We start from the raw sequence: 54,926 nt of genomic DNA, 5'->3' as shown, positions 1-54,926 counted from the left end.
TGTCGCCGTTTTCTCGTTCCGGGCGGCAGGTTGGCCCTTTTGCCGCCGATGGGGCCGGCGGGGCATCGGGGGGCTGAAATAGAATGCGCCCATGGCGTCGGATGGCATCAACCTCACCAACCAGTTCCTGATTGCCATGCCCGGCATGGCCGACGACACCTTTTCAGGCGCCGTGGTCTACCTGTGTGAGCACAGCGAGAAGGGCGCTCTCGGCTTGGTCATCAACAAGCCGATCGACATCACCCTGGCCAACCTCTTCGAGAAGGTCGACTTGAGCCTTGAAGGTACCGATCTGGCGGATCAGCCGGTGTACTTCGGCGGGCCGGTGCAGACCGAGCGCGGCTTCGTCCTGCACGAGCGGCAAGGCGACGATGAGCAATCGTTCAGCTCCACGCTGCAGGTACCCGGCGGTCTGGAGATGACCACCAGCAAGGACGTGCTGGAAGCCATGTCCCACGGGCAAGGCCCGCGGCGTGTTTTGGTCACACTGGGTTACAGCGGGTGGTCCGCCGGTCAGCTCGAGGACGAGATCGGCCGGAATGGCTGGCTGACGGTCGCGGCGGAGCCCGGCATCATCTTCGATACGCCGGTGGCCGAACGGTACGACCGCGCGCTGGGCCTGCTGGGCGTTGACCCGCGCATGCTGTCGCAAGAGGCTGGACACGCATGAAGTCGATTCACGGCTTTGCCTGTGCATGCGTCGGTGCGGCCTTGAGTGCCTGGTCGGGCGTTTGCCCGTGCGCCCGCGCAGCATGAGTGGCGCGCGTTCCGCCGAACAATCCTTTCTCGCTTTCGACTTTGGGCTCAAGCGGGTAGGCGTGGCCACGGGCACGCGGATGTTGCAGCAGGCGCAGCCGCTGAAGAGTCTCACCGCCGAAGGTGATGCGCGCTTCGCGGCCATCGGCGCCCTGATCGCCGAATGGCAGCCCGACGCCTTGGTGGTGGGCGTGCCGTTCCACCCCGATGGTGCCGAACACGACAATACGCACCGTGCGCGGCGTTTCGCCCGCCAGTTGCACGGCCGATTCCGGCTGCCGGTGCACGAAGTCGACGAGCGTTACACGACGACCGAAGCGCGCGCCGCCGGTGCCAGCGACCTGGACGCAGCCTCTGCCGCGCTCATCCTCGAACAGTTCTTTCGCGAGTTGCCCACCCCATGACCACCTTGCTCCTGGATGCCGAGGCGCTGTACGCCGAGTTGCGTGAAGGCGTTCGCCCGCTGTTGAAGCCTGACACATCGCTGGTCGGCATCTGGTCCGGCGGCGCGTGGCTGGCCGAGCAGCTGCGAGCCGACCTGCAACTGCCGAACCCGCATGGCGTGATCTCCAGCACCTTGCACCGCGATGATTTCGGCGAGCGCGGTCTGGCCTCCGGCACCGATGCCACCCACCTGCCGTTCTCGATCGACGGGCGGCACATCTTGCTGATCGACGATGTGCTCTACACCGGCCGCACGATCCGCGCAGTGCTGAACGAACTGTTCGATTTCGGCCGCCCAGCCAGCGTGCAGCTGGCCGTCCTCGTGGACCGAGGTGGACGCGAGTTGCCCATCCATGCGGCTTACGCCGCCGCCCGAGTGGCCTTGCCCGCGAGCCAGCGCCTGTCGCTCGCGCGCGAAGAGCAGGGCGGCCGTTTCACCTTCACCGTCAAGGAAGAGCGCTGATGCTGTCGCGCCGAAATCCCCAGCTGAACAGCCATGGCGAGCTGATCCACCTGCTCTCCATCGAAGGCCTGCCGCGTGCGGTCCTGACCCACATCCTGGACACCGCCGGTACCTTCCTGTCCGTCAACGACCGGGAAGTGAAGAAGGTGCCGTTGCTGCGCGGCAAGAGCGTGTTCAACCTGTTCTTCGAGAACTCGACGCGCACACGCACCACCTTCGAGATCGCGGCCAAGCGCCTCAGTGCCGACGTCCTCAATCTCGACATCGCCCGCTCGTCCACCGCCAAGGGTGAGAGCCTGCTGGACACGATTGCGAACCTCAGTGCGATGCACGCGGACATGTTCGTCGTGCGCCACAGCGAATCCGGCGCGCCCTACCTCATCGCGCAGCACTGCGCCCCGCACGTGCACGTCGTGAATGCGGGCGACGGCCGCCATGCGCACCCGACGCAGGGCCTGCTGGACATGTACACCATCCGGCACTTCAAGAAAGACTTCACCAACCTCACGGTGGCGATCGTCGGTGACATCGTGCATTCGCGCGTGGCCCGCTCCGACATTCATGCGCTCACCACGCTGGGGGTGCCGGAGATCCGCGCGGTCGGCCCGAAAACCCTCGTGCCCGGCGACCTGAAAGAGATGGGGGTGCGGGTCTGCCACGACATGGCCGAAGGCATCCGCGGCGCTGACGTGATCATCATGCTGCGCCTGCAGAACGAGCGAATGAGCGGTGCGATGCTGCCGTCGGCAGGTGAGTTCTTCAAGAACTATGGCCTCACCGACGACAAGCTGGCCCTGGCCAAGCCCGATGCCATCGTGATGCACCCGGGCCCGATCAACCGCGGCGTCGAGATCGACTCGTCGGTCGCCGATGGCAGCCACAGCGTGATCCTGCCGCAGGTGACCTTCGGCATCGCGGTGCGGATGGCTGTGATGTCCATCATTGCGGGAAATGAAGCATGAACCCCCACGCTCACATTCGTTCACTGCCCCTCGAGGGGGCTGGCCTGCTTGAGGCGGCTCTGAGGAGGCCGGCATGAAAGTCCTGATCAAGAACGGCCGCGTGATCGACCCGGCCTCGGGCCGCGATGAGATGGCCGATGTGGCGGTGGCGGCGGGGCGGATCGTGGCGATCGGCCGCACCCCCGGCGACTTTGATACGGCCAAGGTGATCGACGCCAGCGGGTGCGTGGTCGCGCCGGGCCTGGTCGATCTGGCCGCGCGCCTGCGCGAGCCGGGCCATGAGCACGAAGGCATGCTCGAAAGCGAATTGAACGCCGCAGCGGCGGGTGGCGTGACCAGCCTGGTCTGCCCACCCGATACCGACCCGGCGCTCGATGAGCCCGGGCTAGTGGACATGCTGAAGTTCCGCGCCCGCAAGCTCAGCCTGTGTCGCCTGTTCCCGCTGGGTGCGCTGACCCGCGGCCTGCAGGGCGAGGTGTTGACGGAGATGGCCGAGCTCACCGAGAGCGGCTGCGTCGGCTTCTCTCAAGCCGAGGTGCCGATTCAGGACACCCTGGTGCTGTGGCGCGCCTTGCAGTACGCGGCCACCTACGGCTACACGGTGTGGCTGCGTCCGCAGGATGGCTTCCTCGGCAAGGGCGTCGCAGCGAGCGGCTCCGTGGCCACACGCCTGGGCTTGTCGGGCGTGCCGGTGGCCGCGGAAACGATCGCGCTGCACACCATCTTCGAGCTGATGCGGGCCACGGGCGCCCGCGTCCACCTGTGCCGCGTGTCCAGCGCGGCCGGCGTGGCGCTGATCCGTGCCGCCAAGGCTGAAGGCCTGAAGGTGACGGCGGATGTCAGCATCAACTCGCTGCACCTGACCGATGTCGACATCGGGTTCTTCAACTCGGCCATGCGCCTGTCGCCGCCGCTGCGCCAGACGTCCGATCGGGATGCCCTGCGCGCCGCGCTGGCCGACGGCACGATCGACGCGCTGGTCTCCGACCACACGCCCGTGGATGCCGATGCAAAGACATTGCCCTTCGGTGAAGCGGAGCCTGGTGCCACTGGCCTGGAACTGCTGCTCAGCCTGGCGTTGAAATGGGGCGCCGACGCCCAACTCGACTTGGCCTCAAGCCTGGCGCGCATCACCAGCAAGCCGGTGGCCGTGCTGGGGGACGCTTTGGGTTCCCTGGCGCACAGCGCGGGCCGCCTGGTCGAGGGCGGTGTGGCGGATGTGTGCGTGTTCGACCCCACCGCCACGTGGGCGGTTCGCCCGGCCGAGTTGCGCAGCCAGGGCAAGCACACTCCGTTTGATTTCGCTTCGACCGGTATGGCCCTGCCAGGCCGGGTGCGTGCGACGCTGGTGGCCGGCACCGTGGCCCACCAGGCGTCCGCCGAGCGCTGAGACTGCCTGAGTGATGCGCGCTGTGGTCGCGCTGTGGCGCCTGGCCAGGGGCGTGGTGCACCTGCTGCACGGCGTGGCCATCGTCGCGCTGCGTTTCCCCGCGTTGAGCGCCCAGGAGCGCGTGGCACGGGTGCGGTGGTGGAGCGCCAAGCTGTTGCGCCTGCTCGGCATCGAGCTGGAGGTGGTGGGCAAACCGCGCCCAGGCGCGGCGCTGGTCGTGGCCAACCACATTTCGTGGCTGGACATCGCCGTCATCCATGCTGCGTGCCCGCATGCGCGCTTCGTCTCCAAAGCTGATGTGCTGCGCTGGCCGCTGCTGGGGTGGCTGATCCGCTCGGTGGGCACCCTGTTCATCGAGCGCGAACGAAAGCGCGACGCCGTGCGCGTGGTTCATGAAGTGGCCACGGCGTTGAGCCGAGGTGAGACGGTCGCCGTGTTCCCCGAGGGCACCACCGGCCCGGGCGACGCGGTGCTGCCGTTCCATGCCAACTTGCTGCAGGCCGCCATCGCCAGCGAGGTGCCCGTCCAGGCCGTCGCCTTGCGCTATCACGAGCCCGGACTGAGGTTTGCCGTGTCGGCCCAGTACATCAATGAAATGACGTTGGTGCAGAGCATGTGGCGCGTGGTGTGCGCCCGAGGGCTGGCCGTGCGGGTGCGCTTCCTGTTGAGCGAGGGCAGCACCCATGCCGATCGGCGGGCATTGGCCGCGCACCTGCGCGACGAAATCCAGCAGGCGCTGTCAGACTGAGGCGGGCTGCCGCGGCGCTGATCTCTGCCGAGGTCGCAGGGCTTGGCGGGCCGCTGACGAGGTCACGGCGGCAACCAGCCGCTCGCCCAGCCGCTGAGGGTCACCCTCGGCCAAGTTCATCAGCACGCCGACGGACAGGTTTTCGTCGGGATACCAGCCCCACCACGACGTGAAGCCCTGCCACTGGCCGTCATGGTGGCGGCGCCGCCGCGCGCCGTCGGCGTCGAGGAACCAGCCCAAGCCGTAGTCGGCGCGGCGACCGTCGTTCAGCCGGGCGCGATCGAACGCCTGCTGCCATAAATCGGGCCTCAGCAAGGCGCCGCGACGCACACCGGCATCCCAGGCGGCAAGATCTTCGATGCTCACGTAGACCGAGCCGTCCGCAGTCCGGTTCATGCTGGGTGACACCCACTCATGCATCCGCAGCAGGCCGGGGCGCTGAGGATCGAGACGGTAGCCGGCTGCACGGTGCTGCACGATGGCGGTGTCGTCAATGATGCGGGCCGTGCGCATGCCCAGCGGCGCGAAGACACGCTCTTGCAGCAACTCGCCATAGAAGCGGCCGCCGACTTGGTTGAGCAGCAGCCCGAGCAGCACAAAGCCCACGTTGCTGTACTGCCAGCGCGCGCCCGGTGTGGCCACGAGCGGGATGCGCAGTGCCAGGCGCAGCAGTTCGCTGTCGCTGTAGTCGCGCTGAAAGTTCAACAGCGCGGGAGGGTAGTCCTCCGCCAGGCCAGCGGTGTGGGTCAGCAGGTGGCGAACGGTGGTGCGCTGCCAGGCCGCTGGAACGCGCCACCAACGCGAGAGCCGATCGTCAAGCGACAACTTGCCGTCCTGCACCAGCAGCAGCACGGCGACGGCGGTGAACTGCTTGCCGAGCGAGCCCGATTGGAAGATGGTGGCGGGCTGTACCGGCACGCCGTGATCCAGATGGGCCAGGCCGCTGCCATGCTGCCAGACGGGCTGCTCGCCTCGGACGACGGCCACCGCGACACCAGGCACCTGCTGGCGCTGCCGTTCTTCCTCGATCAACGAGCGCCAGTCGTCTTCGTCGGTCGGTTCGGCCGCGCGCAGCGCCCAAGGCGCCGAGGCCAGCGCCGCGAGACAGCCGCGTCGAGACCAGCCGCAGGTCAAGCTTTGCCTTGGCTGGCCACCGCGGCGGCGGCCTTCGCAGCTGCCTCCGCGTCGCCCAGGTAGTAGCTCTTGATCGGCTTCAGGTTGGCATCCAGTTCATAGACCAACGGAATGCCATTGGGAATGTTCAATCCGACGATGTCCGCGTCGCTGATGCCGTCGAGGTACTTCACCAGAGCCCGGATCGAGTTGCCGTGGGCAGCGAGCACCACTCGCTGGCCTGATCGGATGGCCGGGGCGAGCACCTCGTCCCAGCATGGCAGAACGCGTGCGACCGTGTCCTTCAGGCATTCAGTGAGGGGCACTTGCTCGGGCTTCAGCTTGGCGTAGCGCACATCCTGGCGCTGGCCGCGTAGGTCGGTCGCTTCCAGCGGCGGCGGAGGCGTGTCGTAGCTGCGACGCCAGATCAGAACCTGTTCGTCGCCGTACTGTTTGGCCATGTCGGCCTTGTTCAGCCCCTGCAGGCCGCCGTAGTGGCGCTCGTTCAGCCGCCAGTCCTTCACGACGGGCAGCCAGGTGCGGTCCATGGCGTCCAGGCAGTGCCACAGCGTCCAGATGGCGCGCTTCAGAACCGAGGTGTAGGCGACGTCGAACTCAAAGCCTTCGGCCTTCAGCAAGGCGCCGGCGGCGCGCGCCTGGGCTACGCCGGTGTCGGTCAATTCGACATCGGTCCAGCCGGTGAAACGGTTCTCCAGGTTCCAGGTCGATTCGCCATGGCGAATGAGCACGAGCTTGTACATGGGTGAGCGGCGAACGCCGAAGAGGTTGCTGCAACGCGGCAAATTCTATAATTCCGCCCCTTTGACCTGACCCGAAACGAGCGACGCGCCGTGATGAGCTTTCTGATCGAGAACTGGATTCCGGCTGTGATGGCCCTGGTGTCGGGTGGCATGCTGCTGTGGCCGGTGCTCCAGCGCGGCTCGCAAGGCGGTGCCATTTCCACGGGCGAAGCAGTGCGCTTGATCAACCGCGAGAAGGCGGTGGTGATCGACGTGAGCGAGCCCGCTGAATACGCTGCCGGCCATGTGGCGGGCTCGCGCAGCGTGCCTTTGGCGACGCTGGAGGGGGCGAACGGCCTGCCGAGCAACAAGACCTTGCCCTTGGTCGTGGTCTGCGCCACGGGGGCGCGCGCCGCTCGGGCTGTCGCGCAGCTGCGCAAGGCCGGCCACGCCAACGCCCAAGTCTTGGCCGGTGGCCTGAAGGCTTGGCGTGAAGCCAACTTGCCGGTCGAATCGTCGAAGGCCTGATTCGGCCTGCCTTCGCGGGCACGGCGGAGCGCGCACTGTGCGGCTTTTGGCCCGCGGCTGACGGGGTTATCAGCATGGCGCTGCGCCGTGCATCGCGCGCCTTGCGAAAATTCGGGCCTCGCGTTTTGAATGTTCAGGGTTCCGATGAGCAAGGTCGTCATGTACACCACCCAGGTCTGCCCCTTCTGCGTGCGGGCCAAGGCCTTGCTGAAGCAGCGTGGGGTTGCGAGCATCGACGAGATTCGGGTCGACATGGACCCCTCGGCGCGTGACCGCATGGTCGAGCTGACGGGCCGTCGTACCGTGCCGCAGATCTTCATCGGCGACACCCATGTGGGCGGTTGTGACGATCTGTTTGCGCTCGACCAGCGCGGTGGTTTGATGCCACTGCTGAACCCCGCGACTTGAGGCCTGAAGGGCTAGGGAACGCCCCAGCTCCCCTGGCCCAGGTGAGCCATTTCACTGGGTCATAATCGCCCGCGCAGCCCGCACCACTTTCGGTTGCGGGCTTTGTTGTTTTCTGCCGCATCGTTTTTTTGAAAGCCCCTCATGGCCGAGCAAGATCAAAACCCCGTGTTCCAGTTGCAGCGCATGTACCTCAAGGACCTGTCGCTGGAGCAGCCCAACTCGCCGCAGATCCTGCTGGAGCAGCAGCAACCGCAAGTCGACATCCAACTGGGCATGCAGGCAGAGTCCATCGCCGACGGCATGTTCGAGGTTTCGGTGACGGCGACCGTCACCACCAAGGTGGGCGATCGCACGCTGTTCCTGGTGGAAGCCAAGCAAGCGGGCATCTTCGAGATCCGCAATCTGCCGGCTGAGCAGGTGCAAGGCATCCTCGGCGTGGTGTGCCCGCAGATGATCTACCCGTATCTGCGCGCCATCGTCTCGGACGTCTGCACGCGCGCCGGCTTTCCGCCGATCCTGCTCGCGGAAGTCAACTTCCAGGCCATGTTCGAGGCCCAGCAACAGGCGCAGGCCGCCAACGGCGGTCAGACCGTCAACTGATCGGCGCTCCGCGACGCGGCATGAGGTTGGCATTCCTCGGCGCCGGTGCCTGGGGCACCGCCCTGGCGATGGCGGCCGCTCGCCGCCACGACGTGGTGCTTTGGGCACGCGATCCGGCCCAGGCGGGGCAGATGGCGGCCGAGCGGTGCAATCGACGCTACCTTCCTGACCAGCGCTGGCCGGACGGTCTCGCCGTCACGGCCGATTTCGAGCGGGCCGTCGCCCACGGGGCCGAGGGGCTGACGATAGTCGCCACGCCGATGGCCGCCCTGCGGGGCACCTTGGGCCGCCTGCCCGCCACTGTGCGAGTGGTGTGGCTCTGCAAGGGCTTCGAGGCGGGTACGGGCCTGTTGGGGCACGAAGTGGCGGCAGAGGTTTTGCCGCGTGCCGCGGCGGGCGTGCTGTCTGGCCCGAGCTTTGCGCAGGAAGTGGCATCCGGGTTGCCCACGGCCTTGGTGGCCGCGAGCTTCGATGCCTCGCTGTCTCAGCAGGTGGTGGAGGCTTTCCACCACGGCGCACTTCGCATCTACACCTCGGCCGATCCGGTGGGGGTGGAGATCGGTGGTGCGGTGAAAAACGTGCTGGCGATTGCGACCGGCATCTCCGACGGCCTTGGTCTGGGGCTCAATGCCCGTGCGGCCTTGGTCACACGTGGCCTGGCGGAGATGACGAGGCTCGGTATCCGCATGGGGGCGCAGGCAGAGACTTTCATGGGGCTCACCGGTTTGGGTGACCTGGTGCTCACCGCCACGGGCGACCTGTCTCGCAACCGCAAGCTGGGCTTGTTGCTCGCGCAGGGTGCGACCACGGAGCAGAGCCTGTCGAATCTCGGCCATGTGGCCGAAGGGGCCTACAGCCTGGGCACGGTGATCGAGCGTTCGCGTGCCCTCCACGTCGACATGCCGGTGGCCGAGGCCGTGCATGCGGTGGTCAGCGGCGCAGCCACCGCACGTGTGGCCGTCGAGCAATTGCTGCAGCGCGATCCTCGCCCCGAAGCCTGAGGGGCGTGCCTCAGGCGGCGCCTTCGAAGCCGCACTGTCTCCACGCCTCGAACACGGCGACGGCCACTGCATTGCTGAGGTTCAGGCTGCGCTGCCCCGGTCGCATCGGCAAACGCACGCGCTGCGCCATCGGGAACTGCTCACGCAGCTGAGGCGCCAGGCCGGCGGTTTCGCAGCCGAAGACCAGGGTGTCACCCGGGCGCCACGACACCTCGGTCGGCGCCTGGGTCGCGTGTGTCGTGAACGCGAAGAAGCGCGGCGGCAAGGCGCCGGCGCCTGCGTGGCTGGCCTGCAGAAAGGCTGACCAATCCGCGTGTCGTCGGACCGGCGCGAACTCGTGGTAATCCAGCCCGGCGCGGCGCAGCAGCTTGTCGTCCATCGAAAAGCCAAGCGGCTCGATGAGGTGCAGCTCGCAGCCGGTGTTGGCCGCAAGCCGAATCACGTTGCCCGTGTTGGGCGGTATTTCCGGATGAACCAGCACGACTCGAAACATCACGCGATTGTCGCGTCCACGGGCGGCGCGTCTCGCCCGGTGCGGGCCAGCACCCACAGATGCACCGACGCAGCGCCTGCCTCCAGCAGCGCGCGGGTGGCTTCATTGGCGGTGGTGCCGGTGGTCAGAACGTCGTCAACCAGGGCCACGCGCCGGCCGCGCAGGGTTTGACGCGCCTGCGCGCTGGCTGGCATGAAGGCGCCCCGCAGGTTGGCGTCGCGGTCGGCGCGGTTCAGCTGCATCTGGTGTGGCGTGTCGCGCAGGCGATGCAGCAAATCGTGGCGTGCCGGCAGGGTCAGCGAGGCCGCCACGCGACGGGCGAGCTCCCAGGCCTGGTTATAGCCTCGCTGGCGAAGGCGGTGGGCGGCCAGGGGGACCGAAGTGACCACGTCGACTGTTTCCCCGGCTTGCTGCAGCGCCGAGATCAGTGGGCGGGCGAGCGCCGATGCGTGGTGTACCTCGCCGCGGAACTTGAAGGTCGCGATGAGGCGGTCCCAGGGAAAGCCGTAGTCGAACGCGGTGATCGTGCGCTCGAAGAGCGGTGGCGACGCGAGGCACTGGCCGCACCAACGCACCGTGGGCGGCACCCGCAGCGCGCATCGTTCGCACCGGTGGGCGGGGCCGGCGAACCGAGCCAGGCATGCGCTGCAGATGCCAGCGGGTTGCGTCCACTCGCCGCACACACAGCAAGGTGCCGGCCATCCTCCGAACAATTGGGCCGGTCGAAGGCGGGGATGCATCCGGCTCAATATACTGCGCGCCGCTATGGCGGATAACGCGCTCTCTTCCTCGACGCAGCCGGGGGCCGGTCGGGTCGACCCGGTGGCGTCCGAGCGTGCGCTGCGGCGTCTGGCGCTGGGGCCGCAATCGCCCTGGTTGCACGACGAGGTGGCGCGGCGCATGGGTGAGCGTCTGTCCTGGATCAAGCGGCAGCCCGAGCGGGTTGTGGATTGGTCGGGCGCGGCCGGCTCCTGTCGCGCGCTGTTGGCGGCGGCCTATCCCCGGGCGCTATGTCAGACAGTGGCCGATCCTGCGCTGGGCTTGGTCGGCGACGATGCCCACGGCGCGCCATGGTGGCGGCGTTGGCTTCTTGGTGCAGCGCCCGCGCCTGTCGCGTGGAACGCCTTGCCGCATGGCTCAGCCGGCCTGTTGTGGTCCAACATGAGACTGCATTTCGCGCCCGATCCCTTGCCCTTGTTGCGCGCATGGCGGCAGGCGATCGCGCCGGATGGATTCCTGATGTTCTCGACGCTGGGGCCGGGCAGCCTGGGTCTGCTTCGCGAGGTGTACGCGGCGGCAGGGTGGGGCCCCGCGCATGCGCCTTTCGTTGACATGCACGACCTCGGCGACATGCTGGTGGAAACCGGTTTTGCCGAGCCGGTGATGGACCAGGAGACGCTCACGCTGCAGTACGCGAACGTCGATGCCCTGCTGGCCGAATTGAGAACGCTGGGTGCCAATCTGGCGCCAAATCGATTTGCCGGATTTCGCGGACGTCAATGGCGACAGGCCCTATATCAGGGAATATCCCAGAGGACAAATCGCGACGGTCGAATATCACTGCAGTTCGAATTGGTGTATGGCCACGCGTTTCGGGCGGCGGATGCCGGCCCGCGTGTCGAGGCACAAACCCAAATTGGGTTGGATGAGTTGAAATTGATGCTTCGCAACCCCCGGTTGCGCAAATAGCGTCAGCTAGAATCCTCAGGTTGACGTGAAACCGTCAGCGCCAGCGTTCGTCCTTGATGCTGCTCATGGAACGATCGCGCGAGAAGCCCTTGCGGCGACTCTTTGAAGTCTGACGGCGCACTGCCCCTTCGGCACGGTGCCATCGGCGCTGCTGCGGCAGCGGCCGATCACTGATCGACGGCGGTTTGGGTTTGGAACTGAAGTGACGACGACGATGAAGATGACAACAAAGCTTTGCAAGGGCATCGCACAAAGCGCCACCGCGCTTGTCGTGGGCCTGGCGTCGACGGCGGCCTTGGCGGTCAACGACCTTCCCGGTGGCCCGGCGGTCAATCAACTCGACCTCCATCCGCCTGTCACCCGCATCGCCAGCGAAGTGCATTCGTTGCATTACTGGCTGATGATCGTCTGTGTGGTGATCTTTGTCGCCGTGTTCGGCGTCATGTTCTATTCCATTCTCAAGCACCGCAAGTCGCAGGGCGCCAAGCCGGCGAACTTCCACGAAAGCGTGGCGGTCGAGGTGGCCTGGACCATCGTGCCCTTCGTGATCGTCACCTGCATGGGCTTCGCCGCCACCAAGACGGTGGTGGCTCAGAAAGACACCACGAATGCGGATCTCACCATCAAGGTGACCGGCTACCAGTGGAAGTGGGGCTACGACTACCTCAAGGGCGAAGGCGCCGGCATCTCCTTCCTGTCGACGCTGGATGTCTCGCAGCGGGAGCTGTCGAATGCCGGCACGCCGCAAGGCGATGACTACCTGCTTCGGGTGGACAACCCGCTGGTGGTACCGGTGGACACCAAGGTCCGCGTCATCACCACCGCGGCCGATGTGATCCACGCCTGGATGGTTCCGGCCTTCGCGGTCAAGCAAGATGCCATCCCGGGTTTTGTGCGCGACAACTGGTTCCGCGCCCAGAAGACCGGTGACTTCTTCGGCCAGTGCGCCGAGCTGTGCGGCAAAGAGCACGCGTACATGCCGATCCATGTGAAGGTGCTGTCGAAGGAAGACTACGCCAAGTGGGTCGATAGCGAGAAGAAGAAGATCGCCGCGAAGGCCGACGATCCAAGCAAAGTCTGGACGCAAGCCGACCTGATCGCCCGTGGCGAGAAGGTCTATGCCGCGAACTGCGCCGTGTGCCACCGCCCGGACGGCAAGGGCGCCGGCCCGATCAAACCGCTCGATGGCTCGCCGAAGGTGCTTGACGCCGACAAGCTCGTGCAGGTCGGTGTGCTGCTCAATGGCCAGAACAACGGCGCAATGCCGGCCTGGAAGCAACTGTCGGACACGGAAATCGCGGCCGTCATCACCTACACCAAGAACAACTGGGGCAACAAGACGGGTCAGACCGTTCAGCCCTCGGAAGTGCTGGCCGCCCGTCAGCAGTGAGCCCACCGCGAGCGTAGCGACTACAAGGAATCCTTATGAGCGCAGTTCTTGACCACCACGGCGGCCACGCACACGACGATCACCACGATCACCATGCCCCCACCGGCTGGCGTCGCTGGCTGTTTGCGACGAACCACAAGGACATCGGCACGATGTACCTGTTGTTCTCGTTCACGATGCTGATGATCGGCGGCGTCCTGGCGCTGTGCATCCGGGCTGAGCTGTTCAAGCCGGGCTTGCAGTACTTCAACCCGGAGCTGTTCAACTCGTTCACCACGATGCACGGGCTGATCATGGTGTTCGGCGCGATCATGCCGGCCTTCGTCGGCTTCGCGAACTGGATGATCCCGTTGCAGATCGGCGCGTCGGACATGGCCTTCGCGCGGATGAACAACCTGAGCTTCTGGCTGCTGATCCCGGCCGCCATCATGCTGGCAGGTTCGTTCTTCATGCCGGGCGGTGCCCCCGCCGCCGGCTGGACGCTGTATGCACCGTTGACGCTGCAGATGGGCCCCTCGATGGACGCCGGCATCTTTGCGATGCACATCATGGGTGCGTCGTCGATCATGGGCTCGATCAACATCATCGTCACGATCCTGAACATGCGCGCTCCCGGCATGACGCTGATGAAGATGCCGCTGTTCGCCTGGACGTGGCTGATCACGGCCTATCTGCTGATCGCGGTCATGCCGGTGCTGGCGGGTGCCATCACGATGACGCTGACCGATCGTCACTTCGGCACCAGCTTCTTCAACCCCGCCGGCGGCGGTGACCCGGTGATGTACCAGCACATCTTCTGGTTCTTCGGTCACCCCGAGGTCTACATCATGATCTTGCCGGCCTTCGGCATCGTCAGCGCGATCATCCCGGCCTTCGCCCGCAAGAAGCTGTTCGGCTATACCTCGATGGTCTACGCCACGGCGTCCATCGCGATCCTGTCGTTCATCGTGTGGGCGCACCACATGTACACGACGGGTATGCCGGTCACGGGACAGCTGTTCTTCATGTACGCGACCATGCTGATCGCGGTGCCCACGGGCGTGAAGATCTTCAACTGGGTGGCCACCATGTGGCGCGGCTCGATGACCTTCGAGACGCCGATGTTGTTCGCCGTGGGCTTCCTGTTCGTGTTCTCGATGGGGGGCTTCACCGGCCTGATCCTGTCGATGGCGCCCATCGACCAACAGCTGCAGGACACCTATTACGTCGTGGCCCACTTCCACTATGTGTTGGTGGCCGGCTCGCTGTACGCACTGTTCGCCGGTGTCTACTACTGGGGCCCGAAGTGGACTGGCGTCATGTACTCGGAGACGCGCGGCAAGATTCACTTCTGGGGTTCGTTGATCTTCTTCAACGTCACCTTCTTCCCGATGCACTTCCTGGGTCTGGCCGGCATGCCGCGTCGCTATGCCGACTACCCCATGCAGTTCGCCGACTTCAACATGATCGCGTCGATCGGCGCCTTCGGTTTCGGCTTGATGCAGGTCTACTTCTTCCTGTTCGTCGTCGTGCCGATGATGCGTGGCAAGGGTGAGCCGGCCCCGCAGAAGCCGTGGGAAGGCGCCGAAGGTCTCGAGTGGGAAGTGCCGTCGCCGGCTCCCTTCCACACCTTCGAGACGCCGCCGAAGCTCGACCCGACCGCCACCAAGGTCATCGGCTGATCGACATCACGGGTTGACCGGACATGGCCCCACCGTCGCAACAGCAGCAGCGAGCGAATCGGCGCCTGGCCTGGATCCTGGCGTCGGTGGCTTTGGTGTTCGCGTTGGGGTTTGTGGCGAAGATCTCTCTGCTGGGCCCCTGATGGGCCGAGTTGGTGAGGCGCAGATCGCATGAAGGGCAGCTGGCTTTCAACGATCAAGGCCATGCGGGCCGACCATCGACAGATGGTCGCCAAGCTGATGGTCGTGGTGCTTGCCATGGCGGGCTTCGGTTACGCCCTGGTGCCTCTTTATCGGCACATCTGTGAAGCGCTGGGCGTCAACGTGCTCAGCCTTGCAGAGAGTGGCGGAAAGCGTGAGCGGCCGGCCAACACCCAGGTCGACACGTCGCGCAACATCACCGTCGAGTTCGACGCCAACGCACATGGTCCGTGGGACTTCAAACCCGCCGTGGCATCGGTCCAAGTCCACCCCGGCGAGCTCGCCACGGTGATGTACGAGTTCAAGAACAAGCAGTCTCGTGCCATGGCTGCCCAGGCGATTCCGAGCTACGCGCCGCACCAGGCTGCGTCGCATTTCAACAAGATCGAGTGCTTCTGCTTCAACGAGTACACCCTGCAGCCGGGCGAAGCCAAGCAGTGGCCGGTGGTGTTCTACGTCGATCCGAAGCTGCCGAAAGACGTGATGACCATCACCTTGTCGTACACCTTCTTTGAAGTGGGCGGCAAGGTGCCTGCAGCTCCGCGGTCTTCGGCGGCCGTCACGCCTGGCGTGATGGGCGCGGCCGCTGCGGAGTCGAAGTCATGAGTTCGGAGGGGCCACCGGATGGAGGCCTTCGAGCGGCAGCCAGCCGCAAGGGGTCGTTCCTTGGAACAGTCCGAGCGGTGGCGTGGTCGTTCCTGGGAATTCGCAGGGGCAAAGGTTATGAAGAAGACGTGAGCCAGCTCAATCCGGTTCACGTCGTCATCGCAGGCATCGTCGGCGCCATTTTGTTCGTGCTGACGCTGGTCCTGCTGGTGAAGTGGATGATCGGCAGCGGCGTCGCCAGCTGAGTGTCCAGTCAAGGTACAAACAAACGCGTTCTTTCGGTTCGAGGAGCAACAACATGTCCGCAGCGAGCAACCACGGGGCAGCGCCTTACTACTTCGTGCCAGGGCCATCCCGGCATCCGGCGATGGCCGCCTTTGGCCTGTTCTTCGTCATCCTCGGTGCCGGGCAGTGGGTCAATGGTCATGGCTGGGGCGCCTACTCACTGTTCGCGGGCCTCGCGATCTGGCTGATCACCTTGTACTTCTGGTTTGGTGATGCCATCAGCGAGAGCGAAGGCGGCCAGTATTCCGATCGGATCGACATCTCCTTCCGTTGGAGCATGAGCTGGTTCATTTTCTCGGAGGTGATGTTCTTTGCGGCGTTCTTCGGTGCGCTGTACTGGGCGCGCATTCACTCGGTGCCAGCGCTGGGCAGCCTCGAGAACTCGCTCCTGTGGCCGGATTTCAAGGCGATCTGGCCAAGCGCAGCGCCGGGCAACACCGCCTCACCCGCGGGCACGGTGGCACCGTTCACCACCATGGGCCCTTGGCCCATCCCGACGTTGAACACCGCCATCCTGCTCACCTCGGGTGTCACGCTGACGATCGCGCACCACGCCCTGATCGCCGGCCAGCGCTCGAAGACGATTTTCTGGATGTGGATCACCGTGCTGCTGGGTGTGACCTTCCTTGGCTTCCAGGCCTACGAATACATGCACGCCTACCACGAGCTGAACCTGAAGCTCACCTCGGGCGTCTATGGCTCCACCTTCTTCATGCTGACCGGGTTCCACGGGTTCCACGTGTTCGTCGGCATGCTGATGCTGCTGTTCATCACCTTGCGGCTGGGCAAGGGCCATTTCACGCCGACCCGTCATTTCGGCTTTGAAGGTGCGGCTTGGTACTGGCACTTCGTTGACGTGGTCTGGCTGGGCCTGTACATCGTCGTCTATTGGCTCTGATTGCCTCTGGGGCAAAGGTGAGCTGTCGGGCGCGCCCTGCGCGCTGAAGCTCACACCCTGAACGACAAAGCGCCGCTCGAAGCGGCGCTTTGTCGTTGTGGCGGGACGGCCCGCAAAAAAGGTCGGCGAATCAAGACTGGACCATCGGCAGCCCGCCGGGGCGTATCCAACCGAAGTGGTAGGCGAGCAAGATGGTCACGAACAACATCACCGACAGCGCCACCCGCAAAGCCAACGCCCTCGCCATGCGCTTGTCTCGCGAGGCCGCGTCGCCAGATGCGGGGCCGCGGCGCAGCATGAACAGCCCCGCGCCGGCCAGCGCCGCCAGAATCGCCACCAGCGCCAGCACGATGAAGACTTTCATGCGATCCATTATTTCACTCGGCTCATGACCACGCCGACGTCTTCGCAAGCGCCCGCGTCGCCCAGCGCGCGGGGCCGAATCTGGATCTTCGTGGGAGCGCTCCTGCTGTCAGCCGCCACAGCCCGCCTCGGTTGGTGGCAACTGGACCGCGCGGCGCAGAAGGAGGCGCTCCAGGCCGCGATTGAAGCGCAGACCTCCGCCAGTGTCCTGGGGGCCGAGTCACTTCCCGTGGATGAGGCCGGTGCGGAGAAGGAGCGTTTTCGCCGGATTCAGCTGAGCGGCCGATGGCTGGCCGACCGGACCGTCTATCTCGAAAACCGCCAGATGCACGGCCACCCCGGATTCTTCGTGATGACCCCACTGCAGTTGCCCGACGGCGGCGTGGTGTGGGTCCAGCGCGGCTGGCTGCCCCGCGATCAGGTCGACCGTACCCGCATCCCGCCTTACCGCACTGAGGCGGGTGAGGTTCAAGTGCTGGGGAGATTGATGGCTTGGCCCTCGCGGCTGACATCCCTCGGCGCCGAGGCCTCGGGCCCGATCCGGCAGAATCTCGACTTTGCCGAAGAGGCGGCGCGGCTTCAACGAACGCAACGGCCGTTGGCCATCGCCGAGCTCGATCGGCCCGGCAGCGCCGACGATGGCCTGCTGCGCGATTGGCCGATGCCGGCGGTCGACGTTCACAAGCACTATGGCTATGCCGCGCAGTGGTTCGCCCTGTGCGCTCTCACCGCAGGACTGTATGTCTGGTTCCAAATCATCCGACCGCGCCGGCGCCGGCCTGCCGAGCCTGTCGCCTGACCCGATGGCACTCACCGTGCACAACGGGCCCGCGCCGGTCCTGCCGACCACCGCGCAACGCCCGCGCGGGCGGATCACCGCGCTGCTGGTCCTGCTGGCCTGCGCTGCGCCGGTCCTGCTGTCGTACTTCACTTACTACGTGTGGCGTCCCGGCAGCCGTAACAACTACGCCGAGCTGATCCAGCCCACGCGCACCATCCCGGCTGACCTGCCGCTGCGTGACCTGAACGATCGACCCGTGTCCCCCACCAGCTTGAAGGGGCAATGGCTCCTCATCGCCGTGGGCGGTGCCGCGTGTGATGAGCGTTGTGAGAAGCACCTCTACCAGCAGCGGCAGTTGCGCGAAATGACCGGTCGAGAGCGTGGCCGGATCGACCGCCTCTGGCTGGTCACCGATGACGTGCCGATCCGAGAGCCGATTGCGCGCGCCATGGCCGAAGGCGAGGCGCCGGCGCGTATCCTGCGCGTGCCGCCCGAAGACCTCTCGCGCTGGCTCGCTCCTGAATTCGGACGAACGCTGGACGCGCACCTGTACCTGGTCGACCCGATGGGCGAGTGGATGATGCGTGCGCCCGCCGAGTTGGAGCCCAAACGCTTCTACAAAGACTTGGACCGACTCCTCCGGGCCTCCGCATTCTGGGACCGGCCGGGCCGGGCCGAATGACATGACCCAGCCGCTCGCTCTCGTCGACCTCTCCCCCGCATTGCATCTGCTCGGTGTGGCGGCGGCGCTCGCGCTGCTGCCGCTGGGGTGGTGGGCGTGGCGGCATCGGAATGACGGCTCCGCTGGGCGTCGCGCCGCCCTGACGGCGTTGACCTTGTTTCTCACCTTCGATCTGGTGGTCTTCGGCGCCTTCACGCGCCTCACCGATTCCGGACTCGGATGTCCTGACTGGCCGGGCTGCTACGGCGAGGCCAGCCCGTTGACCGCGGGCGTGCAGATCGCGCAGGCCGAGGCTCAACAACCGACGGGCCCGGTGACGCAGCGCAAGGCCTGGATCGAGATGATCCACCGGTACTTGGCGATGACTGTGGGTGCGCTCATCACAGCGCTCGCCGTGATCAGCACGCGGACTCGCCGCGAACTGCCCTTTTCGGTGTGGTGGCCTTGGGCAACGCTGCTCTGGGTCATCGTGCAAGGGCTGTTCGGGAAGTACACCGTCACCCTGAAGCTCTATCCCGCGATCGTCACGCTGCACCTCTTCGGCGGGCTGGTGCTGCTGGCCTTGCTGACGATGCAGATAGAACGCTACCGGTCGCGGCCACTGCTGGTGTCGACGGGGATGCGCCATCTGATCAAGGCAGCTTTGGCCGTGCTGACGATCCAGGTGCTGCTGGGGGCCTGGGTCAGCACCAACTATGCGGTGCTGGCTTGCCAAGGGTTCCCGCAGTGCAATGGGCAGTGGTGGCCAGAGTCGATGGACGCAGGGCAGGGCTTCACGATACTGCGGCACCTGGGTCGCGCGGGTGAGGGCGGCTTCTTGCCGGCTGAAGCCCTCGTGGCCATCCACTGGGTGCACCGCGTGTTCGCGCTGGTGGTGCTCGGCGTCCTGGTATCTCTCGCGCTGGGTCTCTGGCGCTTGGGGGCTCCGGCCTCACGCCGGGTGGCGCAACAACTGGTCGCCCTGCTGGCCCTGCAGGTCGGCACCGGCGCCGCCAACGTGATCCTGCAATGGCCCCTGCTGGCCGCCTTGATGCACACCGGCGGCGCGGCTGCGCTGGTGCTGGTGCTGGTGTCGCTGCAGGTACGCGCCGTGGCCGAACCACCTTTCGCTCTCCGCGCTGCCGCCCTCGGCCGCCCCGCGCCACAATGAACTCGACCGTGTCGACCACCGCCTTGCCTCATCCTCCCTCCCGCTGGGCGCAGTACTACGCACTCACCAAGCCCCGGGTGGTGCAACTGATCGTCTTTTGCGCCGTGATCGGCATGCTGCTGGCGGTTCCAGGATGGCCGGATTGGCGAATCGTCTTGCCGGCCACCGTCGGCATTTGGCTCGTGGCAGGCGCTGCCGCTGCATTCAATTGCTTGATCGAGCGTGAGATCGACCGCCGAATGAAGCGCACGGCGTGGCGACCCACCGCCAAGGGGGAACTGGCCGAACGACACACCTTGCTCTTTTCGGCGGTGCTGTGCACCGTGGGCTGCGCGGTGCTGTGGATCTGGGTGAACCCTCTGACGATGGGGCTGACGCTGGCCACCTTCGTCGGCTACGCGATCATTTACACGGTGGTCCTGAAGCCGCTGACGCCGCAGAACATCGTCATCGGTGGGGCATCCGGTGCGATGCCGCCCGTGCTCGGCTGGGCCGCGATGCGGGGAGACACCAGCCCAGAGGCCTGGTTGCTGTGCCTGATCATCTTCCTTTGGACGCCGCCACACTTCTGGGCGCTGGCGCTGTACCGTGCCGAAGACTATGCGAAGGCCGGCTTGCCGATGCTGCCCGTGACGCATGGCTCAGAGTTCACTCGGCTGCATGTGTTTCTCTACACGCTGGTGCTGTTCGCCGGGACCTTGCTGCCTTTCGTGTACGGCATGAGCGGATGGATCTATCTTGCCGCTGCCGTGGCACTGGGCATTGGTTTCATCGTGTATGGATTCCGGCTCTGGCGCGACTACTCCGATACCCTGGCCCGCCGTACCTTCCGGTTCTCGATCCTGCACTTGTCGCTGCTGTTCGCAGCGCTGCTGGTCGACCACTATGTCAGCCCTTGGCTGGCGGCGGGCACCTGATGAAAGCAGATGGAATGATGCAAACGAACGCGACGCGCCGCCGGACCCTGCGCCTGGCCTCTTGGACCTTGGTGGCCGCGGCGGCCGGCTTGGTGGGCTGCACCAAGAAGACGGTGGCCTTTCAGGGGATCGACATCACCGGCGCTGAATATGCCCGGGAGCTGAAGCTGCCCGATGCCGATGGCAAGGTCCGCAGCCTTGCTGATTTCAAGGGGAAGGTCGCCATCGTCTTCTTCGGCTACACCCAGTGTCCCGATGTCTGTCCGACGACGCTGGCGGAGATCGCCGCGGTGAAGAAGAAGTTGGGCGCCGACGGTGACAAGGTGGTGGGCGTCTTTGTCAGCGTCGATCCTGAGCGGGACACCCCGCAGGTGCTCAAGGCCTATGTCGAAGCCTTTGGCAAAGACTTCGTCGCGCTGCGTGGCACGCTGGACGAGACCAAGGCGGTGGCCCGGGAGTTCAAGGTCTTTTACGCCAAGGTCCCCGGCACCACCGATGGCAGCTACACGATGGACCACACCGCGAACTCCTACATCTTCGACCCGCAGGGCAGGGTCAGGCTGGCGCAGCGCTACGGCGCGGGCGTCGATGCGGTCGCGCACGATGTCAAGGCGCTGCTGGACGGCGCCTGACCAAACGGGCAGAAGCGCCAACCCAAACAAAACGGCCCCGAGGGGCCGTTGTCGTTTCAGCGAGCGAGGCGGCCTATTAAGCCGGTTCGAGCGCCTTGCGCATCTTCTTCAGTGCCGCCGATTCGATCTGCCGAATGCGCTCGGCGCTCACGCCATACTCTGCGGCCAACTCATGCAGCGTCATGCCGCCGGTCGAATCGTCGTTGACCTTCAGCCAACGTTCTTCCACGATGCGGCGGCTGCGCGCGTCCAACTGATCGAGCGCCCGCACGATACCGTCGCTGGACATCACATCCCGCCCGCGGGCTTCCAGCACGCGGGTCGGCTCCTGGCTGTCGTCGGCGAGGTAGGCGATCGGTGCGTAGGTCTCTTCGCCGTCATCGGTCTGCGGCTCCAGCGCCACGTCGCCGCCTGACAGGCGCGTTTCCATCTCCACCACTTCCTCGGGCTTCACATTCAACTGGTGCGCGACGACGTCCACCTCGGCAGGCGTCAGCGTCGAACGGTGGGTATCGCTGTCGAGAGCCTGGCCCTTCAGGCTCTGCTTCATCGAACGCAGGTTGAAGAAGAGTTTGCGTTGCGCCTTGGTGGTGGCCACCTTGACCATGCGCCAGTTCTTCAAGATGTACTCGTGGATCTCGGCCTTGATCCAGTGCAGCGCATAGCTGACCAGGCGAACGCCCTGGTTGGGGTCAAAGCGCTTGACCGCCTTCATCAGGCCAACATTGCCTTCCTGGATCAAGTCGCCGTGCGGGAGCCCATAGCCCAGGTACTGGCGCGAGACCGACACCACCAGCCGCAGGTGTGACAGCACCAAGCGACCGGCGGCTTCAAGATCACCGTGGTCGCGCAGGCGGGTGGCGCATTGCGATTCTTCTTCCGGCGTCAGCAATGGCAGACGGTTGACGGCGGTGATGTAGGCGTCCAGGTTGGCGATCGCCGGCACCATGGCCCACGGGTCACGCAGAGCCAGGGTGTTGGAGGTGGTGGCAGTCATGTTCATGGTGTCTCCGACTCGTCTCGGACGCTTCAGTTCCATCGATATTAGCACTCCGGCTCAATGAGTGCTAAGCCTGAAAAAACGAACCTTTCGTGCGGTGCGGCCGGGCCAGCCCAGTCTCGCCGCCAGGGAAAACCACCATAAGAATTCTCTGAGAGAACTGTTGAAGATGACGAGACGACTGTCTAAAGTAACGGAACCGTTTTCAACCCATTCCGTAGGATCCCTCATGGCTTTTGCTCGTTTCCGTTGCTCGGCCGTTCTGCTGGCCATCGCCGCGCTTTCGGCGCCGTCTCTCGTGCTCGCCGAATCCTTCGAGGGCCGCGACATCTGCCACTGCTATGTCACGGGCCTGTCGGCCGATGGAACGGCGGCCACTGGGCAGCTCAACGGGTCGAACCAAACCTTCCACTGGACGTGGGTCGGTGGCGCACAGCCCCTGGGACGCGGCACGATGCGCAAGCTCCAGACGGGCGCAGGCACCCCCGCCATTTCGGCCGACGGAAAGGTCGTTGCCGCCACCATCATGGACGACACCCGCACCTACGGCACGCAGGGCCGCTGGACGGCGGAGACCGGTTGGCAGCAGCTGATGCCGCCGCGCCCGGCCGACGGGGCCATCGTCGACCGCTTCGACGGCGGGGTTTTCGGCATGTCCGGCGACGGCCAAACCATCACCGGCCTGTACTGGCGCAACACGGCCGCGGGTGGCCTGGCACATGCCAGCCGTTGGACGAAGGGTGGGGTCGTGAACGACATGGGCAGCGGTGGCGGCTCGAGCCGTGCCGACGATGCCAACGCGGACGGCACGGTCCTGGTGGGCTGGGATGAAGACCCGGTCCATGGGCAGCGCCGCGCTGCGGTGTGGGTGCACGGTGTGAAGACCGTGTTGGACGATTCCGACTGGCCCAGCGAAGCGGGCGCGGTCAATGCCAGTGGCACCATCATCGTGGGCCAGGCCTACGACCCCGCCACCCAGCGCACTGGCGCCGCGATGTGGACCTGGACCGGCTCGGCCTGGCAACTGCGTCACCTGGGCGTGTTGCCGGGCACTCAGGTGGGCGGCATGGCGTATGCCACAGGGCTGTCAGACGACGGCAAGACGGTGGTCGGAACCGCTCGGCGCTTCTTCTCGCCGTCCAACCGGGGTTTCATCTGGACCGAGGACGCGGGCATGGTCGAAGCCGGCAAATATTTCAAGGACCGGGGCTACAACGTGGGCAAGAAGATCGAGATCCAGTCCGTCAGCGCCATCAGCGCCGACGGCCAGGTGATGGGTGTGGCAGGTGTGGAGTTGTCAACCGGGGCCACGCGCAGCATCGCGGTTCGTCGCGTTTCCGCCGCGGCCCGATGAAAACGATGACCTGAGCGGCCACCTCGTCCACGGATACTGCGCGCCGCGAACGAGGTGCCCTCCAAAGGAACGACGACAGACGTGCACACGCTGACCGAACCGACGCCCGCCGACGCCGATGTCACCGTCTTGACCGATCTGGCGTCGCCGCCACCCGGTTCTCGCGAGGCCTCTGTCGCGGCATCCTTGCGCGGGGCCCTGCTGCCACTGCTTGACGCCCTCGCCGGCCAGCCTCCGCGGCCTGTGCGCCTCATGCGCCGCATCGGTCTGGACAAGAGCCTGGCCAGCCGTCTGGTCCAGGCGGCGCGGGCCGAGTCCGACCCACAGTTTCTGCACCTGCTTCCGTCGCCGACAGGGTTGCGGATCCTGGTCGACAGAAGCCGCGCCGATCCTGCGGCAGAGCCCTGGCTGCCGGCCTTGGAGCGCGCCGTCGACCACTTTGCCGCGCTGCTCGATACGCTGCCCGGTGGCCGCCAGGCCCTCGACGCCCGCTTGGGTGAAGACCAGGCTTCAATTCGTGAGCGCCGAGAGCACATGGCGCGGCAGGCGTCCTTCAAGGCCGTGTCCTTCCTCTTCGGGCACTACTGCGAGACCTTGTCGACGGCGATGTTTCTTTTTCCTGCCGCCGACGGACGGCATGTCGATGCGATCGAAGTCCATCGCCGACTGGGCCTGCGGCGCATCACGCCCGGCACCCCCTTGCCGCTGTTGAGTCTGTACGCGCCACCAGAACCCGACGCCCGGGCCGACGAAGTGCCACAGCTGATGCCGGTCGATGGCGTGCCGACCCATGCCGAGACCAGCGACGATGCGCACCGCTACTTCATCCCCGAGGGATGCAGCCTGCCGCTGCCGGTGCTGGACGTGGAACGCGAGTCCGGTGCCAGCACCTTCTTGCTCGGTGCCCAGTCGCCCGATCCGCTGCCGCCCCGCCTCACGACGGCCCTGCGCATCAGCCGCGTGGCCAGAATCAGCCCGGGGGCGCCGTTCCTCACCGTGCGCACCTACATGCTGCACACGCCTTGCCAGCGGCTGGTTCGCGAGATCTACCTCGCCGACGGCCTCTGGCCTGATGCACTTCCTCATGTGGGCTTCTATCTGCCCGGGGCGACCGGTGTGGCCCTCGCGCCGCCCCCGCCGGGCATGCCCCACTACCGGCGGTTGCAGCTGACCGCCCCGATCGAGCAACTCCCCTCCACGCCTGACATGGCGCCATTGAAGGACGTGGCCGACCACAACACCGTGCTCGCCGCGGTGCTGAATCGTGCCGGGCTGGACAGCGTGGGCTTTCGTGGATGGCGCTGCCAGACCACCTACCCGGTGCCCCTGGTCGAGATGCAGCTCGGCTTCCGATTCGCCGGCCACGGTGCCCGGCCGGTCTGAACGCGCCGGGTGGGCGAAGGGCCTTGGTTAGGGCGTGTTCACACGACGCATCGGGGCTGCGTCGTGTGAACATGCCCTAGACCATCTGTTCGGGCCGCACCCAGGCGTCGAACTGCTCTGCGGTGAGCCCGCCCACCGACAGTGCGGCCTCGCGCAACGACAGCCCATGGGCGTGGGCGTGCTTGGCAATCCGCGCGGCGGCGTCGTAACCGATGTGCGGATTGAGCGCGGTGACGAGCATCAGCGAGCGGTCGAGCAACTCGCGGATGCGGGTCCGGTCCGGCTCGATGCCCTGGGCGCAGTGTTCGTCGAAACTCGCCATGCCGTCGGCCATCAAGCGCACGCTCTGAAGAAAGTTGTGCGCGATCAGCGGCTTGAAGACATTCAGCTCGAAATTGCCTGAAGCGCCGCCCAGGCTGAGGGCCACGTCGTTGCCCATCACCTGGCAGCACGCCATCGTGAGGGCTTCGCACTGGGTCGGGTTGACCTTGCCCGGCATGATGGAGCTGCCAGGCTCGTTTTCTGGAATGCGCAGTTCGCCCAGGCCGCTGCGCGGGCCCGACGCCAGCCAGCGCACATCGTTGGCGATCTTCATCAGCGCGGTGGCGAGTGTCTTGATGGCGCCGTGCGCGCTCACCATCGCCTCGTGCCCGGCCAGCGCCGCAAACCGATTCGGCGCCACGACAAAGGGTGCTCCGGTGTCCCGGGCCAGCTGCGCGGCCACCCCCTCGGCAAAGCGCGGGTGGGTGTTCAACCCGGTGCCGACCGCGGTGCCCCCCACGGCCAGCTCATGCAGTGGCCCGAGGGTGGCCACGATCGCGTGTTCGGCGTGATCCAGTTGTGCCACCCACCCGGAAATCTCCTGCCCCAACGTCAGTGGCGTGGCGTCCTGCAAGTGGGTTCGCCCGATCTTGATCACGTCGGCAAAGGCATTGGCTTTCGCTGCCAGCGTGCTGCGCAGGTGCCGCAATGCCGGCAGCAGTTGGCCCGACACCGCCAGAGCCGCCGCCACGTGCATGGCCGTGGGGAAGATGTCGTTCGACGACTGGCCCAAGTTGACGTGATCGTTCGGATGCACGCGCCGATCGTGCCCCCGCTGGCCGCCCAGCAGTTCCGAGGCGCGATTGGCCAGCACCTCGTTCATGTTCATGTTGGTCTGGGTGCCCGAACCGGTCTGCCAGACCGACAGCGGAAACTGGCTCTGGTGAGCCCCGCTCAAGACCTCGTCGGCGGCAGCCACCACCGCCGTGGCCAGCGAATCATCGAGCAGGCCCAGCCCGGCATTGACGGCGGCCGCCGCACGCTTGACACGCGCCAGCGCCATCAAGAGCGCCTCGGGCATGCGCTCGTCGGAGATGTGGAAATGGTGCAGCGAGCGCTGCGTCTGTGCGCCCCAGAGGGCTTCCGACGGGACTTCGATCGGGCCGAAGGTGTCGCGCTCGGTGCGGGTGGTGCGGTCGTTCAATGCAGGCTCCCGGCGGCCCGCCCTGGCCAACCGGGGCAACCGCGTCAGACGTTGAAGAGGAAGTGCAGCACGTCGCCGTCCTTGACGACGTACTCTTTGCCTTCGGCGCGCATCTTGCCGGCATCTTTCGCGCCCTGCTCACCGCCGAACTTGATGAAGTCATCGTAGGCGATCGTCTGAGCGCGGATGAAGCCGCGCTCGAAATCGGTGTGGATCACGCCGGCCGCCTGGGGTGCGGTGTCGCCGATGTGGATCGTCCACGCACGCACTTCCTTCACCCCGGCGGTGAAGTAGGTTTGCAAGCCCAGCAGCGAGAAGGCGGCGCGGATCAGCCGGTTCAGGCCCGGCTCGCTCTGGCCCATCTCTTCGAGGAACATGGCCCGGTCCTCGTCGCTCATGTCCGCCAGCTCGCTCTCGGTCTTGGCGCAAATTGCCACCACCGGGGCGTTCTGCTTGGCAGCGTATTCCTTCAGGCGATCCAGAAAGGGGTTGTTCTCGAAGCCGTGTTCATCTACGTTGCCAACGAACATGGCCGGCTTGGCGGTGATCAGGCACAGCGGCTTGAGAACGATCTGTTCTTCCTTGCTGAAATCGATCGAGCGCACGGGGCGGGCTTCGTTCAGCGCGGCTTCGCACTTCTTCAGCACGTCCACCAGGCGCTGGGCCTCCTTGTCGCCACCCGCCTTGGCCACCTTGGAGTAGCGCTGCAGGCTCTTCTCGACCGTGGCCAGGTCGGCCAGGCACAGCTCGGTCTGGATGACCTCGATGTCGGCGATCGGGTCGACCTTGCCGGCCACGTGGATCACGTTTTCGTCTTCGAAGCAGCGGACCACGTTGACGATGGCGTCGGTTTCGCGGATGTGCGAGAGAAACTGGTTGCCCAGGCCTTCACCCTTGCTCGCGCCGGCCACCAGGCCTGCGATGTCGACGAATTCGACGATCGCCGGCAGCACCCGCTCAGGCTTGACGATGCCCGCCAGGGCTTGCAGCCGCGGATCAGGCAGCTCGACCACGCCGACGTTCGGCTCGATCGTGCAGAAGGGATAGTTCTCGGCGGCGATGCCGGCCTTCGTCAAGGCATTGAACAGGGTGGACTTGCCGACGTTGGGCAGGCCGACGATGCCGCACTTCAGACTCATGGGGTGCTTCCGGGCAGGGGAATGGGAGACGGCGCCGGGAAGATCAAGAATGTGATGGGCAACCCGGGCGGGTAACCTGCCATTTTAGGCCGCCTACCTACAATGACTCGCATGACAGCCTTCGACGTGCGCATTCTCGGCTCGGGCATCGTCAGCCGCAGCCTGGCGCTGGCGCTGGCGCGGCAGGGCTTGCGGGTGGCCTTGCAGGCCCGGCCGGCCACCCGGTCTGCCGGCCCGGATCTGCGCGCCTACGCGCTGAACCCTGCGTCCGTCCGTCTGCTGTCGGAATTGCGCGCCTGGGACACGCTGCCGCCTGATGCGCGCACGGCGGTGCACGACATGCGCGTGGCCGGTGACGCACCGGGCGCGCGGCTGGAGTTCTCGGCCTTCACCCAATCGGTGCCCGCGCTGGCCTGGATTGTGGATGCCGCAGCCCTCGAGGCCGTGCTGGACACGGCGGTCGGTTTCAATGCGATGGTCAGCCTGTTCGACGAGCCGCCCACGGCACCGTTGACGGTGGTGGCTGAAGGCAAGGCCTCAGGCTGGCGCGACAAGCTGGGGGTGCGTTTCGAGCAGCACAGCTACGGCCAGCGCGCTATCGCGGCGCGCCTCGTTTGCGATCGGCCCCACAACGGCGTGGCACATCAATGGTTCCGCAGCCCGGACATCCTGGCATTGCTGCCCTTCGATCGCCCGCAGCCGGGGCACAGCTTCGGGCTGGTCTGGTCGGTGTCGCCCGCCGAATCCGAGCGCTTGCTGGCCTTGCCCGTCGCCGAATTCGAAGCGGCGCTGAACGAGGCGTGCGGCGAAGCGGCCGGCCGCCTGACGCTCGGCAGCGAGCGTGCCGCGTGGCCCTTGCTGCTGGGGCGCGCCTCCGCCATCAGCGGCGCCGGCTGGGCGCTGGTGGGCGACGCGGCGCATGTGGTGCACCCCTTGGCCGGTCAGGGCCTGAACCTGGGGCTGGCCGATGTGGCCGCGTTGGCTGAGGTGCTGGCTGAGCGCGAGAGTTGGCGCTCACCTGGGGACGCCGATCTGCTGCGCCGCTACGCCCGGAGACGGGTGACCGGCACCTGGGCCATGACCCAGGCCACTGACGGTTTGTGGCAATTGTTTGCCGGCCAGCAGCCCTTGCTGCGGGAACTTCGCAACCGCGGACTGGGTCTGGTGAACCACATCGCGCCCGTCAAGCGGTGGCTGGTGGGCCAGGCGCTCGATTCCTGACTCGCGAGCAGGCAGTCCGTTTCCCATTCCAATCACGAGACAACCGTTTTGAGCTTCCAGAGCTTCCAGAGCTTCCAGAGTTTCCACAAGGACCTTTCCATGAACGCATTCATTGCCCGCGCGTCACAAGCTGCCCAACGGGCTTCCGCCGCTGCGCTGATCGGCACGCTGGCATTGGCCGCCACGATGGCCCAGGCCGACGAAGCCGCCATCCGCAAGACGCTGACCGACCGCATGCCGCAGTTGCCCAAGATCGACGAGATCAGCAAGACGCCGGTGCCCGGGATCTACGAGTTGCGGATCGGCACCGATATCTTGTATTCGGATGAAACGGGCGCTTACCTCTTCGAAGGCGCGATGCTCGACACCAAGACGCAGACCGACCTCACCAAGGCGCGCGTCGACAAGCTGACGATGATCGACGTCGCCTCATTGCCCCTGAAGGACGCTTTGGTCTTCAAGCAAGGCACCGGGCTGCGCAAGCTGGTGGTGTTCGCGGACCCGAACTGCGGCTACTGCAAGCGCATCGAGCGCGACCTGCTCGCGCTGAAGGATGTGACGATCTACACCTACCTGCTGCCCATCCTGGGGCCGGATTCGAACGTCAAATCGCGCGACATCTGGTGCGCGAAAGATGCCTCCAAGGCCTGGCGCGCGTGGATGATCGACGGTGTGACCCCGCCCAAGCAAGCGCAAGGCGACAAGTGCGACACCGCGGTTCTCGACCGCAACCTGGCCATCGGCCGCAAGTACAAGATCAACGGCACGCCGGCCGTGGTCTTCGAAGACGGCACCCGCTCGCCTGGCGCCATGCCGTTGGAGCGCATCGAAGAGCGCATGAAGGAAGCCAGCAAGAAGTCCTGATCGAAGTCGCTTGCGCGTTTCAATCACAAACAAATCGGTGGGCCTGCGGCGACAATGTGCGGCATGAGTGTCGCAACCACCCATCTGACTTCTCCAGCGCCTTGGGCGGCCGAGCCGCCCCGCCTGGCCCGCCAACTGGGCTACGCCGGCCTGATCCCCTTCGGTTTGGGGGCTGTGCTGGCCTGGCTGGTCTACCCCGAGGCGCAGCCGCTGGTGCTGCGCGCGGTGGCCGCCTATGGCGTGTGCATCGTGGCGTTTCTCGGGGGTCTCCACTGGGGGTTGGCGATGCGCGCCGGGCACAACGAGCCGGCCCACTTCGTGTGGGCGGTTGTGCCGCCGCTGGTGGCATCGGTCGCAGCGCTGATGCCCGAGAACGCGGGGCTGGTCTTGATCGGCGTGATGTTGCTTGTCTGCTACGCCGTCGATCGCAAGCTGCTCGCTGAACAGGGCCTCGGCGCCTGGCTCACCTTGCGCTTTCGGCTGAGCGCGTTGGGCAGCTTTTGCTGCTTTCTTGCTGCCGCGAGTGCCTGATGACCGCTGCCATCCGCTACCGCATCGATCTTTCTGACGCCGCTCAGCACCGCTACCGGGTGACCTTGACGGTGCCCGACCCGTCGCGGGTGCAACTGTTCAGCCTGCCGGTGTGGATCCCGGGCAGCTACATGGTGCGCGAGTTCGGGCGCCACTTGAGCGGGCTGCGCGCGCAGCAGGGCAAGCATGAGGTGCAACTCACCCAACTGGACAAGACCACTTGGCGCACCGATCCCATCGGGCGCGGCGCGCTGACGCTGAGCTACGAAGCCTACGCCTTCGACAACTCGGTGCGCACCGCCTTCCTCGACGACAGCCGGGGCTTCTTCAACCCGACCAGCCTGTGCCTGCGGGTGCATGGCCACGAGGCAGCGTCCCACGAGGTGCATCTGGCCGCGCTGCCCAAGGGTTGGGAGGTGGCCACCGCCATGCCCGCCCTGGAGGGCGTGCGGCTCGGCTATGTCAGTGCCGGCTATGACGAGCTGGTGGACCATCCGTTCGAGCTGGGCCGGTTCTGGCGCGGCGAGTTTGAGGCGGGCGGTGTCCCGCACGAGTTTGTCGTTGCGGGGGCCTGGCCGAGCTTCGATGGCGATCGCCTGCTGGCCGATACCAAGCGGATCTGCGCCGCGCAGATTGCGTTTTGGCACGGCCGCGGCAAGCCGCCGTTCGGTCGCTATGTCTTCATGCTCAACACGGCAGAAGAGGGCTACGGTGGACTGGAGCACCGCGCCAGCACCGCATTGCTGGCCAACCGGCGCGATCTGCCTCGCCGCGGGCAGACGGCGGCCAGCGATGGCTATGTGACCTTGCTCGGCCTCATTAGCCACGAGTACTTTCACACCTGGAACGTCAAGCGGCTGAAGCCTGCCGAGTTCGTGGAGCTCGACTACAGCCAGGAGAACTACACCCGCCTGTTGTGGTTCTTTGAGGGCTTCACTTCGTACTACGACGACCTGATGCTTCGGCGCGCGGGTTTGATCGACAGTGCGCGCTACCTCAAGCTCATTTCCCGCACGATCAGTGGCGTGCGGAGCACGCCGGGCCAGAAGGTGCAGAGCGTGGCCGAGGCCAGCTTCGACGCCTGGGTGAAGTACTACCGCAGCGACGAGAACACCCCCAACTCGACCATCAGCTACTACACGAAGGGTTCGCTGGTGGCCTTGCTGCTCGACCTGCATCTGCGTCGTGCGGGCAAGTCTCTCGATGAGTTGATGCGCCGGCTGTGGAAGGGCTGCCCGAACGGTGCCTTGACCGAAGACCGGGTGTTGGCCGAGGTGGAAGCGCTGGCCGGTGCCGGCCTTGCCGAATCGCTTGAAAGCTGGGTGCACGGACGTGACGATCTGCCGCTGGATGCGGCGCTCGCCGCTGCCGGCATCAAGCGCGGCGACGAGAAAACCAGCTGGAGCGCGGCGCTGGGCCTGAAGCTCTCCGAAGGGCCCGTCACTGGCGTGCAGGTGAAATCGGTGCTGACCGGCAGCGCGGCCGCGGCGGCGGGAGTGTCACCTGGGGATGAGCTGCTCGCGGTCGATGGTTGGCGTGTTCGCCGCCTGGACGATGCGCAGCAGTGGGTGGCTGAAGGGGCCAGCTTTGAGCTGACCCTGGTGCGGCAGCAGCGGCTGCGTACGCTGGCCGTGCAACCGCTGCCCGCCCCCACACTTGAACGGCAACTGACACTCGCGCCAGATCCGCAGGCCTCGGCTGCTGCCCTGGCTTTGCGGCGCGGCTGGCTGGGTGACTGACGTCGTCACGATGCTGGTCCACGGCTGACATGGGTGCTGCGATGCCCGGTGGCCGTTCGAGCCGGGCCCGCGTCGCACGCCGCGTGGCTTGGTGGGCACTGCTGTGGTGTGTGACCGTCGCGCACTGGTGGCTGGCCGCACAACTGCCCGACAGCCACTACGGTGAGGGATGGGCCGACGAAGCACCGAAACCCATCGATGTGGCATTTGTGCGAGAGCTTGCGGTCACGGCGCCACCCACCTTCGCGGCCCCACCCCCGCCCCCGTCGCCAGTGAGGGCCGCCGCGCCGGCGCCTGAGCCTGCTGCGTCGGCGGCATCGGGGGCCGCGGCCACACCCGCGCCTGCCAGTGCGCCTGCCCCTGAAGCACTGCAGCTGGCGGAAGCGGCATCGTCCCCCGCAAGAATCGCGAGCGCCGTGCTGCCCGCACCAGAGGCGGAGCCAGCGCAGGCCACTGCTTCAGCCGCCTCGGCCGCGTCAGCGGTGACGCCCGCCGCTTCAGCGCCGGCCACGCCCACCAGCAGCGCGGTGGCGTTCGACTGGCCACCCTCCACGCGCCTGAGCTATGTGCTCACGGGAGACTACCGCGGGCCGTTGTACGGCACGGCGCAGGTCGAGTGGCTGCGCGACGGGTCGCACTACCAGGTGCGGCTGCAAGTGTCGGTGCCGCCGGTGGTGTCTCGTCGAATGCTGAGCGATGGCGTGATCGGGCCGCAGGGCCTCTCGCCGAGGCGCTATGACGAGGAAACCGAGGTCACGTTGCGCGAGACGCGTCGCCTGACGGTGCTCTTCGAGCCGGACCGCATCCAGCTGGCCAACGGCAAGGTCAACGATCCCTTGCCTGGTGTGCAGGACAGTGCCAGCCAGTTCGTGCAGATGACGTGGCTGTTTCTCACCCGGCCTGAACTGCTGCAGGTGGGCAAGAGCGTCGAATTTCCGCTCGCGTTGCCGCGCCGCGTGGGCCAGTGGACCTACGACATCACCGAGCAGGTGGAGCTCAATCTGCCGTTCGGTACGGTCCAGGCCTTCCACCTCTACCCGAGGCCTGCCAACAAGCGACCCAACGAGCTGATCGTTGAGACCTGGGTGGCGCCCAGCCTGCAGTACCTGCCGGTGAAGATCGTGATCCGGCAAGACACAGAGTCCTACATCGAGCTCAACCTGAAAAGTGCCCCATTGCAGGCCGCGGCGCCGGCCCCCGCGGCCTCTGGCCCGGGCCGTATAGTGCGCTGACGAACCGTCCGCACCGGAGCCTGGCCCTCTGGCGGATTCGAACATCGAGGAGTTCCCATGACCTATGAATGCATCTTGACCGAGCGCCATGGCGACGGCGCGAACGGCATGCTTCAGACCGGCCTGATCCGGCTGAATCGCCCCAAGCAAATGAATGCGCTGAATGACCAGCTGATGGATGAGCTCGGCCAGGCACTGTTGGCCTTCGACGCCGACGCCACCATCGGCTGCATCGTCGTCACGGGCAACGAGAAGGCCTTCGCCGCGGGGGCGGACATCGCCGCCATGAAGGACTACGACTTCCAGCACACCTTCCGCACCGAGTACATCAGCCGCAACTGGGAGACGATGCGGCGAGTGCGCAAGCCGGTGATCGCTGCGGTGGGCGGCGTGGCGCTTGGCGGCGGCTGCGAAGTGGCCATGATGTGCGACATCATCATCGCCGCCGACAACGCCAAGTTCGGCCAGCCAGAGATCACGATCGGGGTGGTGCCGGGCGCTGGCGGCACGCAGCGCCTGCCGCGCGCGATCGGCAAGGCCAAGGCGATGGACATGGTGCTGACCAACCGTTGGATCAATGCGCAGCAGGCCGAAGCCTGGGGCCTGGTGTCGCGGGTGGTGCCGGCGGACAAGCTGATGGACGAGGCGTTCACCGTGGCGGGCCAGATCAACAGCTTCGGCCAGATCTCGGTGATGGCCGCGAAAGAGGCCGTCAACCGCGCCTTTGAATCGAGCCTGGCCGATGGCCTGTGGTACGAGCGGCGCCTGTTCCACGCCATGTTCGGCACCGACGATCAGCGCGAGGGCATGGCGGCCTTCCTGGAAAAGCGGCCGCCCAAGTTCCAGCGTCCTGAGTGATCACGGGGGCAGGGCGCTTCGGGGAAAGCACCCTCTCGGCCAGGCTTCTCATGCCACGCAGCGGTCGGAGTGGCGGCCCCGCGGGCTGCTCACTCAGGGCTGCACCCAGCGGGCCCCTTGGCCATCAAATACGGCGCGGCGGTGGCCGGCCGGGTCGAGCCAGAGCCAATCCATGGTGAGCACCTGGGCCGTGACCAGCGCGAAGTGAGCCCTTGATTCGCGCTGGGGCAAGGCGGTGAGCGCCGTTCCTGGCGGCCGTGGAGCCAGGTAGTCCTGAGCGGCGCGGGTCATCCGCAACCGGGCCCAGTGCGACGACACGGCCAAGCCGCTGGTCTCGATCTGCAGGTGGACACCCAAGCGAAGCTGCCAGCCCAGTGGAGCCGACCACATCACCAGCGTGCCCTGTGGCTGGCGGGAGATCTGCTCAACCTTGGGTGAACGGGCGTCGGTGAAGAAGACAACCGAACGCTGGCTTTCGTCCACTTCCCGCAGCACCACCACCCGGCCATCGGCGCCGTGAGCACCTCCCACTGTGGCCAGCACCGGCGTTCGCCACGGATGCGCCTTGTCTCGGGCGGCGCTTCCCAACTCGGCCCAGAGCCGTGCCTGCCAGGTGGCCAGATCCACGACCGGCCCGGCGTCGGGGGGCATCGCCGGGCGGTTGGACATGGCAGCAGGCCGTCCGTCAGACCTCGCGCCGCAGCGCGGGGAACAGGATCACGTCGCGGATGCTCGGGCTGTCGGTCAGCAGCATCATCAGGCGGTCGATGCCGATGCCGCATCCGCCGGTGGGCGGCATACCGTATTCCAGCGCGCGGATGAAGTCGGCGTCGTAGTACATCGCCTCCTCGTCCCCGGCATCCTTGTTGGCCACCTGAGCGTGGAAGCGCGCAGCCTGGTCCTCGGCATCGTTCAGCTCCGAGAAGCCGTTGGCGTATTCCCGGCCGGTGATGAACAGCTCGAATCGCTCGGTGATCGCCGGGTTGCTGTCCGACGCGCGGGCCAGCGGGCTCACTTCCACCGGGTAGTCGATGATGAAGGTGGGCTGCCAGAGCTTTTCTTCCACCGCGGCTTCGAACAGGCCGAATTGCAGTTCGGGCAGCTTCCAGTGTGCCGGAGCCTCTTCGCCCAGCGCCTTCAGCCGCGCGCGCAGCACCTCGGCGTCGTCGGCCTCGGCTTGCGTCAGGCCGGCATGCACGATGAGCGACTGGCGCACGGACAGCCGCGCGAACGGCTTGTCCAGCTCCACCGGCTTGCCGGCGTAGGTGACCGCCGCTGAGCCGGTGGCGGCGCGCGCCGCATGGCGCAGCACGGCCTCGGTGAAGTCCATCAGATCGTGATGGTTCCAGTACGCCGCGTAGAACTCCATCATCGTGAATTCGGGGTTGTGCCGAACCGAGATGCCTTCGTTGCGGAAGTTGCGGTTGATCTCGAACACCCGCTCGAAGCCGCCGACGATCAGCCGCTTCAGGTACAGCTCCGGCGCGATGCGCAGGAACATCTCCTGGTCCAGCGCGTTGTGGTGCGTGATGAAGGGCTTGGCATTGGCACCGCCCGGGATGGGGTGCAGCATCGGCGTCTCGACTTCGAGGAAGCCGTGCTCGACCATGAAGCTGCGGATCGAGCTCACCGCCTTGCTGCGCGCCACGAAGCGGGCACGGGCGGCGTCATCGGTGATCAGATCGACGTAGCGCTGGCGGTACTTCTGCTCTTGATCCTTCATGCCGTAGAAGTCGCTAGGCAATGGGCGCAGACTCTTGGTGAGCAACCGAATGCTCGTAGCCTTGACCGACAGTTCGCCCGTCTTGGTGCGGAACAGGGTGCCTTCGCAGCCAAGGATGTCGCCCAGGTCCCAGTGCTTGAAGGCGGCCAGCGTCTCGGCGCCCACCGCATCCTGGGTGACGTACAGCTGAATCCGGCCGGACGCGTCCTGCAGCGTCGCAAAGCAGGCCTTGCCCATCACGCGCTTGAGCATCATGCGGCCTGCGACCGACACCTTCACCGCCTGGGGTTCCAGCTCTTCGTTCGGCACCTGGCCGTGGCGATGATGCAAGTCCAGCGCGTGGTGCGTGGGCTTGAAATCGTTCGGGAAGGCGGCCCCGCCGGTCTCCTTGGCGTGTGCCCGCAGTGCGGCCAGTTTCTCGCGTCGTTCGGCGATCAGCTGGTTGTCGTCGGGCGGCGGCGGAGGGGTGTGGTTGTGGCTCATCAATGGCTCGCAAGGGAAGCCGGCGCTGGCGGACCACGCCATGTCGGCTGAGGCAGGGAGGCGCGATTTTAGGTGGTGGGCGCCCGCTGACGTGCCGGCCGGGGCCGGCGCCCTAGAATTCGTCGCTTTCTCCCGCCACCGAGGCATCTACCCGTGCCCATGAATCGTCAAGTCGCCGTCGTCGGCCTCGGATACGTCGGCCTGCCCGTGGCCGTGGCCTTCGGGCGCCACGCGCCCACCATCGGATTCGACATCCATGCGCCACGCATCGCCGAGCTGCGCACGGGCCACGACCGCACCGGCGAAGTCTCGCCGGCCGAGCTGGCGGGCGCGCAGTTGCACTGCACCGACCAGCTCGAAGACCTTCGCCGCGCCGACTTCTTCATCGTCGCCGTGCCCACGCCGGTCGACAGCGCCAACAAGCCCGACCTGTCGCCGTTGATCGCTGCTTCGCGCAGCGTCGGCTCGGTCTTGAAGAAAGGCGACATCGTCGTCTACGAGTCGACCGTCTATCCCGGCGCCACCGAAGAAGACTGTGTCCCCGTGCTCGAAGCAGCCTCCGGCCTGCGCCATGGGGTGGACTTTTTCACCGGCTACAGCCCCGAGCGCATCAACCCGGGCGACCGCGAACACCGCTTCGAAAACATCCGCAAGATCGTCTCAGGCTGCGATGCCGCCACGCTGGAGACCGTGGCCGAGGTGTATGCGTCCGTCGTCACCGCGGGCGTGCACCGGGCCCCGAGCATCAAGGTGGCCGAGGCCGCCAAGGTGATCGAAAACACCCAACGCGACCTCAACATCGCGCTGATGAACGAGCTCTCGGTTGTCTTCGCGCGCATGGGCATCGACACCGCCGAGGTCATCGCCGCGGCTTCGACGAAGTGGAACTTCCTTCCCTTCCGTCCGGGGCTGGTCGGCGGGCACTGCATCGGCGTCGATCCCTACTACCTGACATTCAAGGCCGAGCAACTGGGCTACATCCCGCAGGTGATTCTTGCGGGGCGGCGCATCAACGACAACATGGGCCGCTACGTGGCGCGCAACGTCATCAAGCGCATGCTGCAAAACGGCCTGGACGTACCACGCTGCCGTGTGGGCGTGCTGGGCATCACCTTCAAGGAAAACTGCCCCGACATCCGCAACTCCAAGGTCGTCGATCTCGTCAACGAACTGCGAGACCACGGCACCCAGGTGGCCGTGATCGACCCGCACGCCGACCCGGTCGAGGTGCGACACGAATGCGGCATCGAACTCGCCACCCTGGCCGACGGCCCCTTCGACGCCCTGGTGGTGGCGGTGGCGCATCGGGAGTACCGGGCGATGACGCCGGTGCAGTTGCGCGCGCTTGTGCGTGGCGAGAGGCCTGTGGTCGCTGACGTCAAGTCTCTCTTTGCGGGCGGTGTGCTGGAATCTTTCGGCTTGACGGTGTTCCGTCTTTAGAGGGGCGGCAGGCTCCCCGTCAGAGGGCAGTCCGCCAACTCAGGCATCGCCCTATTTTCGCGCGCTGGCCCAAGCAGACTTGATCTCTCGGGCTACCCGCCCGGCAACACGACGCCACAGGCGACGCGGTTTCGGTGGCGTGATGGATTCGGCGGCCGCATTGGCAGCAATGACCTTTGCAGACGATTGGTGACCTTCCCGCGCGACAACGAGGTCCAGCTTGCGCGCGTTCGCATAGGCGCCAGCAAGGTCGGCGACGCGCAACTTGCCGCGGCAGAAGTAGGCTTCGAAGACCTGCATGTTGAAAGTGAGCACATGGGGATATACGTGTCGGCGATCATCCCTCCACTGGTTGTCGAAGCCGTACATCACCATGTCGTAGCTGGGGAAGTAGTGCAGCTTCGTGTCCGTCGGGCGGGTTTCGCGATAAACCTCGTCCACCGCAGCCCTCAGGATTGATTTGGAGACCGCATTGGCAGACACGCAACTGACGGGTCGAAACGTCGCAGTCAGGGGAATCGGCGAGATCGTGATGACAATGTGGGCGTCCGGCCGGAACTGGCGTATCAGTCGGCGGATTTCATGCAGGTTGCGCTTGTTTTCTTCCACCGTGGAGACGCGGAACCGGTGACGAGACTCATCGAACTTGTCGAGAGGTACCGCGCGCCAGAAAACTGCGCCAGTGGGTTCGTCGTACCAGATCTCGGACAGGCCCAGTGTGATGATGAAGACATCCGCCGTATCGAACAGACGCCTCGTCTCGAGGCGCACTGCTTCGTCATAACCGAACTCCTCAGCCGAGTAGCCGTGCCAGAAGTGGCCTTGCGGAACCTTGTTGAGCCAGGCCCATTCAAATTGTTGCAAGATGGCAAAGGTATTGACGATGCCGTCTCCCATCTTGGTGACGTAGGCCGATCCTTCACGCCGAGTCAGCACGTTGAAGCCGCGCTTATGCAGGTAGTTGCTGATGTTGGTAGCGAAGCAGGAACCGAATGCGACGATCGGGGTGGTCTTCGAGACGAACGGCCGAGGGGGCATCCAGCCCTGGGTCAGGTATTTGACTACCGCATCTGGTGCCTCGAGCGAGGTATCGGTGGGATAGAAATTGGTAGTTTCTCCTCGATAGAACGTGGCGCTGGTGCGACGCACTTGCCCATCCTGCTCGACCAGAATGTTTTTCAACTTGTTCTCCCTCTTGCAGCACGTGGATCTGCGCCGAATCTTAGCTGCCTGAATCGCAGCGTCAGTTCGTCGACAATGGACACCGAACTCGCCGCGCCGCTGGCACATAGTGATCGCCGCCCCAGCCGCACTGAGGCGAAGGCCGGTGCGCGGGTTGTTCCGAAGGGTCTGGCAACTAGATGAACAAGCGAAGCGTAGTCACGATCTTTAATCTGGGAGCCATGGCTCTGCTGGCATCCTGCGGTGGGTCGACTCCTGAGAGAGGATCGCGGAGTGTTGCGCTTCTTGCGAATTCGCAGTTCACCCCTTGGACGTCAGGATCCTTGGAGTTCAGGATCTCGCGCGCTCTTTCTGCGGAAGAGTCGATGACATGCAGCATTGACGACGGCGCTGCCATAGATTGCGAAGAGGGTCCCGACCTCGGGCGCGTGGCCTACGCCGATTTGTCGATGGGCCGGCATCGCTTGACCGTCAGGATGGGCAAGACCGGCGCAATGTCTGAAGCCTCTGCGACGTGGGAGATCGCCGCTCCCGATGTGGTGGTAGTTGGCGCGACTCCGGGGGGCATTTCGTCTGCCTTGGCGGCGGCCCGCGCGGGGCGTACCGTTGTTGTCATCGAAAGCAATTCGAAGATCGGCGGGATGATGACCGGAGGCTTGGCCAAGTCCGATACCGGTGGTGGAGGTGCCGGTGAAAAGGCGCTGGGGGGTATCACGCGCGAGTTCTTCGATCGCACTCGTGACCGGGAGATTGCCAAGGGCGCCTGCTCCAACGAGTACCCGTGCCCAATCTACTGGGACTTCGAGCCCCACGTGGCGGCAGAGGTCTTCGCCGACATGTTGGCGGAACAGCCGCGGGTCTTCGTGCAGTCAGGCGTTTCCAGCTTCACTGTTGTCCGCGATGGCGCCCAACTGAAGCGCCTGGTCACGGCGAGAGGCGACGTCAGCGCCAAGGTGTTCATCGATGCCAGCTATGAAGGTGACCTGATGGCCCAGGCGGGCGTCAGCTACACGATGATTCGGGAACCACGCCTGTCGGGCTCCGATGGCGTCGATCCCGCAGGAATCGAAGATGACGCTGGCTATGGTGGCCTTGTCACGCCGCCATATGGCAGGTCGGTCGATCCCTTCCTAGAGGCTGGAAAGCCTGAGAGCGGGCTTTTGCCGTTCGTCGAGCCGCCACCCGCTCCCGAGAAGGCGGTCGGCAGCGCGGACGACAAGCTCATGGCCTACAACTACCGGCTGTGCGTGACCGACGATCCCGACAACCGGATTCCATTCGCCAGACCTGCCGATTACGACCCAGCTCTCTACGAGGGATCGGCTCGTGTCGCACAAGCCGCGGCGGCGCAGGGCAAGCCGCTGGACGAGTTGTACTTCAATCCGGCGCGTACGGTGCGTTCGACCAATCCGAGGTATTTCAAGGGGGATCTCAACGGCGGCTCGGCCTTCTCGACCGACATGACTTCGCCAGTGTGGAACCAGGCTTATGCCGATGCAAGTAGCGCCGGTCGCTCCGCCATCGAGGCGGCGTACCGCGGCTATATCGAAGGCTTGCTGTACTTCTGGCAGACAGATCCCCGCTTTGGCGCACTGAATGCCAAAGTGGCTCGCTACGGCCTGTGCCGTGACGAATTTGTCGACAACGGACACTGGCCGTACCGTCTCTATGTCCGGGAATCGCGCCGGATGCTGGGCGAGTACGTGATGAACGAGAACGACGTTTTGCGCAATGGCCGGCGCGCGCCTATAGATGACGGCATTGCGATGGGGGCATACAGTGCCGACTCGCACATCCGACGCATCACCTGGGCGACGATATCGGTGGGTGGCGCGCCCGCCCGCCCCACAGTGGTCACTGAGGGATTCCGCATCATTCGTTTGCCTGGGTTTGAACCCTATCCGATCGCGTATCGAAGCCTCCTGCCGCGCCGATCCGAAGTCGAGAACTTGCTCAATGTTGGAACCTTGTCGGCTACCTCGATGGCTTACTCGTCGCTGCGGATGGAGCCTACGTTCATGATGATCGGGCAAGCCGCTGGTACGGCGGCGTCAATGGCTGCGCAAGCCAATAGCGCCGTGCATGATGTAGATGTCAAGGGTTTGCAGGCGCGCCTAGTGGCCGATGGCCAGATCGTGAAGTAGTCGTTCGTCATGAAGAATTTCGCCCTCATCGGTGCCGCCGGCTACATCGCCCCGCGCCACATGCGCGCCATCGTCGACACCGGAAACCGCCTGGCGGTGGCCAACGACGTGAACGACTCGGTCGGCATCATCGACAGCATCGCTCCGCAGGCCGAGTTCTTCACCGAGTTCGAACGCTTCTACGAGCACGCACAAATGCGCCGCCGGGATCCGGCGCAATCACTGGCCTATGTCTCGGTTTGCAGCCCGAACCACCTCCACCACGCGCACATCGCCGCCGGCCTGCGTCTCGGTGCCGACGTGATCTGCGAGAAGCCGCTGGTGCCGACCACTGCGCTGCTGGACGAGCTTGCCCGCGTCGAAGGCGAGACCGGACAGCGCGTTTTCAACATCCTGCAGCTGCGCCACCATGACGCGATCCTGAAGCTGCGCGAGAAGGTCGCTGCGGCGCCGGAGGATCGGAAGTTTGATGTGGAGCTGACCTACATCACGTCGCGCGGCAAGTGGTATGCGCAGAGCTGGAAGGGCGATCCGCGCAAGTCGTTCGGAGTGGCCACCAACATCGGGGTTCACTTTTTCGACATGCTGCACTTCGTCTTTGGACGGCTGCAGACCAACGTCGTGCACCTGAGTGGCGATGCGCAGGCTGCTGGCTACCTGGAATACGAACGAGCCCGCGTGCGCTGGTTCCTGTCGATCGATGCCAACGATCTTCCAGCGGCGGTTCAGGGCAAGAAGACCACCTTCCGCAGCATCGACATTTCCGGCGAGCAACTCGAGTTTTCCGAAGGGTTCACCGACCTGCACACCGTCAGCTATCGCGAGATCCTGGCCGGCCGTGGGTATGGCCTGGCCGACGCACGCCATTGCATCGAGACGGTGGAGGTCATCCGCTCTGCCGTGCCACGGGCGCCGGGCGCCGACGCCCATCCGTTTGTCCTGCAACGGCAAAGCGCCGGGGTCCCATGAGTGTCACGGTTCATCCCAGCGCCATCGTCGATGAAGGCGCCCAGATTGGTGAGGGCACCCACGTCTGGCACTTCAGCCACGTGTGTGCGGGCGCGCGCATCGGGCCGGGCTGCTCGCTGGGGCAGAACGTGTTCGTCGGCAACGACGTGCAGATCGGCCGTGGCGTGAAGATCCAGAACAACGTGTCGGTGTACGACGCGGTGACCTTGGAGGATGAGGTCTTCTGCGGGCCCAGCGTGGTCTTCACCAATGTCCACAATCCGCGCGCTGCCGTGGTTCGCAAGCATGAGTACCGCCGAACGTTGGTGCGCCGTGGCGCGACGCTCGGGGCCAATGCGACCATCGTTTGCGGCGTGACGATTGGCGAGTACGCCTTTGTGGGGGCTGGCGCGGTGGTGACGCGAGACGTGGCGCCGCATGCCTTGATGGCCGGCGTGCCCGCACGTCGCATGGGCTGGATGAGCCGGCATGGCGAGCGACTCGCCTTTGACACGTCGGGGCATGCCCGCTGCACGGCCACCGGCGAACGTTATGTGCTGCACCATGGCCAGGCCGTCTACGAGGGGTCGTGACGCCATGCAGTTCATTGACCTGAAGTCTCAGTACGCCGCCCTGAAGCCGGAGATCGATGCCGCCATCCAGCGCGTGCTGGACCATGGCCAGTACATCCTCGGGCCCGAGGTGGCGCAACTTGAAGCGGCGCTGGCCGAACGCGTGGGCGCGGCCCATTGCGTGACCGTGGCCAGCGGCACCGAGGCGTTGCTGATCGCCTTGATGACACTCGGCATCGGTCCTGGCGACGAGGTCATCACGACGCCGTTCAGCTTCGCGGCCACCGCCGAGGTGATCGTTCTGCTCGGTGCGACGCCGGTGTTCGTGGACGTCGAACCCGACACCGCGCTCATCGACGCATCGCTGATCGAGGCGGCCGTGACCCCGCGCACCAAGGCGATCATGCCCGTCAGCCTGTATGGCCAGGTGGCCGACATGGCCGCCATCAACACGATCGCCGCGCAGCGTGGCCTGGCCGTCATTGAGGACGCCGCGCAGAGCTTCGGTGCGACGCTGCACGGCCGGGCCAGTTGCGCGTTGTCCACCTGGGGCTGCACCAGCTTTTTCCCCAGCAAGCCGCTCGGCTGCTATGGCGATGGCGGCGCGATGTTCACCGATGACGCCGAGCTGGCGAAGGCGGCGCGCGAGATCCGCATTCATGGGCAGAGTGCGCGCTACGTGCACACCCGCGTCGGCGTGGGCGGCCGCATGGACACGCTGCAGTGTGCCGTGCTGTTGGCCAAGCTGCCCCGGCTGGACTGGGAGTTGGCACGTCGTGCGGAGCTGGGCGATCGCTATGCGCAGCGCCTGGCTGGCTTGCCGCTCGAGCTGCTGGCGGTGCGTCCGGGCCGCCAGTGCGTCTGGGCCCAGTACACCGTGATGGTGGACGACCGCGCTCGCCTGCAGCAGGTGTTGGCCGAGGCGGGCATTCCGACGGCGGTGCACTATCCGCGGCCGTTGCATCGGCAGCCCGTGTATGAATCGCAGGCCGTGGGAGCGAGTTGCCCGGTGGCCGACCGCCTGGCCGATCGGGTACTGAGCCTGCCCATGAGCGCCGACCTCACGCTGGCAGACCAGGATCGCGTGGCGGCTTCGCTGGCACGGGCCCTGCGCAGCTGACGGCTGGTGGAGCGGTTTCATGACAGTGGCTTGGTCGGGTCGGTTCTCCGAGTGGATGCGGCAGTCGCGGTTTGCCCGCAACGTCTGGCAGGTGGCGCGTGCCAATGTGCTGGCCCAGGCGCTGCCCGTGATCGCGGCACCGCTGCTGACGCGCTTGTACTCGCCGGCCGATTTCGGCGGGCTGGCCCTGTTCGCTTCGGTGCTGAGCGTCGCGCTCGCGGTGGGCACAGTACGTTTCGAATGGTCGGTGCCGAGCGCCCGCGCGGGCACCACGGCCGCGGCGCTGATGGTGCTCGGCTCGCTGGCCCTGTGCGGCTGCTCGTTCCTGCTGCTGTTCGCGTGGGTCGCGGCTCGGCACCGGCTGCCGTCTGCTTGGTCGGTCATCGATGCGATGGGGTGGCTGGTGCTGCCCGCGCTGGTCGGCGGCGGCATCCAGCAGTTGCTGCAGGCGTGGCATGTTCGGAGGGCGGACCTTTCCCCGATGGGAAGGGCCAAGGTGATGCAGAGCGCAGCGAATCTGCTGGTCTGCCTCGCCGCCGCCAAGCTGGGCCTGTACGGGCTCGTCGCCGGCGCAGTGGCCGGGGTGTGGGTCGGCTTGAGGACGTTGTGGTTGCATGCGACCGGGCTGTCGGCGGCTATCGCCCGCCTCGATCGGCGGCGGCTCGCCGTGGCGTGGCGCAGATTCCGCGCCGAGGCCGGCTGGTCGACGCTGGCTTCGGCCGTCAGCACAGCCAGCTTCGCCATCGTTCCATTCATGCTGGCGCGACACTACAGCGCCGTCGAAGTGGGCTACTACGCCCTGATGCAGCGTGTGGCCCTGGGGCCGGTCGGCCTGGTCGGGGCGGCGGTCAGCCAGAGCTTCTGGGCGGAGGCGGCCCGCCTCGTGCGGGCGGATCCCGCATTGCTTTCATCGCTCTACCGTCGCAGCAGCTGGCGCCTGGTGTGGGTGGCCTTGCCGCTGGCGTTGGTGGCACTTGCAGGGCCGCTGTTCGTGGGCCCGCTGTTCGGAGATGTGCAATGGGCCGGAGCGGGCTGGGTGTTGGCAGCCAGCGTGCCGATGCTGATCGGCCAGGTGATAGTGTCGCCGCTGTCGCACCTCATCATCCATGGCAAGCAGCACTGGCAAGCGCTGTGGGACGTGCTGCGCATGGCGCTGCTGGCCGGCTCGATCGAAGGGCTGGGTCGGGCAGGCGTGGATTTCCCCTGGACGGTGCTGGGCCTGTCGACGGTGATGGGTGCGATGTACGGATTGTTGATGCTGCTGAACCGGCGGGCTTTGAAGTTCGCCCAGGAATGATATGAGCCACGCGCAGGACTACTACGCTAACTACGGCGGCCTCGAGGTCGCTGACTACGTGGAGCGGCACATCCGTGGCTCGGCGTCGGAGATGGACCGGATGCGGCGCACCGTCGAGCTGGTCCCGCCGCAGGTGGCCACGCTGCTGGACGTCGGTGCGGGCCACGGCGTGTTCCTGGAAGAGCTGCGGACCGCACGGGGCATCGCCGGCGTCGGCATCGAAATCACGCCGGCCAAGGTCGACTACGCCCGGTCGCGCGGTGTGGACCTGCGCCTGGGCGACGCGGGCGCCCTGGCGTTCGGCGACCGTTCCTTCGACGCCGTCGTGTCATGCGAAGTGCTCGAGCATTTGCCGTTCGGCGTGTACGAAGCGGCGCTGTCCGAGTTCGCGCGGGTCGCACGCGAGTGGATTATCGTCACCGTCCCGTACGACGAGCGCCGCCGCTTCGTTCAATGCCCGTACTGCAGCGCCCGCGTGAACCCGGACTACCACTTCCGCAGCTTCGGTCCGGACAGCATGCGGGGCTTGCTGCCGGGTTTCCGTCTCGAGCGCACGCTGGCCCTGGGCCGGCAGCGCCGGTCTGCGCTGGTGGCGCTGGGGCGCCGGTTTTTCGACCGCTGGCCCCGCTTCCTGGTGTGTCCGAGTTGCGGCTTCCAAGAGCCCACCGCCGTTGCACCGAGCGCGACGAGCGCGGCGTCAGGCCAGGGCGACGCGGTCGTGCTGGCGCGCCAGGCCGCGGCCTGGGTGCCCGCGCGAAGCCGGCCGGTCTGGCTGGTTGGCGTCTTTCGCCGGGAGTCCCGCCATGTATGACGGCGATCACCGCCAGGCGTCCCGCGCCAGCGCCGCACCGGAGCCGGCCGACCGCTACGCTGGCCTGCAGCGCCAGGACTTCTGGGAGGAGGCGTGGGTCCGCCACATCGAGCAATACCTCGCCACGCCGCCGCGTGCGGGACTGTGGCTGGCGGCGCGGTTCGATCTGGCGGGCTGGTCGATGCTTGAGATCGCCGGCGGCTCGTGCCGTGACTCACGCTACCTGGCGGAACGAGGCGTCAACGCCATCGGCAGCGACTTCGACCAGAAGACGCTGGATTATCTGGCGAGGCGCTACCCGGATTCCCCGCTGACGCTCGCGTGCGAGGATGCCTCGGCCCTGTCGATGCCCGATCGTTCGGTCGATCTCAGCATGCACAACGGTTTCTGGGTGCTGTTCGCCGACGACGAGCGCCTGGTGGCCTTGTTGCGCGAGCAGGCCCGCGTGACGCGCCGAGTGCTGGTTGCCCTAGTCCACAACGCCGACAACCCGCGGGTGGTGGCCGCCTTCGCCCGCAAGGCCAAGACGGATCCGCTCTACGACATCCGCTTCTTCCGCCGGGCGGAGTTGCTGGGCCTGGTGACCTCGGCAGGCCTCGCCCCTCGCCGCATCAGCCTGGAAAAGTTCGGCGGCCCCGTCGATCGCCTGCTGTCGCTGCCTGGCGTGCTGGGCCGAGGCGCCCGGTGGATCGTGCCCCGCCTGTACCGTCTGCTGCCTTGGCGTTTTGTCGAGCGCACTGCCCTGGTACTCGAGTTTTGACAAACCTCGTGACACTGGCCCTCGCACACTCGTCGTGGATCAATGCCTGGACGCTGCGGCGCGCCTGCGCCGGCCTCGACGTCGACCTGCGGGTCCCAGCCGGTGTGCGCCAGCTTCCCTTGCCCGTGATGCCGCCGCAGGCGCGCGCCGAGTGGCAGTTCTTTACCGAAGAGGCTTCGTTGCGGCGGGCCCTGGATGGCGAACTGGACGGGCGCTTTCTGCCCGAGCGCTTTCCGATTGCCTTGCTGGACGACAAATGGGCATTTGCAGACTTTCTTGCGCAAGACGCCACCGGTCCGCAAGGCCTGGCGCAATGGCCCCTGGACGAGCCGGCCGGAGTGCGCTTTCCTTTGCTGCTCAAGGGGCGGCACTCCTGGGTCGGTGACCGGAAATTGCCGCGAGGCTGGGTTTGCCGCAGTGCTTGCGAATTGGCGCGGTGGCGCAGCCACTTGCGCGTGCAGGGGATGCAGGAGTCCTGGTTCTTCCTGCAGGAGTGGCTCGGCGACAACGCGCTTCAGCTGTTGAGCGTTGGTGGCTTCTTCGATGCCGACGACGAGTCGCGTAACCTGGCGGTCGTGACGTTGCGGGTCGCAGACTACGGCGACGACGGCCCCAGCTCGTCGGCGGCGCTGGCCACCATAGCCGATTCGCACGGCTTGATCCCTGCTGCCGAGCACGTGCTGCGACGCCTGCGCTACCGGGGCCCGTACGAGTTCGAGTTCATCATCGCCGGCTCCCGTCGATTGGCGCTCGAGCTGAATCCGCGCTTCTGGATGCAGCACGGCTTGTTCGTTGCCGCGGGCAACGGCCTGGTCAAACGCTATCTCGGACGGGAGACCGCGGAGGACCGTGCCGCGCCGCCTCCGCAGAAGCTGCTGTGGATCGACGGGTCGTGGCTGATGCGTCGGTTGCTGCGGCTGGACATGCAGGTGATCGCGCTCTGGCGCACCTGGGTGCGCCAGTCCGGCTACCGTGCGGTGGTCTGCCCCACGCCGATGCAGGTGCTCGGTGCCGGACTGTGGCTTGCCTTGGGCGGGGGGCGGCGTTGAGTTCGCCGCTTGTCATCCGGGCTGCCGCCCGGCGTGAGGCCGAACTGGCCTGGGTCTGCGAGGTGATCTTCGGGCGTTGGCTGGGCCTGGCCTATCGCATCGAGCCGAATGCGCAGGGCACGCCAGAGGTGGAGGTCGTCGCGGCCCGGGGTAGCGTTGTCTGGCCGGACACATTCTTGGCGAATGCGGACGCTCACTGGCTGCAGCTCGAGAGCCTGCCGGCGGTGCCACTGCCTTCATGGCCGATTCCAGAAGAGGTTCGCGATCGCGTTGGCCAGTCAAGTGCGGCGCAGTTTTTCGGTGATGGTCGTTTCGAGGAAGGCACCGCGCGCATTCGCCTGCCCATCGACATCACCGGCAGCATCTTCTTCATGCTGTCCCGCTACGAAGAGGCGGTGGCCGGGGCTGCCACCGATCGGCATGGCCGCTCCCCAGGCAGCGCCAGTCTGGCCCATCGCGCCGGGTGGGCGCTGCGCCCGCTCGTTGATGAATGGGTCGAACTGCTTTGGTGGGCGATCCAGCGGGTCGCGCCAGGCCTGCGCCGCCGAGCGAGAGCGCCGAAGGTGTGGGTCAGTTGCGATGTCGACGCACCTTACTCGCCCGGCGCCAAGGGCATCGGCTGGGCGCTGCGCCAGACAGCGTCCGACCTGGTGAACCATCGCAGTCCGGCACAGGCAGGGCGCACGTTGCTCAACGCCGCGGCCAGCCGTGTCGGCGTTACGCGCTTCGATCCCTTCGACACCTTCGACTGGATGATGGACGTGAACGAGCGGGCCGGCCACCGCGTCACCTTCTTCTTCATCAACGTCGACAGGCCGCTGAAGATCGATGGCTGCTACGAACTTGGCGAACCCCGCGTCTCGAGGCTGCTCGAGCGCCTGGTAGCCCGGGGTCATGACATCGGCCTGCATGGCAGCTATGCCAGCGTCGACTCGGCCGACCGACTGGCTGGCGAGCTCGAGGGCCTGCGCAGCGCCGTCCGGCGGGCCGGCGGATCGCAGGACGCCTTCGGCAGTCGCCAGCACTACTTGCGCTGGCGACCGCGCGAGACGGCGCGGATGCTGGATGGCCTGCCGCTTGCCTACGACTCGACGCTGGCATTCGCCGACGTCGCTGGATTCCGCTGCGGCACCTGCCACGACTTCCCGCTGTTCGAGCTCGTCGGCGGACGCGCGCTGGCGCTCGTCGAAAGACCGCTGGTGCTGATGGAGGCGACCGTGATTTCGCGCGCCTACCTGGGGCTCGGTTTTGGCGAGGCGGCTCGCGACCTGATGATGGGCCTGCGCGAGAGTTGCCGCCGCTTCGGGGGCGAGTTCTCGCTGCTGTGGCACAACAGCAATCTGGTCCATCCGGCGGCGCGCGAGCTTTACGCTGAGTTGCTGCAGCCTTGGTGATGCGCATCCTGCTCGTCAATCACTACGCGGGCTCACCTGAGCTCGGCATGGAGTACCGGCCGTACTACCTTGCACGGGAGTGGACGCGGCTGGGTCACGAGGTGACGATCGTCGCAGCGTCGCAATCGCACGTCCGGGCTCGGCAGCCGAAGGCCGGCGTGCAGATCATCGACGGCATTGCCTACCGTTGGCTGCCCACGCCGCGCTATAGCGGCAACGGCGCGGCCCGGGCCTGGAACATCTGGCGGTTCTGTTCGCAGGTCTGGGCGGGCGCGCGGCAACTGGCGACCGACGTACGACCTGACGTGGTGATCGCCAGCAGCACCTATCCGATGGACATCTGGCCGGCTCGTCGCGTGGCCCGGATGGCCGGGGCGCGGCTGGTTTTCGAGGTCCACGACCTCTGGCCGCTCAGCCCGATCGAGTTGTCGGGCATGTCGCCATCTCATCCCTTCATCCGGCTGTGCAACTGGGCCGAGGCGACGGCCTACCGCGACGCCGACGCCGTCGTCTCGATGTTGCCGAAAGTGCATGACTACATGGCCTCGCGCGGACTGGACTTGCACAGGTTGAGCATCGTTCCCAACGGCATCGTGCCCGAGGACTGGATGGATGTGCCTCCGCCTCTGCGTGCCGACGTCGCACACGCGCTCGCGCGGGCACGCGTCAGCGGTGAGACGGTGGTGGGCTATGCCGGTAGCATGGGGCTGCCCAATGCGCTCGACGTGCTCATCGACGCCGCGAGGCTGCTGCAGGATCGGCCGATCTCGTTCGTGCTGGTGGGCGACGGGCACGAGCGAGAGCGGCTGCAGCAGCTAGCCGCGGGACTGGACAAAGTCTGCTTTCTGCCGCCGATCCCGAAGGCCCAGGTTCCCGCCTTCCTGGCGAGTATCGACGTGGCCTACATCGGCTGGCAGCGCGTGCCGCTGTACCGGTTTGGCATCGCGCCGAACAAGCTCATGGACTACATGATGGCCGGCTGCGCCGTGTTGCATTCGGTGGAGGCCGGCAACGATCCGGTGGCGACCAGCGGCTGCGGCCTGACCGTGCCGCCCGGGGATCCGCGGGCGGTCTGCGCGGGGCTGCTGCGGCTGGCGGCGCTGCCGGCGGCCGAGCGGCGGGCCATGGGCGAACGCGGCCGTGCCTTCGTGCTGGCGGAGCACACCTACCCGGTGCTCGCGGCGCGCTTTCTGAAAGCGATCCTCCAGCCATGAGCGGCGAGTACGACGAACTCCAGGCGCTGGCGGAACGTTACCAGCGGCGCGCAGGGCCGGACCGCTACAGCATGCTGCAGCCGGACGTCTGGCTGACCATGCAAGAGCGCCAGAGGGCCTTGCTGCGATTGTTCGCGAGCCAGGGCCACACCCAGCTGTCTCACTTGCGTTTGGTCGAGGTCGGTTGTGGTGCCGGGGGCAACCTGCTCGAGCTGTTGCGGCTGGGCTTCGCCCCCGAGCGTCTTGTCGGCATCGAGGTACTCGCCGATCGGGTCGAACGGGCCCGTCAGGTGCTTCCTGGCGGCGTGACGCTGTGGCACGGCGACGCCCGCGTGGCGCCCATCGCCCCGGGCAGCCAGGACATCGTCTTCGTCTCGACCGTGTTCTCGTCCTTGCTCGACGACGCTTTCCAGCAGCAACTGGCCGATGCCATGTGGCGCTGGGTGGCGCCGGGCGGAGGCGTGCTTTGGTACGACTTCACGGTGGACAATCCACGCAATCCCGACGTGCGAGGTGTGTCGCCTTCCCGGGTGCGTCAGCTGTTTCCCGCGGGCCCGCCGCGATTCAAGCGCCTGACCCTGGCGCCACCGCTGGCGCGGCGCGTGGCAAGACTTCATCCCGTGCTTTATGCCGTCCTCAACGCCTTGCCACTGCTGCGCACCCACCTGCTGGCCTGGATCGACAAACCGAAGACATGAGCTCATCTTCCGCTGAACCCTTCCTGGCGTTCGCCCTGCCGGACATCGGCGAAGCCGAGATCGCCGAAGTCGTCGACACGCTGCGATCGGGCTGGGTGACGACCGGGCCCAAGGCGCGTCGCTTCGAGGCGGCGTTCACCGAATTCCTGGGTGATCCGTCACTGCAGTCGATCGCGGTGAACTCGGCCACGGCAGGCCTGCATCTGGCGCTGGAGGCCGTGGGCGTGGGGCCCGGCGACGAGGTGATCACCACCACCCATACCTTCACGGCCACGGCGGAAGTGGCTCGCTACCTGGGCGCCGACGTGAAGCTGGTCGACATCGACCCTGCCACGCTCAATATCGACCCGGCGGCGGTGGAGGCAGCCGTCACGCCACGCACCAAGTGCATCATCCCTGTGCACTATGGCGGCTTGGCGGCCGACATGATGGCCATCCTGGACATCGCTCGTCGCCACGGCCTGAAGGTGGTCGAGGATGCTGCGCACGCCTTGCCCACCACCTATCGTGGTGCTCTGGTGGGCACTCTCCAGAGCGACGCGACGGTGTTCAGCTTCTACGCCAACAAGGCTATCACCACGGGTGAGGGCGGCATGCTCGTCACCCGCGATGGGGCGCTGGCCGAGCGGGCCCGGGTGATGCGCCTGCACGGCATGAGCCGCGACGCGTTCGACCGCTTCACGGCCAAGGTGCCCAGCTGGTACTACGAGATCGTGGCGCCCGGCTTCAAGTACAACCTCACCGACATCGCGGCGGCGCTCGGCCTGCACCAGCTGGCGCGCGCCGACGCATTCCAGCGCCGCCGTGTCGAGCTGGCGGCCGCCTACCGGTCGGCCTTGTCGGGCCTGCCGTTGGTGCTGCCCCCCGAGCCTTTGCCCGGTGATCGGCACGCCTGGCACCTCTACGCGGTGCGCCTGAGCGACGATGCCCGTATCGGCCGGGATGCCTTGATCGAGCGCCTGTACGCCGACGGCATCGGTTGCAGCGTGCACTACATCCCCCTGCACCGTCACCCCTATTGGCGCGAACGCTATGGGCTGCGCGATGAGGACTTCCCGCACAGCCAGCATGCGTTCGAGCGCATGCTGAGCCTGCCGTTGTACACGCGCATGGGCGATGCCGATGTGGCGCGGGTGGCCGCATCGTTGACCCGCGCGTTGGCTGGCTGACACCGTGGCTTTGATGCTGATGGCCAAGCGCTTGTTTGACATCATGGCTGCCTTGCTTGGTTTGGCGGTACTCGTAGTGCCGGGTCTGTGGCTTGCCGCATGGATCAAGCTGGACTCACCCGGGCCCGTGTTCTTTCGCCAAGAGCGGGTGGGGCGCCACGGCCGCCTTTTTCGTATCCACAAGTTCCGCACGATGCGGGTGGATGCCGAGCGCTTGGGCGGCCCATTGACCGTCGGCGCCGACGCGCGGGTGACGCGCGTGGGCCGCTGGTTGCGGGCCCATCGGCTCGACGAGTTGCCTCAGCTGATTGACGTGTTGGTGGGCGAGATGAGCCTGGTGGGCCCCCGGCCCGAAGTGCCCCGCTATGTCGCGCTCTATCCGGCTGACTTGCGCGAGCGCGTGCTGGCCGTGCGCCCTGGCATCACCGATCCGGCCTCGCTGGCGTTCCGCGGTGAGGCGGGTCTCCTGGCGGCTGCGGCCGATCCCGAGCGGGAGTACGTCGAAGTGATCCTTCCCAAGAAGCTGGCGCTGGCAGCCGAATACGCCGCTCGCGCGAGTCTGTGGACTGATCTGGGCGTCGTGTGGCGAACCATGGGTGTCTTGTTCGCGCGATGACCACGACTCGTCCGTCCCCTCTCACGGTCTGGCATCGGCTCGACCGCTTCCTGGCCAGACTGCGACCCCATCGCGAGCCCCTGTCGCTGGCGATCGACGCGGTGATGGTGGCCCTGGCATGGAACGCCACCTACCTCTTCCGCCTCGGCTTCGAACGCTGGTGGAGCGCGCGACCGGGCTATGACGCCTGGGTGCTGCTCGGCGTGGTGCTGGTGTACTTGGCGGCCTTCGCGTCAGCCAAGGTGCCGCAGAGCATGTGGCGCTTTTCGGGGTTTGGCGAGGTGAAGCGCCTCACCCTGGCATGTGTGGCGGCTGGCCTCGTGAGCGCTGTCGGCGTCATGGGCATGCAACTGGTGCAGGTGCCCCGCGCCGTGCTGGCGTTGCATCCGGTGGTCACCCTCATGGCGGTGTGCGTCATTCGCATTGGCTATCGCATGCTCTATGAGCACTCGCGCGCCCGCATCACCGGTGGCGACGCCGAGGTGCGCCGGGCACTGGTGCTGGGCGCCGGCGATGCGGCCAAGCGCCTGCTGGCCGGCATCCACCAGCAGGGATGGATCGTGCTCGGCCTGTTGGATGACGACGTCGCCAAGCAGGGCGCTCGCATCGCGGGCGTGCCGGTGCTGGGCCCACTGGAGTCCGTTCGCGACAAAGGCGTGCGCGGTGCGGCGACCCACCTGATCATTGCCCTGCCTGCTGCGACTGCGGCGCAACGCCGGCGTGCGGTGGACTTGGCGGGCGAGGCCGGCTTGCCCGTGTTGACCGTACCTTCGGCCGAGGAGCTACGTACCGGCGACGCCGCCGTCGACCGCGTGCGCGACATCGAGCCCGAAGACTTGCTCGGCCGCGAGCCGGTCGAGCTGGACGAAGCCGGCATCGGCGATGTGCTGCGCGGCAAGACGGTGCTGGTGACTGGCGCCGGCGGGTCGATCGGCAGCGAGCTCTGCCGCCAGGTGGCTCGCTTTCAGCCTGCGACGCTGGTGCTGTACGAGCTCTCGGAGTTCAACCTTTACACCATCGAACAAGACCTGGGCGAACGATTTCCTGGCCTGGAGTTGGTTCGCCTGATGGGTGATGTGAAAGACCTTGCGCATCTGCGCGGTGCCTTCGAACGCTGGCGCCCGCAGGTGGTCTTCCATGCGGCCGCCTTCAAGCACGTTCCCTTGATGGAAGAGGAGCACAACGCGCTGGCGGCGTTGCGCAACAACACGCTGGGCACCTACCACGCCGCACTGGCGGCCGCAGAAGTGGGGGCTGAGCGCTTCGTGCTGATCAGCACCGACAAGGCCGTGAACCCCACAAACGTGATGGGGGCCACCAAGCGGGCCGCCGAACTGGTGGTCTCTGCCATGGCCGCTGAGCATGCGGGCACCCGATTCATGGCGGTGCGCTTCGGCAACGTGCTCGGCTCTTCCGGCAGCGTGATCCCGAAATTCAAGGAGCAGATCGCCAAAGGCGGCCCCGTGACGGTGACCCACCCGGAAATCATCCGTTACTTCATGACCATTCCGGAGGCGTCGCGCCTCGTGCTGCAGGCCGCCGCGATCGGCGAGAGCGGGCAGGTGCTGGTGCTCGACATGGGCGAGCCGGTGAAGATCGTGGATCTGGCGCGGACGATGATCCGGCTGGCGGGGCGCAGCGAGCGGGAGATTCCGATCGAGTTCACGGGGTTGCGGCCCGGCGAAAAACTGTACGAGGAGCTTCTAGCCGATGGGGACGCGACCCTGCCCACCGGTGTGCCGCGATTGCGCTTGGCCTGGCTATGCCAGACGCCAACCTCGCCAACCCTGCGACAATCCTTGATTGCACTTCAGACAGCCAATGTCTTCGGTTCTGTTCCAGCAGTGCGTGCTTTCCTGGTGCACTGGGTGCCGGAGTATCAACCTTCTCCCTGACTATTCCGGCCCAAAAGACGAGCTTGCTGCTGCGCCCGGGCTCACATCTTCGCCATGCAATCGATTCCTGTCCGATCTCCGTACCAAGTCCAAAAGGATGTGCTGTACGCCCTGTTGCTGAGGGAGTTCTCGGCCAGATTCGGCCGCAGTCGCGTCGGCTTTTTCTGGGTATTGATCGAGCCGATCACCCACGTAGCCTTCCCTGTACTGATGTTCGGCTTCATATTGGATCGGCATGTCACAGGCTACGACTACCCTGTCTTCCTGATGTATGGTCTGCTGCCGTACTTCCTGTTCCGAAGCATCTGTATGCAGACCATGGACGGCGTCAACACCAGTCGCGGATTGCTGTCGTACCGACCTGTACATCTGATTGACGTCATCTTCACCAAGGCCATCTTCACGTTTTGCCTTGAGTCAATGCTGTTCCTCATTATTGCGACAGCGCTGACCGTGTTCTTTGACTACCAGTTGGTGCCGGCGCGTCCGGTGGAGTGGCTGTGTTTGATGCTCGGAATCGTGCTGTTTGCGCTGGGTCTCGGCATGATCCTGGCGGCGATGACGAGCTTTGCGCCTGACATCAAGTCCGTGATTCGCATCATCTTCCTGCCGCTTTATCTCATCTCGGGGGTCGTGTTGCCGATCTCCCGATTTCCGTCGCGGTGGCTGGACGTCTTGGCCTGGAATCCCCTGTTGCACTGGATTGAGGGGAGCCGGCACCTCG

57 protein-coding genes (1 of these 57 only partly in view) are annotated in these 54,926 nt (G+C 66.1%); 46 read left to right on the top strand and 11 right to left on the bottom strand.

The window, feature by feature from the left end; genetic code table 11:
* The first annotated feature begins 91 nt into the window (after nt 1-91).
* The 6 genes from AACH06_RS13880 (at nt 92) to AACH06_RS13855 (ending at nt 4,763) form a co-directional block, all read left to right on the top strand.
* Nucleotides 92-670, top strand: a complete 579-nt coding sequence (locus AACH06_RS13880) for a YqgE/AlgH family protein (protein WP_341426313.1) — start codon at nt 92-94, stop codon at nt 668-670.
* Nucleotides 671-752: 82 nt separating this feature from the next.
* Nucleotides 753-1,160: a Holliday junction resolvase RuvX gene (gene ruvX / locus AACH06_RS13875; RefSeq protein WP_341426311.1), complete on the top strand. Its 408-nt coding sequence runs from the start codon at nt 753-755 to the stop codon at nt 1,158-1,160.
* Nucleotides 1,157-1,663, top strand: coding sequence for a bifunctional pyr operon transcriptional regulator/uracil phosphoribosyltransferase PyrR (gene pyrR / locus AACH06_RS13870; protein ID WP_341426310.1), 507 nt, complete (start codon nt 1,157-1,159; stop codon nt 1,661-1,663). The genes ruvX and pyrR overlap by 4 nt, the downstream gene beginning before the upstream one ends.
* Nucleotides 1,663-2,625 carry an aspartate carbamoyltransferase catalytic subunit gene (locus AACH06_RS13865; protein WP_341426309.1) on the top strand — a complete coding sequence of 321 codons (963 nt, stop codon included), beginning with the start codon at nt 1,663-1,665 and terminating at the stop codon, nt 2,623-2,625. The genes pyrR and AACH06_RS13865 overlap by 1 nt, the downstream gene beginning before the upstream one ends.
* 73 nt (nt 2,626-2,698) lie before the next feature.
* Entirely contained in the window at nt 2,699-4,015 is a 1,317-nt protein-coding gene (locus tag AACH06_RS13860; protein ID WP_341426308.1) for a dihydroorotase, read from the top strand.
* 13 nt (nt 4,016-4,028) lie between these two features.
* A complete protein-coding gene (locus AACH06_RS13855) occupies nt 4,029-4,763 on the top strand; it encodes a lysophospholipid acyltransferase family protein (protein WP_341426307.1) in 735 nt (244 codons plus the stop codon).
* Here AACH06_RS13855 and AACH06_RS13850 read toward each other — a convergent pair.
* Together AACH06_RS13850 and gpmA are read right to left on the bottom strand one after the other, a co-directional pair.
* Nucleotides 4,755-5,897, bottom strand: a complete 1,143-nt coding sequence (locus AACH06_RS13850; RefSeq protein WP_341426306.1) for a serine hydrolase domain-containing protein — start codon at nt 5,895-5,897, stop codon at nt 4,755-4,757. The two genes, AACH06_RS13855 and AACH06_RS13850, sit on opposite strands and share 9 nt — an antisense overlap.
* Nucleotides 5,894-6,637 (bottom strand): 2,3-diphosphoglycerate-dependent phosphoglycerate mutase, encoded by a 744-nt coding sequence (gene gpmA, locus AACH06_RS13845; protein ID WP_341426305.1) that lies wholly within the window; start codon nt 6,635-6,637, stop codon nt 5,894-5,896. Before gpmA ends, AACH06_RS13850 begins: the two co-directional genes overlap by 4 nt.
* 93 nt (nt 6,638-6,730) lie before the next feature.
* Between gpmA and AACH06_RS13840 the strand changes: the two genes are divergently transcribed.
* The 4 genes from AACH06_RS13840 to AACH06_RS13825 all read left to right on the top strand — a co-directional run bounded on the left by AACH06_RS13840 (nt 6,731) and on the right by AACH06_RS13825 (nt 9,153).
* Nucleotides 6,731-7,144, top strand: a complete 414-nt coding sequence (locus AACH06_RS13840; RefSeq protein WP_341426304.1) for a rhodanese-like domain-containing protein — start codon at nt 6,731-6,733, stop codon at nt 7,142-7,144.
* Between the two features lie 144 nt (nt 7,145-7,288).
* Entirely contained in the window at nt 7,289-7,552 is a 264-nt protein-coding gene (gene grxC / locus AACH06_RS13835) for a glutaredoxin 3 (RefSeq protein WP_341426303.1), read from the top strand.
* 141 nt (nt 7,553-7,693) lie between these two features.
* Nucleotides 7,694-8,152, top strand: a complete 459-nt coding sequence (gene secB / locus AACH06_RS13830) for a protein-export chaperone SecB (protein WP_341426302.1) — start codon at nt 7,694-7,696, stop codon at nt 8,150-8,152.
* A 20-nt stretch (nt 8,153-8,172) separates the two neighbouring features.
* Entirely contained in the window at nt 8,173-9,153 is a 981-nt protein-coding gene (locus AACH06_RS13825) for an NAD(P)H-dependent glycerol-3-phosphate dehydrogenase (RefSeq protein WP_341426301.1), read from the top strand.
* Nucleotides 9,154-9,163: 10 nt separating this feature from the next.
* Here AACH06_RS13825 and AACH06_RS13820 read toward each other — a convergent pair whose 3' ends face one another.
* Both AACH06_RS13820 and AACH06_RS13815 read right to left on the bottom strand, forming a co-directional pair.
* On the bottom strand, nt 9,164-9,646 hold the full coding sequence (locus AACH06_RS13820; protein ID WP_341426300.1) for a tRNA (cytidine(34)-2'-O)-methyltransferase: 483 nt from the start codon (nt 9,644-9,646) through the stop codon (nt 9,164-9,166).
* Entirely contained in the window at nt 9,646-10,233 is a 588-nt protein-coding gene (locus tag AACH06_RS13815) for a ComF family protein (protein ID WP_341426298.1), read from the bottom strand. The genes AACH06_RS13820 and AACH06_RS13815 overlap by 1 nt, the downstream gene beginning before the upstream one ends.
* Between AACH06_RS13815 and AACH06_RS13810 the strand changes: the two genes are divergently transcribed.
* The 7 genes from AACH06_RS13810 to AACH06_RS13780 all read left to right on the top strand — a co-directional run bounded on the left by AACH06_RS13810 (nt 10,223) and on the right by AACH06_RS13780 (nt 16,376).
* Entirely contained in the window at nt 10,223-11,335 is a 1,113-nt protein-coding gene (locus AACH06_RS13810; protein ID WP_341426296.1) for a methyltransferase domain-containing protein, read from the top strand. The genes AACH06_RS13815 and AACH06_RS13810 overlap by 11 nt on opposite strands.
* A gap of 220 nt (nt 11,336-11,555) precedes the next feature.
* Nucleotides 11,556-12,725 (top strand): cytochrome c oxidase subunit II, encoded by a 1,170-nt coding sequence (coxB, locus tag AACH06_RS13805; protein ID WP_341426412.1) that lies wholly within the window; start codon nt 11,556-11,558, stop codon nt 12,723-12,725.
* 35 nt (nt 12,726-12,760) lie between these two features.
* A complete protein-coding gene (gene ctaD / locus AACH06_RS13800) occupies nt 12,761-14,386 on the top strand; it encodes a cytochrome c oxidase subunit I (protein WP_341426295.1) in 1,626 nt (541 codons plus the stop codon).
* A gap of 23 nt (nt 14,387-14,409) precedes the next feature.
* On the top strand, nt 14,410-14,529 hold the full coding sequence (locus AACH06_RS13795) for a cytochrome oxidase small assembly protein (RefSeq protein WP_341426294.1): 120 nt from the start codon (nt 14,410-14,412) through the stop codon (nt 14,527-14,529).
* Nucleotides 14,530-14,557: 28 nt separating this feature from the next.
* Nucleotides 14,558-15,193 (top strand): cytochrome c oxidase assembly protein, encoded by a 636-nt coding sequence (locus AACH06_RS13790; RefSeq protein ID WP_341426293.1) that lies wholly within the window; start codon nt 14,558-14,560, stop codon nt 15,191-15,193.
* Nucleotides 15,190-15,438, top strand: coding sequence for a DUF2970 domain-containing protein (locus AACH06_RS13785; protein ID WP_341426292.1), 249 nt, complete (start codon nt 15,190-15,192; stop codon nt 15,436-15,438). The genes AACH06_RS13790 and AACH06_RS13785 overlap by 4 nt, the downstream gene beginning before the upstream one ends.
* 53 nt (nt 15,439-15,491) lie before the next feature.
* Complete coding sequence (locus AACH06_RS13780; protein WP_341426291.1) at nt 15,492-16,376, top strand: cytochrome c oxidase subunit 3; 885 nt, start codon at nt 15,492-15,494, stop codon at nt 16,374-16,376.
* Nucleotides 16,377-16,506: 130 nt separating this feature from the next.
* Here AACH06_RS13780 and AACH06_RS13775 read toward each other — a convergent pair whose 3' ends face one another.
* The gene (locus AACH06_RS13775; RefSeq protein ID WP_341426290.1) at nt 16,507-16,740 is read right to left on the bottom strand and encodes a DUF2909 domain-containing protein; all 234 of its coding nucleotides are present in this window, start codon (nt 16,738-16,740) and stop codon (nt 16,507-16,509) included.
* A gap of 24 nt (nt 16,741-16,764) precedes the next feature.
* Between AACH06_RS13775 and AACH06_RS13770 the strand changes: the two genes are divergently transcribed.
* From AACH06_RS13770 to AACH06_RS13750, 5 genes are read left to right on the top strand one after another with little or no spacing between them, the layout of a single operon-like run.
* Nucleotides 16,765-17,538: an SURF1 family protein gene (locus AACH06_RS13770; protein WP_341426289.1), complete on the top strand. Its 774-nt coding sequence runs from the start codon at nt 16,765-16,767 to the stop codon at nt 17,536-17,538.
* Nucleotides 17,480-18,202 (top strand): SCO family protein, encoded by a 723-nt coding sequence (locus AACH06_RS13765; protein WP_341426288.1) that lies wholly within the window; start codon nt 17,480-17,482, stop codon nt 18,200-18,202. The genes AACH06_RS13770 and AACH06_RS13765 overlap by 59 nt, the downstream gene beginning before the upstream one ends.
* A 1-nt stretch (nt 18,203) precedes the next feature.
* Entirely contained in the window at nt 18,204-19,352 is a 1,149-nt protein-coding gene (locus AACH06_RS13760) for a COX15/CtaA family protein (RefSeq protein WP_341426287.1), read from the top strand.
* Entirely contained in the window at nt 19,349-20,269 is a 921-nt protein-coding gene (gene cyoE / locus AACH06_RS13755) for a heme o synthase (protein ID WP_341426286.1), read from the top strand. The genes AACH06_RS13760 and cyoE overlap by 4 nt, the downstream gene beginning before the upstream one ends.
* A 17-nt stretch (nt 20,270-20,286) precedes the next feature.
* Nucleotides 20,287-20,901 carry an SCO family protein gene (locus tag AACH06_RS13750; protein ID WP_341426285.1) on the top strand — a complete coding sequence of 205 codons (615 nt, stop codon included), beginning with the start codon at nt 20,287-20,289 and terminating at the stop codon, nt 20,899-20,901.
* A gap of 76 nt (nt 20,902-20,977) precedes the next feature.
* Here AACH06_RS13750 and rpoH read toward each other — a convergent pair whose 3' ends face one another.
* Nucleotides 20,978-21,904: an RNA polymerase sigma factor RpoH gene (gene rpoH / locus AACH06_RS13745; protein WP_341426284.1), complete on the bottom strand. Its 927-nt coding sequence runs from the start codon at nt 21,902-21,904 to the stop codon at nt 20,978-20,980.
* Nucleotides 21,905-22,130: 226 nt separating this feature from the next.
* Between rpoH and AACH06_RS13740 the strand changes: the two genes are divergently transcribed.
* Both AACH06_RS13740 and AACH06_RS13735 read left to right on the top strand, forming a co-directional pair.
* Complete coding sequence (locus tag AACH06_RS13740; protein WP_341426283.1) at nt 22,131-23,255, top strand: hypothetical protein; 1,125 nt, start codon at nt 22,131-22,133, stop codon at nt 23,253-23,255.
* An 81-nt stretch (nt 23,256-23,336) separates the two neighbouring features.
* Nucleotides 23,337-24,638 (top strand): hypothetical protein, encoded by a 1,302-nt coding sequence (locus AACH06_RS13735; RefSeq protein WP_341426282.1) that lies wholly within the window; start codon nt 23,337-23,339, stop codon nt 24,636-24,638.
* Nucleotides 24,639-24,714: 76 nt separating this feature from the next.
* Here the strand turns inward: AACH06_RS13735 and fumC are convergent, their stop codons facing one another.
* Nucleotides 24,715-26,103: a class II fumarate hydratase gene (gene fumC, locus AACH06_RS13730; protein WP_341426281.1), complete on the bottom strand. Its 1,389-nt coding sequence runs from the start codon at nt 26,101-26,103 to the stop codon at nt 24,715-24,717.
* Between the two features lie 44 nt (nt 26,104-26,147).
* Complete coding sequence (ychF, locus tag AACH06_RS13725; RefSeq protein WP_341426280.1) at nt 26,148-27,242, bottom strand: redox-regulated ATPase YchF; 1,095 nt, start codon at nt 27,240-27,242, stop codon at nt 26,148-26,150.
* Nucleotides 27,243-27,353: 111 nt separating this feature from the next.
* Between ychF and AACH06_RS13720 the strand changes: the two genes are divergently transcribed.
* The 6 genes from AACH06_RS13720 (at nt 27,354) to AACH06_RS13695 (ending at nt 33,687) form a co-directional block, all read left to right on the top strand.
* Entirely contained in the window at nt 27,354-28,463 is a 1,110-nt protein-coding gene (locus AACH06_RS13720) for an FAD-dependent monooxygenase (protein WP_341426279.1), read from the top strand.
* Nucleotides 28,464-28,562: 99 nt separating this feature from the next.
* Nucleotides 28,563-29,327, top strand: coding sequence for a DsbC family protein (locus AACH06_RS13715; RefSeq protein WP_341426278.1), 765 nt, complete (start codon nt 28,563-28,565; stop codon nt 29,325-29,327).
* Between the two features lie 63 nt (nt 29,328-29,390).
* On the top strand, nt 29,391-29,858 hold the full coding sequence (locus AACH06_RS13710; protein ID WP_341426277.1) for a DUF3429 domain-containing protein: 468 nt from the start codon (nt 29,391-29,393) through the stop codon (nt 29,856-29,858).
* Complete coding sequence (locus tag AACH06_RS13705; protein WP_341426276.1) at nt 29,858-31,597, top strand: M61 family metallopeptidase; 1,740 nt, start codon at nt 29,858-29,860, stop codon at nt 31,595-31,597. Before AACH06_RS13710 ends, AACH06_RS13705 begins: the two co-directional genes overlap by 1 nt.
* A gap of 41 nt (nt 31,598-31,638) precedes the next feature.
* Nucleotides 31,639-32,829, top strand: a complete 1,191-nt coding sequence (locus AACH06_RS13700) for a DUF3108 domain-containing protein (protein ID WP_341426275.1) — start codon at nt 31,639-31,641, stop codon at nt 32,827-32,829.
* 57 nt (nt 32,830-32,886) lie between these two features.
* Nucleotides 32,887-33,687: an enoyl-CoA hydratase gene (locus AACH06_RS13695; RefSeq protein WP_341426274.1), complete on the top strand. Its 801-nt coding sequence runs from the start codon at nt 32,887-32,889 to the stop codon at nt 33,685-33,687.
* A 93-nt stretch (nt 33,688-33,780) separates the two neighbouring features.
* On the opposite strand, the gene AACH06_RS13690 is transcribed toward AACH06_RS13695, so the two are convergent.
* Entirely contained in the window at nt 33,781-34,356 is a 576-nt protein-coding gene (locus AACH06_RS13690) for a pyridoxamine 5'-phosphate oxidase family protein (RefSeq protein ID WP_341426273.1), read from the bottom strand.
* 16 nt (nt 34,357-34,372) lie between these two features.
* On the bottom strand, nt 34,373-35,893 hold the full coding sequence (gene lysS, locus AACH06_RS13685) for a lysine--tRNA ligase (RefSeq protein WP_341426271.1): 1,521 nt from the start codon (nt 35,891-35,893) through the stop codon (nt 34,373-34,375).
* A 159-nt stretch (nt 35,894-36,052) separates the two neighbouring features.
* Here lysS and AACH06_RS13680 point away from each other — a divergent pair, with 159 nt between their 5' ends.
* Nucleotides 36,053-37,333 (top strand): nucleotide sugar dehydrogenase, encoded by a 1,281-nt coding sequence (locus AACH06_RS13680; RefSeq protein ID WP_341426411.1) that lies wholly within the window; start codon nt 36,053-36,055, stop codon nt 37,331-37,333.
* Between the two features lie 51 nt (nt 37,334-37,384).
* Here the strand turns inward: AACH06_RS13680 and AACH06_RS13675 are convergent, their stop codons facing one another.
* Nucleotides 37,385-38,515: a GSCFA domain-containing protein gene (locus AACH06_RS13675; RefSeq protein WP_341426270.1), complete on the bottom strand. Its 1,131-nt coding sequence runs from the start codon at nt 38,513-38,515 to the stop codon at nt 37,385-37,387.
* Nucleotides 38,516-38,880: 365 nt separating this feature from the next.
* Here AACH06_RS13675 and AACH06_RS13670 point away from each other — a divergent pair, with 365 nt between their 5' ends.
* The 15 genes in view from AACH06_RS13670 to AACH06_RS13600 are tightly spaced (at most 54 nt apart) and all read left to right on the top strand, a layout consistent with a single transcriptional unit that may run on beyond the window.
* Nucleotides 38,881-40,659 (top strand): FAD-dependent oxidoreductase, encoded by a 1,779-nt coding sequence (locus AACH06_RS13670; RefSeq protein ID WP_341426269.1) that lies wholly within the window; start codon nt 38,881-38,883, stop codon nt 40,657-40,659.
* Nucleotides 40,660-40,668: 9 nt separating this feature from the next.
* Entirely contained in the window at nt 40,669-41,628 is a 960-nt protein-coding gene (locus tag AACH06_RS13665) for a Gfo/Idh/MocA family protein (protein ID WP_341426267.1), read from the top strand.
* The gene (locus tag AACH06_RS13660) at nt 41,625-42,200 is read left to right on the top strand and encodes an acyltransferase (protein WP_341426266.1); all 576 of its coding nucleotides are present in this window, start codon (nt 41,625-41,627) and stop codon (nt 42,198-42,200) included. The genes AACH06_RS13665 and AACH06_RS13660 overlap by 4 nt, the downstream gene beginning before the upstream one ends.
* Before the next feature lie 4 nt (nt 42,201-42,204).
* Nucleotides 42,205-43,299: a DegT/DnrJ/EryC1/StrS family aminotransferase gene (locus tag AACH06_RS13655; RefSeq protein ID WP_341426265.1), complete on the top strand. Its 1,095-nt coding sequence runs from the start codon at nt 42,205-42,207 to the stop codon at nt 43,297-43,299.
* 19 nt (nt 43,300-43,318) lie between these two features.
* Entirely contained in the window at nt 43,319-44,596 is a 1,278-nt protein-coding gene (locus AACH06_RS13650) for a lipopolysaccharide biosynthesis protein (RefSeq protein WP_341426264.1), read from the top strand.
* Nucleotide 44,597: 1 nt separating this feature from the next.
* The gene (locus AACH06_RS13645; protein WP_341426263.1) at nt 44,598-45,407 is read left to right on the top strand and encodes a class I SAM-dependent methyltransferase; all 810 of its coding nucleotides are present in this window, start codon (nt 44,598-44,600) and stop codon (nt 45,405-45,407) included.
* Complete coding sequence (locus AACH06_RS13640) at nt 45,400-46,167, top strand: class I SAM-dependent methyltransferase (RefSeq protein WP_341426262.1); 768 nt, start codon at nt 45,400-45,402, stop codon at nt 46,165-46,167. Before AACH06_RS13645 ends, AACH06_RS13640 begins: the two co-directional genes overlap by 8 nt.
* Before the next feature lie 8 nt (nt 46,168-46,175).
* Nucleotides 46,176-47,216, top strand: a complete 1,041-nt coding sequence (locus tag AACH06_RS13635) for a hypothetical protein (RefSeq protein WP_341426261.1) — start codon at nt 46,176-46,178, stop codon at nt 47,214-47,216.
* Nucleotides 47,213-48,610, top strand: coding sequence for a polysaccharide deacetylase family protein (locus AACH06_RS13630; protein WP_341426260.1), 1,398 nt, complete (start codon nt 47,213-47,215; stop codon nt 48,608-48,610). The genes AACH06_RS13635 and AACH06_RS13630 overlap by 4 nt, the downstream gene beginning before the upstream one ends.
* The gene (locus AACH06_RS13625; protein ID WP_341426259.1) at nt 48,610-49,824 is read left to right on the top strand and encodes a glycosyltransferase family 4 protein; all 1,215 of its coding nucleotides are present in this window, start codon (nt 48,610-48,612) and stop codon (nt 49,822-49,824) included. Before AACH06_RS13630 ends, AACH06_RS13625 begins: the two co-directional genes overlap by 1 nt.
* Nucleotides 49,821-50,522: a class I SAM-dependent methyltransferase gene (locus tag AACH06_RS13620; protein WP_341426258.1), complete on the top strand. Its 702-nt coding sequence runs from the start codon at nt 49,821-49,823 to the stop codon at nt 50,520-50,522. Before AACH06_RS13625 ends, AACH06_RS13620 begins: the two co-directional genes overlap by 4 nt.
* Entirely contained in the window at nt 50,519-51,691 is a 1,173-nt protein-coding gene (locus AACH06_RS13615) for a DegT/DnrJ/EryC1/StrS family aminotransferase (protein WP_341426257.1), read from the top strand. Before AACH06_RS13620 ends, AACH06_RS13615 begins: the two co-directional genes overlap by 4 nt.
* Nucleotides 51,692-51,710: 19 nt before the next feature.
* Nucleotides 51,711-52,307: a sugar transferase gene (locus tag AACH06_RS13610; RefSeq protein ID WP_341426410.1), complete on the top strand. Its 597-nt coding sequence runs from the start codon at nt 51,711-51,713 to the stop codon at nt 52,305-52,307.
* Complete coding sequence (locus AACH06_RS13605) at nt 52,304-54,202, top strand: polysaccharide biosynthesis protein (RefSeq protein ID WP_341426256.1); 1,899 nt, start codon at nt 52,304-52,306, stop codon at nt 54,200-54,202. The genes AACH06_RS13610 and AACH06_RS13605 overlap by 4 nt, the downstream gene beginning before the upstream one ends.
* A gap of 54 nt (nt 54,203-54,256) precedes the next feature.
* Nucleotides 54,257-54,926, top strand: the 5' portion of a protein-coding gene (locus AACH06_RS13600) for an ABC transporter permease (RefSeq protein ID WP_341426255.1). The gene runs 125 nt beyond the window's last position; only the first 670 of its 795 coding nucleotides appear in the window; its start codon is at nt 54,257-54,259; its stop codon lies beyond the right edge, outside the window.

The sequence above is a fragment of the Ideonella lacteola genome, assembly GCF_038066555.1.
GTDB classification, from domain to species: Bacteria; Pseudomonadota; Gammaproteobacteria; order Burkholderiales; family Burkholderiaceae_C; genus Ideonella; species Ideonella lacteola.
This window is presented reverse-complemented; position numbering and strand designations above follow the sequence as displayed.

Excerpts from the sequence above, each read along its gene's own strand:
- cyoE (WP_341426286.1), top strand. The coding sequence starts at position 19,349 with ATGAACTCGACCGTGTCGACCACCGCCTTGCCTCATCCTCCCTCCCGC.
- AACH06_RS13715 (WP_341426278.1), top strand. The coding sequence starts at position 28,563 with ATGAACGCATTCATTGCCCGCGCGTCACAAGCTGCCCAACGGGCTTCC.
- AACH06_RS13860 (WP_341426308.1), top strand. The coding sequence starts at position 2,699 with ATGAAAGTCCTGATCAAGAACGGCCGCGTGATCGACCCGGCCTCGGGC.
- AACH06_RS13610 (WP_341426410.1), top strand. The coding sequence starts at position 51,711 with ATGGCCAAGCGCTTGTTTGACATCATGGCTGCCTTGCTTGGTTTGGCG.
- AACH06_RS13640 (WP_341426262.1), top strand. The coding sequence starts at position 45,400 with ATGTATGACGGCGATCACCGCCAGGCGTCCCGCGCCAGCGCCGCACCG.
- rpoH (WP_341426284.1), bottom strand. The coding sequence starts at position 21,904 with ATGAACATGACTGCCACCACCTCCAACACCCTGGCTCTGCGTGACCCG.
- AACH06_RS13625 (WP_341426259.1), top strand. The coding sequence starts at position 48,610 with ATGCGCATCCTGCTCGTCAATCACTACGCGGGCTCACCTGAGCTCGGC.
- AACH06_RS13665 (WP_341426267.1), top strand. The coding sequence starts at position 40,669 with ATGAAGAATTTCGCCCTCATCGGTGCCGCCGGCTACATCGCCCCGCGC.
- AACH06_RS13680 (WP_341426411.1), top strand. The coding sequence starts at position 36,053 with ATGAATCGTCAAGTCGCCGTCGTCGGCCTCGGATACGTCGGCCTGCCC.
- AACH06_RS13840 (WP_341426304.1), top strand. The coding sequence starts at position 6,731 with ATGAGCTTTCTGATCGAGAACTGGATTCCGGCTGTGATGGCCCTGGTG.
- pyrR (WP_341426310.1), top strand. The coding sequence starts at position 1,157 with ATGACCACCTTGCTCCTGGATGCCGAGGCGCTGTACGCCGAGTTGCGT.
- AACH06_RS13655 (WP_341426265.1), top strand. The coding sequence starts at position 42,205 with ATGCAGTTCATTGACCTGAAGTCTCAGTACGCCGCCCTGAAGCCGGAG.
- ychF (WP_341426280.1), bottom strand. The coding sequence starts at position 27,242 with ATGAGTCTGAAGTGCGGCATCGTCGGCCTGCCCAACGTCGGCAAGTCC.
- gpmA (WP_341426305.1), bottom strand. The coding sequence starts at position 6,637 with ATGTACAAGCTCGTGCTCATTCGCCATGGCGAATCGACCTGGAACCTG.
- AACH06_RS13700 (WP_341426275.1), top strand. The coding sequence starts at position 31,639 with ATGCCCGGTGGCCGTTCGAGCCGGGCCCGCGTCGCACGCCGCGTGGCT.
- AACH06_RS13880 (WP_341426313.1), top strand. The coding sequence starts at position 92 with ATGGCGTCGGATGGCATCAACCTCACCAACCAGTTCCTGATTGCCATG.
- AACH06_RS13670 (WP_341426269.1), top strand. The coding sequence starts at position 38,881 with ATGACATGCAGCATTGACGACGGCGCTGCCATAGATTGCGAAGAGGGT.
- AACH06_RS13710 (WP_341426277.1), top strand. The coding sequence starts at position 29,391 with ATGAGTGTCGCAACCACCCATCTGACTTCTCCAGCGCCTTGGGCGGCC.
- AACH06_RS13790 (WP_341426293.1), top strand. The coding sequence starts at position 14,558 with ATGAAGGGCAGCTGGCTTTCAACGATCAAGGCCATGCGGGCCGACCAT.
- AACH06_RS13750 (WP_341426285.1), top strand. The coding sequence starts at position 20,287 with ATGCAAACGAACGCGACGCGCCGCCGGACCCTGCGCCTGGCCTCTTGG.
- AACH06_RS13605 (WP_341426256.1), top strand. The coding sequence starts at position 52,304 with ATGACCACGACTCGTCCGTCCCCTCTCACGGTCTGGCATCGGCTCGAC.
- AACH06_RS13765 (WP_341426288.1), top strand. The coding sequence starts at position 17,480 with ATGTCTGGTTCCAAATCATCCGACCGCGCCGGCGCCGGCCTGCCGAGC.
- AACH06_RS13660 (WP_341426266.1), top strand. The coding sequence starts at position 41,625 with ATGAGTGTCACGGTTCATCCCAGCGCCATCGTCGATGAAGGCGCCCAG.
- AACH06_RS13855 (WP_341426307.1), top strand. The coding sequence starts at position 4,029 with ATGCGCGCTGTGGTCGCGCTGTGGCGCCTGGCCAGGGGCGTGGTGCAC.
- lysS (WP_341426271.1), bottom strand. The coding sequence starts at position 35,893 with ATGAGCCACAACCACACCCCTCCGCCGCCGCCCGACGACAACCAGCTG.
- ctaD (WP_341426295.1), top strand. The coding sequence starts at position 12,761 with ATGAGCGCAGTTCTTGACCACCACGGCGGCCACGCACACGACGATCAC.
- AACH06_RS13705 (WP_341426276.1), top strand. The coding sequence starts at position 29,858 with ATGACCGCTGCCATCCGCTACCGCATCGATCTTTCTGACGCCGCTCAG.
- AACH06_RS13620 (WP_341426258.1), top strand. The coding sequence starts at position 49,821 with ATGAGCGGCGAGTACGACGAACTCCAGGCGCTGGCGGAACGTTACCAG.
- AACH06_RS13865 (WP_341426309.1), top strand. The coding sequence starts at position 1,663 with ATGCTGTCGCGCCGAAATCCCCAGCTGAACAGCCATGGCGAGCTGATC.
- grxC (WP_341426303.1), top strand. The coding sequence starts at position 7,289 with ATGAGCAAGGTCGTCATGTACACCACCCAGGTCTGCCCCTTCTGCGTG.
- AACH06_RS13695 (WP_341426274.1), top strand. The coding sequence starts at position 32,887 with ATGACCTATGAATGCATCTTGACCGAGCGCCATGGCGACGGCGCGAAC.
- AACH06_RS13650 (WP_341426264.1), top strand. The coding sequence starts at position 43,319 with ATGACAGTGGCTTGGTCGGGTCGGTTCTCCGAGTGGATGCGGCAGTCG.
- AACH06_RS13740 (WP_341426283.1), top strand. The coding sequence starts at position 22,131 with ATGGCTTTTGCTCGTTTCCGTTGCTCGGCCGTTCTGCTGGCCATCGCC.
- AACH06_RS13720 (WP_341426279.1), top strand. The coding sequence starts at position 27,354 with ATGACAGCCTTCGACGTGCGCATTCTCGGCTCGGGCATCGTCAGCCGC.
- AACH06_RS13770 (WP_341426289.1), top strand. The coding sequence starts at position 16,765 with ATGACCACGCCGACGTCTTCGCAAGCGCCCGCGTCGCCCAGCGCGCGG.
- coxB (WP_341426412.1), top strand. The coding sequence starts at position 11,556 with ATGACAACAAAGCTTTGCAAGGGCATCGCACAAAGCGCCACCGCGCTT.
- AACH06_RS13820 (WP_341426300.1), bottom strand. The coding sequence starts at position 9,646 with ATGTTTCGAGTCGTGCTGGTTCATCCGGAAATACCGCCCAACACGGGC.
- AACH06_RS13825 (WP_341426301.1), top strand. The coding sequence starts at position 8,173 with ATGAGGTTGGCATTCCTCGGCGCCGGTGCCTGGGGCACCGCCCTGGCG.
- secB (WP_341426302.1), top strand. The coding sequence starts at position 7,694 with ATGGCCGAGCAAGATCAAAACCCCGTGTTCCAGTTGCAGCGCATGTAC.
- AACH06_RS13795 (WP_341426294.1), top strand. The coding sequence starts at position 14,410 with ATGGCCCCACCGTCGCAACAGCAGCAGCGAGCGAATCGGCGCCTGGCC.
- AACH06_RS13780 (WP_341426291.1), top strand. The coding sequence starts at position 15,492 with ATGTCCGCAGCGAGCAACCACGGGGCAGCGCCTTACTACTTCGTGCCA.
- AACH06_RS13690 (WP_341426273.1), bottom strand. The coding sequence starts at position 34,356 with ATGTCCAACCGCCCGGCGATGCCCCCCGACGCCGGGCCGGTCGTGGAT.
- ruvX (WP_341426311.1), top strand. The coding sequence starts at position 753 with ATGAGTGGCGCGCGTTCCGCCGAACAATCCTTTCTCGCTTTCGACTTT.
- AACH06_RS13775 (WP_341426290.1), bottom strand. The coding sequence starts at position 16,740 with ATGAAAGTCTTCATCGTGCTGGCGCTGGTGGCGATTCTGGCGGCGCTG.
- AACH06_RS13615 (WP_341426257.1), top strand. The coding sequence starts at position 50,519 with ATGAGCTCATCTTCCGCTGAACCCTTCCTGGCGTTCGCCCTGCCGGAC.
- AACH06_RS13785 (WP_341426292.1), top strand. The coding sequence starts at position 15,190 with ATGAGTTCGGAGGGGCCACCGGATGGAGGCCTTCGAGCGGCAGCCAGC.
- AACH06_RS13645 (WP_341426263.1), top strand. The coding sequence starts at position 44,598 with ATGAGCCACGCGCAGGACTACTACGCTAACTACGGCGGCCTCGAGGTC.
- AACH06_RS13760 (WP_341426287.1), top strand. The coding sequence starts at position 18,204 with ATGACCCAGCCGCTCGCTCTCGTCGACCTCTCCCCCGCATTGCATCTG.